We start from the raw sequence: 54,496 nt of genomic DNA on the forward strand, positions 1-54,496 counted from the left end.
TCCCAAGGCGAACTGATTGGCTTGAGCCGCTGCACCAGCCGGTCAAGGCGGTGCGCGGCGGTTGACCAGACAAGGTTGCATGGAACAAAAAAAGCCCCGGTCTGCCGGGGCTTTTTGACGTTGGGGGCAACCGTCCAAGGCATGCAAACGCATGCCCAGGGCATCAGCTGGTCTTGGCGCCGGGGCCGTCGCAGCCCATGCCGCCGTCCATGGCGCCCATGCCACGGTGGCCGCCGTGACCACCTTTTCCGCCCATGCGGTGTTCACCCTTCATGCCGGCGCGGTGCATGCCGCCGTGGGCCTGGGTGTCGAACACCTTCTGCTGCTCGGGGGTGAGCGCGGCGTAGAAGGTCTTGACCGTCTCGATGCGCTTGGCCATCGCGGCATCGCGCTCGGCGCGCAGGGCCTGCATCTTGTCCAAGCGCTGCGGCGTGGTCAGCTGGCTCCAGTCTTCGCGGGCCATGCCGGGCGCGTTGACCGGCGGATTGGGCGCGGTGCCAGCGACATAGGCGTTCCAGGCGGCTTCCTGCGAGGCGGTGATCTTCAGGGCCGACTTGAGCTGCGCCTGGTGCTCGGCGTGGCGCTTGGCCATCTGCTCCATGCGCTGGGCGCGGCGCTCTTCCCATTTCTTGCTGTCGGCGCCGGCCTGGGGGCCCTGGCCGAGCTGGCCCATCTGCTGGGCGTGCGTCTGAGGGTCCATGCCGTGCTGCTGTCCCATGCCCTGGGCGATGGCGGTGGCCGACACGCCGACGATGCCGGCGAGGATGGCGGAGACGACGAGGCTGCGTTTGACAAAGGGTTTCATGCTGAGGCTCCTTGAGGTTGAGGGGGTGGACACCGGGGCGGGATGCCGGGGTGCCATGGGTTCAGTGTCAAACCCCCGTGTGAACCGCTGTCGGCCTTTGTGATGCTGTCCGGTAAAGATATGTTCCGGTGTCAGCGAGCCCCTGTGGGCGGGCTTGATCTGCGTCAAGGATGGGCCAGGTCGTCCAGGATCGGGCAGTCGGGCCGCTCGTCGCCGGGGCAGTGGCACAGCAGGGTGTGCAGGCTGCGCTGCATGGCCTGCAGCGCCTCGATGCGCTGGGCCAGGTCGTCGTGGTGCTTCTGCGCGATGCGCTTGACACTGGCGCTGCTGCGCCGCCGGTTGTGCCAGAGGCTTACCAGCTCGGTGATGGCGTCCAGCCCGAAGCCCATGTCGCGCGCGCGGCGGATGAAACGCAGCGTGTGCACGTCGGCCAGGCTGTACTGGCGGTAGTTGCTTTCCGTGCGCGCGACGTCGCCCAGCAGACCCAGCGACTCGTAGTGGCGCAGCATCTTGGGCGAGATGCCGGAGAGCTGCGCCGCGGTGCCAATGTTGACGGGCCAGCTCACTGTATGAAGCGAGGAGGAAGTCATGCGATCCGCCGCCGGGCCGCCCCAAGGCGGATCAGCCCCCTCGGGGGGCAGCGACCCGCGCAGCGGTGGAGCGTGGGGGCCAGTTTCATGCGGAGACCGCGTAGCCTTCTTCGCGGATCACGGCCGCCACCGCCTCACGCGGCTGGGCGGTGTTCACCTCGACGAGGTTCTGCGCGCGGTCGATCCTGACCTCGGCCTGCGAGTCCAGGGTTTTGATGGCCGTCTGCACCGCGCGTTCGCAGTGGCCGCAGGTCATGCCCTGCACGGTGAAGGTCTGTTGGCTCATGGATATCTCCGGTGGATTGGGAACAGCGCAATGATGCACCTTGACATGGTGTCAAGGTCAAGCGGCTTCATCGGATACACCTTGTCGCTTGACCTTCCCATGGTGGTAAACCTTATCCTCGCCCCATGAACTCCGCAACGCTTGCACTGAACGAAGACACCTGCCAGATCGACCTGGGCATCGGTGGCATGACCTGCGCCTCCTGCGTCACGCGCGTCGAGAAAGCGCTGCGCAAACACCCGGGTGTGGAGGCAGCGACGGTGAACCTGGCCACCGAGTCGGCGCGCATCGTCTACCGCGGCAGCGACGCCACCCACGCCGCGGCGCTGATGCGGCGGGCGGTGCGCGATGCGGGCTACGAGCCGCGCGCGATGGACGCGCCGGAGGTGGGACAGGAGCGTCTGTGGGGCCTGCCGGTGGACCTCTGGCCGGTGGTGATCGGTGCGCTGCTGTCGGCGCCGCTGGCCCTGCCCATGGTGGGTGACCTGTTCGGCAAACACTGGATGCTGCCGGCCTGGATCCAGTTCCTGCTGGCGACGCCGGTGCAGTTCTGGCTCGGCGCACGCTTCTACAAGGCCGGCTGGCACGCGCTCAAGGCCATGACGGGCAACATGGAGTTGCTGGTGGCCATTGGCACCACGGCGGCCTGGGCCCTGTCCACCTGGCTGTGGTTCAAGGCCGAGCCCGGCGAGATGGTGCACCTCTACTACGAAGGCGGCGCAGTGGTGATCACCCTGGTGTTGCTGGGCAAGTGGCTGGAGGCGCGCGCCAAGCGCCAGACCACCGACGCGATCCGCGCGCTGCACGCGCTGCGGCCCGAGACCGCGCACCTGGTGCCCGACGGCATCAAGCGCACCGAGATGAGCGATGTGCCGGTGGACGAGCTGCTGGCAGACGACATCGTGCGCGTGCTGCCCGGCGAGCGCTTTCCGGCCGACGGCGAGCTGCTGCTGGGCGAGACCCAGGCCGACGAATCCATGCTGACCGGCGAGGCGATGCCGGTGGCCAAGCGCCCCGGCGACCGCATCACCGGCGGGTCGCTCAATGGCGAGGGCTCGGTCGAGATCCGGGTGAAGGCGGTGGGCGCGCAGAGCGTGCTGGCCCACATCATCGCCCTGGTGCAGGACGCGCAGGCCGGCAAGGCGCCGGTGCAGCGCATGGTCGACCAGGTGGCGGCGGTGTTCGTGCCGGTGGTGCTGGTGATCGCGCTGGTCACACTGGTGGGCTGGCTCTGGACCGGCGCGCCGATGGAGGATGCCCTGCTGCACGCGGTGGCGGTGCTGGTGATTGCCTGCCCCTGTGCGCTGGGCCTGGCGACGCCCGCGGCCATCATGGCCGGCACCGGCGTGGCCGCGCGCCACGGTATCCTGATCAAGGACGCGCAGGCGCTGGAGATCGCGCACAAGGTCGACACCGTGGCCTTCGACAAGACCGGCACGCTGACGGTGGGCAAACCGCGCCTGCTGCTGATCGAGGCGGTGCCCGGGGCGGACGAGGAGGCGGTGCTGGGCGCGGCGGCGGCGCTGCAGGCGCAGAGCGCCCACCCGCTGGCGCATGCGGTGCTGGAGGCGGCCACGGCGCGCGGCCTGGTGGTGGCGGCCGACGGGGCCCGGGAGGTGCAGGCGGTGACCGGCCGCGGCACGCTGGGGCAGATCAAGGGTGTGACGCTGGCGCTGGGCAGCCTGCGCTGGATGGACGAGCTGGGCGTGCCGCTGGGGCCGCTGGCGCTGTCGGTGCACCGGCACCAGGCCGATGGCGCCACGGTGTCGCTGCTGGCCAGCCGTGCGGGCGAGGACCAGCCCTGGTCGGCCCTGGCCCTGCTGGCCTTCGGCGACGAGCCCAAGCCCGGTGCGGCCGGGGCGCTGGCGGCGCTCAAGGCCCAGGGGTTGAAGACCTACATGGTCTCAGGCGACAACCGCGGCGCGGCCGAGGCCATGGCGCGGCGGCTGGGCATGGACGTGGACGGCGGCGCGGTGATCGCCGAGGTGCTGCCGGGCGACAAGGCGGATATCGTCAAACGCCTGCGCGAAGAAGCCGGGGCCGGTCACACACACACCGTGGCCATGGTGGGCGACGGCGTCAACGACGCACCGGCCCTGGCCGCCGCTGACGTGGGCATCGCCATGGGCAGCCGCGAAGGCGGTTCCGATGTCGCCATGCACGCGGCCGGCATCACCCTGATGCGCGGCGACCCGGCGATGGTGCCGGCGGCGCTGGACATCTCGCGCCGCACGGTGAGCAAGATCCGGCAGAACCTGTTCTGGGCCTTCGCCTACAACGCCGCCGGCATCCCGCTGGCGGCGCTGGGCTACCTGAGCCCGGTGCTGGCCGGCGCGGCGATGGCGCTCAGCTCGGTCAGCGTGGTGAGCAACGCGCTGCTGCTCAAGCGCTGGAAACCCGGGCGCTGAGGCCGCGTTGGCCGCGAGTCACTGCCGCACGGCTTCGGCCGTGCGTTCGGGTGCCTGCACAGGAGTGGCCGGCGCCTCCACAAGGGGCTGTGCGGGCCGGTAGCCTTCCAGCGCCTGCCGGGTGTCCAGCTCGCGCATCTGCTTGAAGTCGTTCTGGAACAGGATCTTCTGCCCGTCGTTGCGCAGCTGGATGTGGGTGACCTCGCCCAGCGCCGCGCGGTGCTCCAGCAGGTAGTTCTGTGACGACTCGGCGATGCGGTCGATCTGGGCCTCGCTGAACCGGCCACCCGTGCGCAGGCCGTCGACCATGCGCTGCAGGGAGGCCGACGTGGTGGCGTCCAGCGCCGGCGCAATGCCCAGCGCCTTCAGGGTGGGGTGGTCGCCATAGCCGGTCGGGGCGAGCCGGTTCTCGCGCTGGAACTCGGTGAGCAGGCGCTCGGTTCCCGCGCCGAAATCGCTGTCGTCCTTGAGGGACTTGCCGTTGCGCTGCAAGGCCTGCTGCAGCACCTGCACCTCGTCACCTTTGTCTCCGCGGTCGAGCACCGACGGGTCGTTGACATCGCGCCAGTAGGCGGCCAGCGCAGTCTGTATCTCGGGGATGTGGCGCTCTTCGGAAGGGCGGTAGCTGTCACTGGCCACCTGGCGGTGCGCGGCTTCCATCGCCACCGCGTTGCCGGGCTTCTGGAAGTTCTCCTGGTACTGGCGGGCGAGTTCGCCGGCTTTGGGTCCCGCAAAGTAGCTCACGGCCGCTTTCTGCTGGTCCACCGCTTGCATGAAGCGTTCGTAGTCTGCACCGTCTCGCAGGGCGGCGACGAGCTTGTTGTAGGTCTTGGGGCGCTGGTTCTCTGCCTTCGCCAGCACACACATCACTTCCAGCTTGCGGTCATCGGGAATGCGGGAACCGTGGCGATCCAGTGCGTCTTTGGCGTCGTCTGCAATGGCCTGGACCTGTGGAAAGTCAATGTGCCTGTGAATCCACTGCTGTCCTTCTGGCGAGCTGGCCCAGGCGTTGATGGTGTCCCGGTGTTCGGCGGAGATGAACCGGATCGACGGGTTGTTTCCCTCGCCGTTGCCATGGCTGAGCAGGTCCTGGCGCAGCGTGGACAGCCCGGCCGCGTTGTCTGGAAACGGGTGCTTGTTGGCTTTGGCGTAGGCGGCCGCTTCTGCAATCACGGCATCGACGTACGTGGTTTCGCCAGCCTTCAGCGGCCGGCTTTCTATCGAACCCAGTGGCCAGGTGCCGCGCTGCCCGAGATCGACCTGGATGGTGCCGATGGAGTAGCCGCTGTTGTCGGCGACCTTTGAGATGTCGCCCCACTGGCTCGGAGTGACGCCAGCCACGCTCAGCCTGTAGGAGCTGTTGCCGCCCTCTGTGCCCCGACCGACGACGAAATAGACCGCGCCACTGCGCTGGATCGGGTCGTTGATATCGATGTTCTTCATGTTGTTCCTCCCTGTGATCTCTGTCTGACGTTTGGAGTCAGTTCAGGTCCAGATGCAGTTGCAGCTGCTGACGGCGCTGCGCGATCCACCGGATCTCGTTCGTCGAGACGGACAGATCCGAACTGCCGCCCTGCGGGTAGTACACCGACGTGGCGAAGCCTCGCTCGTTGTCCAGGAAGGTGGCCCATGCGGCCTGAGACTTCGCCAGGGACTTGCGCTGCTCCTCGTTGAGCTTGCCCGCCAGTTGCTTGTAAAGCAGATCCAGCTGCTTGAGCTGCCATGCTTTTTCGCTCTGGATGCACGGTGCCTGCTCCACCCGCCCATTGGCCTTCTTCATGCAGTCCACGTAGGTCTTGCTTTCCAGCTGTCCCAGCGCCGGCGGGGCTTCGGGTGTTTCGCTGGCGGTGGTGGCGCAGCTGGCGGCGCCCAGGGACAGGGCGAGGAGGGCGATTCGGATGGGTTTCATGTGGTGTGGTGTGACAGCGGTGGACAGAACCGGGCAGGACCCCGGGGCCCAAAAATGCTAGCACTTTGGTTTGCAACGACTTGTAAGACCCACCCCCATCGGAGGGGCTGGCTTGCAAGGCTTGACGTGGGTCAAACCCCCGGGCGCCGGGCTCCCCCATAGTCGCGGGACTATTCGCCGACCGGACGGTCGGCTCTGCCTTGCCGGAGACAAACCATGAGCCACGAAGCCCTGCGCGTCATTCGCGAAGAACACGCCACCCTGGCGGCCATGCTGCAGTCGCTGATGCAGCTGGTGCGGCGCGGGCCCGAGGTCAACGGGCTGGACGACTCCAACCGCTTTTTCGACGTGCTGCGCGCGATGCTGTTCTACATCGACGAGTTTCCCGAGCGGCACCACCACCCCAAGGAGTCGGATCTGCTGTTCCCGCGCGTGGTCAAGGCCGCGCCGCACACCATGGCCACCATCGACCAGCTGGAGCGCGACCACCTGCGCGGCGAGCCCCGAGTGCGCGAGCTGATGCACATGCTGGTGGCCTGGGAGCTGCTGGGCGACGGGCGCCGCCAGTGCTTCGTCGAGGAGGTCACGCGCTATGTGGACTTCTACCTGGAGCACATGCGGCTGGAAGAGACCGTGATCCTGCCGGAGGCCGAGCGCCACCTCACCGAGGCCGACTGGCACGCGCTCAATGCCGCCTTCGCAACCAACCAGGACCCGCTGAACGGCCGCATCCCGCGCGATCCGCAGTTCGACCGCCTGTTCACCCGCATCGTGATGAAGGCGCCGGTGCCGGTCGGCCTCGGAGGCTGAGGAAAGGCCCCCACGCTCTGCCGCTTCGCGGGTCGCTGTCCCCCGAGGGGGCTGGGCCTGCCTTGGGGCGGCCCGGCGGCTGGCCCGGTCACCCCCACGCTCCGCCGCCGACGCGGGGCGCTGACGGGCGCGCCACAATGGGCGCATGCTCCTTTCCTCGCCTCACGACCCCATTCCCTACGGGCGCCTGGCCCTGGCGCTCTCGCTGGGTGCGGCGGTGTCGCTGGGCATCACGCGCTTTGCCTACGGGCTGCTGCTGCCGCCGATGCGCGAGGACCTGGGCTGGAGCTATGCGCTGGCCGGGTCGATGAACACCGCCAACGCTGTGGGCTACCTGCTGGGGGCGATGGCCATGGCCCGGCTGCTGCAGCGCACGTCGCCCAGCCGGCTGTTCGTGGTCGGGGCTGTGCTGGCCACGCTGTTCATGGCGGCCAGCGGCTTTTTCACCAGTGCCGGGGCGCTGCTGCTGCAGCGGCTGCTGGCGGGCGTGGCCAGCGGCCTTGTGTTCAGCACCGGCGGGCTGCTGGCGGCGCGGCTGGGGGCGCGGCAGCCCCAGCGCAGCGGCCTGCTGCTGGGGCTGTACTACGGGGGAACGGGCATCGGCATCGCGCTGTCGGCGCTGGGGGTGCCGCTGGTGCTGTACATGGCCCAGGGACAGCCCCACGCGTGGTCCTGGGGCTGGTGGGCGATGGCGCTGCTGTGTGCGGGCGCCACGGCGCTGATGGTGTGGCCGGCCCGGGTGCTGGACCGGCTGGAGGCCACGCCGCCGCAGGCCGCCAGCGGTGCCGCCGGGTCCACGGCGCCGCTGCGCCCCTTCCGCTGGCGCGACTTCGCCTTCGGCCTGCTGGGATACATGGGTTTCGGCATCGGCTACATCGGCTACATGACCTTCGTGATCGCGCTGCTGCGCGAGCAGGGCGCCAGCGCGGCGGCGGTGTCCACCTTCTACGCGCTGCTGGGCCTGGCGGTGATCGCGTCCTCGCGCATCTGGGCCGGCCTGCTGGACCGCCACCGCGACGGCCAGCCGCTGGCGCGGCTGAACGCGCTGCTGGGGGTGGCCGCCATCGTGCCGGCGCTGACCACCGCCTGGCCGCTGCTGCTGGCCTCGGGCCTGCTGTTCGGCGCGGTGTTCCTGTCGGTGGTGGCCAGCACCACGGCCCTGGTGCGCCACAACCTGCCGCCGACGCAGTGGGCGGCCGGCATCAGCGCGTTCACCGTGACCTTCGCGGCCGGGCAGATCGTCGGCCCCACGGTGGTCGGCTTCATCGCCGACGGCCCCGGCGGCCTGGCGCGCGGCCTGGTGTTCTCGGCCGGCGCGCTGTGGCTGGGCGCGTTGCTGGCGTTGCGCCAGCGCGCCCTCTGAGCTTTACTTGGCCAGGCTCTCGGCCTTCAGCGCCGCCTGCACCGCCGGGCGGGCACCCACGCGGGCGCGGTAGGCATTCAGGTTGGCCAGGCCGCTGATGTCCACGCCGACGAAGGCGGCCCAGTTGGTGACGGTGAACAGGTAAGCGTCGGCCACGCTGAACGCATCGCCCAGCAGGTACTGCTTGCCGGCCAGCTCGCCGTCGACCCAGGCCAGGCGCTGCACCAGGCGGTCCTTGAAGACCTGCTTGGCCTCGGCCGGAACGGCCGGGTTGAACAGGGGCGAGAAGCCCTTGTGCAGCTCGGTGCCGATGAAGGTCAGCCACTCCATGAGGCGGTAGCGGCCCAGGGTGCCGTAGGCCGGGGCGAGGTTCTTGTCCGGTGCCTGGTCGGCGATGTACTGGACGATGGCCGGGCCTTCGCGCAGCTTCTCTCCATCCTTCATCACCAGCAGGGGCACATAGCCCAGCGGGTTGATGGTGTAGTAGTCGGTGCCGTCGGGCAGCTGGTGGGTTTTGGTCGGGGCCGGGATGGCCTCGAAGGGCAGACCGGACTCGTGCAGCACGATGTGGGGCGAGAGCGAGCAGGCGCCGGGGGAGTAGTAGAGCTTGAGCATGGGGTCTCCTTGGGGTGAACGACGAAAGCGGTCGATGCTATCGGGCTGTCGGGTTTTCTGCAGGACATGGGCCTGGCCCGACGCGCAGGGCCCCAAGTGGCACTGTCATGTTGATTGATTGGCGTTATCTTTCGGGCCACTTGGGCCCCTGTCGCCCGCCACTTCCTTCAAGCCATGGCCACCGGTCAATTCACCTACGCCCTCAATACCAACCGCTTCCTCGCCTGCGCGCCGCTGGTGAACCAGCCCTTCGCCATCTCGGGTGTGCCCTACGACTGCGCGGTGACCAACCGCCCCGGCGCGCGCTTCGGCCCGCAGGCGATCCGCTCCGCCAGCCTGATGCTGTGCGACGGCATCCACCCGGTGTTCGATGTCTCACCGCTGGAGCTGATGGGGGACGCGCTGGACATGCGCCTGCCCAACGCCTCGCCGCTGCCCGAGGTGCGCGCGCACATCGAGCGGCAGGCGGCCGAGCTGATGGCGAAGCACCACTGCGTGTTCCTCGGCGGCGACCATTCGGTCACGCTGTCGCTGCTGCGCGCCGCCCGTGCGCGCCACGGCGAGGCCCTGGCCTGCGTGCATTTCGACGCCCACTGCGACACCTGGACGGACCACTTCGGCGAGCCCTCGGGCCACGGCACCTGGACCTATGAGGCGATCCAGGAGGGCCTGATCAGCGCGGAACACACGGTGCAGATCGGCATCCGTTCGCCCGGCGTGCGCGCCGCGCGCGAGTACGTAGCAGACCAGGGCGGGCAGATTTTCACGGCGCGCGCGCTGCGCGGGCTGGACGGCGCGGCGCTGGAGCCCGTGCTGGCGGCGATCCGCGGGCGCATCGGCGACCGGCCCTGTTATCTGACGCTGGACATCGACGTGCTGGACCCGGCCTTTGCGCCCGGCACCGGCACGCCCGAACCGGGCGGCCTGACCAGTGCCCAGGTGCTGACCTTCATCGAGGAACTGGCCGGGCTGAACTGGGTGGGCATGGATTGCGTCGAGGTGGCGCCGGCCTACGACTACGCCGAACTCACCACCAACGCGGCCGCCACCTTCGTGTGGGCCTACCTGTGCGGCCAGGCAGCCAAGCGCACGACGGCCTGACCATGTTCGCGCGATCCCTCACCGGCTCCGACACCCAGCTCAACCAGAAGAGCTACTACGAGGCCAGCGTGGTCCGGCCGGCGGCGTATGCGCCGCTGGAAGGGTCGGTCGAGGCCGACGTGGTGGTGGTGGGCGGTGGCTTCGCCGGGCTGTCGGCGGCGCTGGAGCTGCGGCAGAAGGGGTTGAGCGTGGTGCTGCTGGAGGCCGACCGCATCGGCTCGGGCGCCAGCGGCCGCAACGGCGGCCAGGCCATCGTCGGCTACGCCAGCGGCCAGGGGCCGTTCGAAGACCAGCTGGGCGCGGCCGACGCGCAACGCGCCTGGGACCTGTCGGTGGAGGCGGTGGAACTGATCGAGCAGCGCATCGCCGCGCACGGCATCGAGTGCGACTGGCGGCGCGGCTACACCTACGTGGCCGATTCGGCGAAGAAGGCGCGGGCCCTGCGTGAGGAATTCGAGGACCACAGCCGGCGCGGCGTGGCCTGCGACTGGGCCGAGGGCGCGGACGTGGCGCGCTTCATCCGCAGCCCGCGCTACGTGGCGGCGTTCCGCGAGAACACCTCGGGCCACCTGCACCCGCTGAAGTACGCGCTGGGCCTGGCGCAGGCGGCGACGGCGGCGGGTGTGCGCATCCACGAACACTCGCCCGTCACGGGTCTGGCGCGTGGCCGCACGCTGGTGGCGCGCACCGCCCGCGGCCAGGTGACGGCGCGCTTTGGCGTGCTGGCGGGCAACTGCATGCTGCCGGAATTCGGGCCGGCGGTGGCGCCCGAGATCGCGCCGCGCATCATGCCGGTGGGCACCTACATCGTCGGCACGGCGCCGCTCGATCCGGCGCTGTGCGAGCGGCTGATTCCCGGCAACGCGGCGGTCTGCGACAACAACTTCGTGCTCGACTACTTCCGCTTCAGCGCCGACCACCGGATGTTGTTCGGCGGCCGGGTGAGCTACACCACCATGACGCCGCCGGACCTCAAGGGCGTGATGGCGCGGCGCATGGGCGCCGTGTTCCCCGAGCTGAAGGACGCGCCGGTGGACTACGTCTGGGGCGGCTTCGTCGACATCAGCATGAACCGCGCGCCGGACTTCGGGCGGCTGGGCGACAACCTGTATTACCTGCAGGGCTTCAGCGGCCACGGGGTGGCGCTGACCGGCCTGGCCGGCCAGATGGTGGCCGAGGCGGTGGCGGGGCAGGCCGGCCGCTTCGACCTGTTCGCGCGCCTGAAGCACCACGCGTTTCCCGGCGGTCCGCTGCTGCGCACGCCCACGCTGGCGCTGGGCATGCTGTGGCACCGGATGAAGGACGTGATCGGCTGAGCGCCGGTCTCAGGGCCAGGCGCGCTCGGCCTCGGCGCCGTCGGACGCCGGCACGTTCTTCTCCCCCGTGACCATGGCCTTGAACATGTTGTCGCGGTGGCGGATGCTCTCGTACAGGTTGGCGCCCACGTGCACGATCACTGCGATCACGGTGATGTCGACTGTGGTCACGTGCAGGGTCTCCACCAGATCGTTGCCCCAGAAGGCGTCGGTGGTCATGAGGTGGCCGGTGACACCGATCACCGCCACGGCCGCCAGCAGGTACAGGATCATCACCGCGCCGGCCGGGTTGTGGCCCAGGTGGCGCGGCTCGCGGCCCTGCAGCAGCAGCCGCAGGTAGCGCCACAGCCGCGCGGGCGTGGGCACGAAGCTGTCGAAGCGCGCGTGCGGGCCGGGTGCGATGAAACCCCAGACGCAGCGCGCCGCGATCAGGGCCAGCGCCAGGTAGCCGGCGCCCTTGTGCACCCAGCCGATGTGCTCGGTGACGAAGTAGGCGGTGGCAAAGGACGCCACCAGCGACCAGTGGAAGACCCGCACGAAGCGGTCCCAGACGCGCACGCGGTTCGTGGCCATGGGGTGTCCTCTCGCGGGGGCCCGCTCAGTTCTTCACGTTCTCTTCGGCGATGGCGCCGGTGATCGGGTGGAAGTACACCTCGACCTTGCGGCCCTGCTTGTCGGTGCCGTAGATCTCCCAGCACTTGCCCTTGGAGACGTGCAGCTTCTTGACGTCGTCCTTGTAGCCCAGGGCCTGGAAGCGCTTGGTCATCTCGGCCTCGCTGAGCCACTTGCTCTGGGGCTCGTCGGTGCAGGTCGGGCCGGCAACGGCGGCGCCGGTGGCGGACAGCAGGAGGGCGGTGATCAGGGCGGTGCGAATGGTCATGAAGACTCCGTTGAAAAAATGCGGAACAGAAAGAGAAAGGGGGCGCTCGGCGGCTGTCCGGTGGCGTTCTGCACCCTTTGTGTTGTTGGCGGCTGGCGCCACCCGCCCAGGCTCAGCCGGTGCCGCCTATGCCATACCAGCGCACCGGCACGTCCCGGACGTGGATGCACGGCGCGAGCACGGGCGCGGGGGCGCCGGTGTCGGGTCGTGCCGCGGGGGCGCGCGGAAAGCGGCGGTTCGGGGTGGCACCGGGGGCGGCATCGGGACCACTCGGCGCCCCCACCCGGAAGGCCGGCGCACGCGCGGGCAGCGGGTCCTGCTGCCGGGGGGTGTGGATGGGCCGTGCCATGAGGGGTGGGGTGGAGTGGGGGTGAAGGTGCGAATCCGGAACAGGTTTTGCAATCGCTGTGCCACCACCTCCCCGCCAACCCCCCTGTGGGCTGCAACCCCCATGAATCCAATGGATTTTTCTGCCTTCGCCGCGAAGGTCTGGTCCGTCGGCACGGGCCCCATGGGTGGGGCAAAAGCCCCATGTCCGGCGCGCCGTGGGTGTTTTGCCCCACCGCCGGCCGCGTGCCGCCGCCGACGCGGGCGCTGCCTAGAATGGCTGCGCGCCACTGTTGGTGCCTTTCATGCGTGAACCCATGGCGCTGGCCTCCGTCCGATCGCTGCTCGCCCGTCCGCCGCTGTTCTGGACCCGGCGCTTTGCCGCGATCAGCCTGCTGTGTGTGGTGGCGACGGCGCTCACCAGTGCGACGCTGCTGTCCAAGTACGTGGCCGAACGCATGATCCGCCACAACGCCGAGCTGGCGCGCGACTTCGTCGGCAGCCTCATGCGCATGCACCGCGGCGACCAGTTCTTTGTCGACCGGCAGGACACGCGCGGCATCGAGTCGCTGTTTGTGGAGCTGGCCCGCATGCCCGGGCTGGGCCATGCCAATGTGTTCGACACCGGGCGGCGCCTGGTGTGGTCGACCAATGCCCAGGCCATTGGCCAGGACGCCGGCACCAACCGCGAGCTCGACGGCGCCCTGGCCGGCGAGCTGGAGGTGGAGAGCGAGCTGCTGGAGACCACCAGCTTCATCAAGCCCGAACACGCCTTCCTGCGCAACGACGCGCGCGATGCGGTGGAGGTCTACATCCCGGTGGAGGATGGCGGTGGCCGGGTGGTGGGCGTGATCGAGCTGTACATGCTGCCCGAGGACCTGCTCAACGACGTGCACGAGATGACGCGCTTCGTCTGGATCGCCTGCGTGCTCAGCGGGCTGGTGACCTACCTGGCGCTGGTCTGGCTGGTGATGATGGCCGACCGCCAGATCGCGCAGCAGCAGCGCACCATTGTCGCCAACGAGTCGCTGGTGGCGGTGGGCGACATGGCCTCGGCGGTGGCGCACGGGCTGCGCAACCCGCTGGGCGCCATCCGTTCCAGCGCCGAGCTGATCGCCATGGGCCCCGAGCGCGAGATGGCGGGCGACATCATGTCCGAGGTCGACCGCCTGCAGGGCTGGATCGCCAAGCTGCTGGCCTATGCGCAGCAGGGCGGGCGGGCACTCGGGCCGGTGCGGATCGACGAGGTGCTCAACCACCTGGTCGAGACCCACACCACGCGCATGGAGCGCCAGGGCGTGACGGTGCGCTGCGACTGGCCGGCGCAGCTGCCGCAGGTGCAGGCCGATGCGCCGGCGCTGGAGCAGGCGCTGGACAACCTGGTGTCGAACGCACTGGACGCCATGCCGCAGGGCGGCACGCTGAGCCTGTCCGTGCAGCCGCTGGACCGCCGCCTGCGCTTGACCGTGGCCGACACGGGCGTCGGCATCTCTCCCGAGGATCTGGAGCGCGTGTTCACGCCCTACCACACCACCAAGCGCACCGGCATCGGCGTCGGCCTGCCGCTGGCGCGCCGCAGCGCCGAACGCCTGGGCGGCAGCCTGCGCCTGGAAAGCCGGCTGGGCGCCGGCACGCAGGCGATCCTGGAGCTGCCGCTGACCCCCCCGCACGACCCCACACCCAGCGCGAGAAGAACCTGATGAGCTACAGCGTATTGATCGTCGAAGACGAGCCGGTGCTGGCCCGCAACATGCTCCTGTACCTGGAGCGGCACGGCATCAGCTGCCAGACCGCCGCCAGCGGCGAGGAGGGGCTGGAGGCGATGGAGACCGCGCGGCCCGATGCGGTGGTGCTCGACCACAACCTGCCGGGCCAGGACGGGCTGACCGTGCTGCGGCGCATGCGCGAGCGCGAGCCGCAGCTGCCGGTGGTGATGGCCACGGGCCATGGCAGCGAGCAGGTGGCGGTGGAGGCGATGAAGGCCGGCGCGTTCGACTACCTGATCAAGCCGGTGTCGCTGCACCAGCTCAAGCAGGTGCTGGACCGCGCGGTGCAGCAGCAGCGCCAGGCCCAGGAGCTGCGCCACCTCCGCGGCGGCGGCGTTGCCGGTGTGGTGCCGGCGGCCCAGGGGCTGGCGGCGCTGCTGGGCGACTCCGTGGCCATGCAGCGCCTGCGCAGCCGCCTGCGGCAACTGGTCGATGCCGAGGAACGGATGAGCGACGGTCATCCGCCGGCGGTGCTGATCGGCGGCGAGACCGGCACCGGCAAGGAGCTGGTGGCGCGCGCGCTGCACTTCGAGGGGCCGCGCCGTGCCGGGCCGTTCGTGGAGATCAACTGCGCCAGCCTGCCGGCGGCGCTGGTGGAGAGCGAGCTGTTCGGCCACGAGCGCGGCGCCTTCACCGATGCGCGCGAGCGCCGCATCGGTCTGGTGGAGGCGGCGCACGGCGGCACCCTGTTCCTTGACGAGGTCGGCGAGCTGGAGCTGGCGACCCAGGCCAAGCTGCTCAAGCTGCTGGAGGACCGCCAGGTGCGGCGGCTGGGCAGCGTGCGCGAGCAGACCGTGGACGTGCGGGTGCTGGCGGCCACCAACCGGCCGCTGGAGGCCATGGTGCAGGCCGGGCAGTTCCGCGGCGACCTGTTCTACCGCCTGGGCACGCTGCGCATCGACCTGCCGCCGCTGCGCGAGCGCGGGGGCGACGCCGTCCTGCTGGCGCAGGCGTTCCTGGCGCGCTCGGCGCGGCGCTACGGCAAGGCCGGGCTGCGTTTCGCCGACGAGGCGCTGCAGGCCCTGTCGCGCCACCGCTGGCCGGGCAATGTGCGCGAACTGGGCAACCTGGTGGAGCAGTGCGTGATCCTGGCGACGGGCGCCGTGATCGAGGCCGACGAGCTGCCGCTGCCGGTGATGCCCGAGGCCGGCCCCGGGGCGCCGTTGGTGCTGGAGGAGCAGCCCGCCAGCCTGCCCGAGACCGAGCGGCGCCTGCTGCTCAGCGCGCTGGAGCGCAACCGCTGGAACGTGACCCAGGCCGCGCGGGCGCTGGGCATCTCGCGCGACACCCTGCGCTACCGGATCGACAAGTTCGGGCTCAGGCCCTGAGCGCCTGCTGCACTGCGGCGGCCAGCAGCGGCCCGCCGCGCGCGATGCCCGACAGCGGCGCGTAGCCGTAGCCGATCACCAGTCCCTTGAGGTCCTGGCGCGCCAGGCAGTAGGCCGAGAGTGGCCGCACCGTCAGGCCCTGCTGCGCGATGCGCTGGGCCAGCGCGCGGTCGTCGGTCTGGGCCGGCAGGCGCAGGCACAGGTGCAGGCCCTGTTCGGCGCCGCTGATGAAGGGGCCGTCCTGGCCGGCGGGTGCGAGCACCGGTTTGAGCGCCTCCAGCAGGCACTGGCGGCGCTCGCCGTAGCTCTGGCGGGCGCGGCGCAGCGCGCTGCTGAAGTGGCCCATCTCCATGAACTCGGCCAGCGCAGCCTGCAGCGGCATCTGGCCCGGCCGGTTGAGGTCGTAGTGCGCCTGGCGGAAGGACGCCACCAGCGGCTTGGGCACCACCAGGTAGCCCAGCTTGATGCCGGGGTAGAGCACCTTGGAGAAGGTGCCCATGTAGAGCACGCGGCCGTCGGTGTCCAGGCCTTCGAGGCTGGAGATCGGCGGGCCGCTGAAGCGGTATTCGCTGTCGTAGTCGTCTTCCAGCACCCAGGCGTTGTGGGTGCGCGCGGTGGACAGCAGCTGGTGGCGCCGCGGCAGGCTCATCACGGCGCCGCTGGGGTACTGGTGCGAGGGAGTCAGGTAGATCAGGCGCGGCGGCTTGCTGTCGTCGGCCGGGGTGGGCCGGATGCCCTCGTCGTCCACCGGCACCGGGTGCAGGTCCAGGCCGGTGGCCATGAAGGCCTTGACCGCGCCCCAGTAGGCCGGGTCTTCCACCCAGACGGTGTCGCCGTGGTCGGCCAGCAGGCGGGCGCAGAGTTCGAGCGACTGCTGGGTGCCGGTGGTGACGATGACCTGGTCGGCGTCCAGCTGCACGCTGCGGAACACGCGCAGGTAGTCGGCGATGGCGCGGCGCAGCGGCGCGTAGCCGCCCGAGCTGTTGTAGTCCAGCATGTCCGGGTAGGTCATGCGCCAGTGCTTGTTCTGCAGCCGCTGCCAAAGCGTGAGCGGAAAGGCGTTGAAGTCGGCGATGCCGGGCGTGAAGGGCTGGACCTCCAGCTCGGTGGCGCAGAAGCGGGTGGCCAGGGCCTGGCCGCGCGCCGACATGCGGGGCGATGCGGCGGGTGGGCGCGCACCGGTGGCGCCCGGGTGGCGGCCAGGTGCGGCGCGCGGCACGCTGTCGTTCACGTAGGTGCCGCTGCCGACCCGGCTGACCAGGTAGCCCTCCACCGAGAGCTGGTTGATGGCCGCCACCACCGTGTTGCGCGAGAGGTCCAGGTCCTGCGCCAGGTCGCGGCTGGAGGGCAGGCGCTCGCCCGGTCCGAGCTTGCCGTCGAGCATGGCGCGCCGCAGCGCCTCGTAAAGCTGGCGGTGCAGCGGCAGCGCGTCCTGCGCGCCCAGGCGGTGCATTTCGGCGAGGAGGAATTCGGACAGCATGCGGGTGTGGACAGGCCATGACGGCCGTCAAATGGCACCATGAAGTGGTGTTAAGTGGCCCCGATTGTGATCCAATTGCCTCGCCACAATCAAGTCTGGAGCTTTAAAGCCATGAATTCATCACCTTGCATGGTCTGGCTGCCGGCCGACCACCGCCTCATGGGCGACCACGGCCACCAGATGCCCTTCCTGCTGCTCGGCGACAAGTACGCCCGGGCCGTCAAGGTCGGCGCCGAGTGCCAGCCGGTCATGTTTCCGCTGGCCGACGCCGGCCAGATTCCCGAACTGCTGCCGCTGGTCGACGGCGTGATGCTGACCGGCTCGCCGTCCAACGTGCACCCCTCGCATTTCGACGAAGACGTGGCCGACCCCAGCCTGCCGCTGGACCCGGTGCGCGACTCGCTGACGCTGGCGCTGATCAAGGCCTGTGTGCACGAGGGCGTGCCGCTGCTGGGCATCTGCCGCGGCTTCCAGGAGATCAACGTGGCCCTGGGCGGCACCCTGCACCAGCGGGTGCACGAGGTGCCCGGCCGCATGGACCACCGCGAGTCCAAGACCGCGCCGTTCGAGGTGCAGTACGCACCCAGCCACCCGATCCGGCTGGTGCCGGGCAGCGTGTTCGAGACCTGGGCCGGCGGCCCCGAGGTGATGGTCAATTCGCTGCACGGCCAGGGCATCAACAAACTCGCCCCCGGGCTGGACGCACTGGCCCACGCGCCCGACGGCCAGGTGGAGGCGGTGGCGGTGCAGGGCGCCCGCACCTTTGCCTACGCGGTGCAGTTCCACCCCGAATGGCGCTGCTGGGAGAACCCCTTCTACACCGCCATCTTCCAGGCCTTCGGCAAGGCCTGCCGGCAGCGGCGCAGCCTGCGGCTGCAGGCCGCCGACCTGGCACGACACACACCGGCCTGACCTGTCCTGAGACGGTCCGGCCCGACAGAATCAACACAACGAGACAGCACTTTATGAACCAGCCGATGACCAGCCCCCAGACCTTCAACGACCTGGAGCAGTGGCTCAACCAGCACCGCGTGACCGAGGTCGAATGCCTCGTGCCCGACCTGACCGGCGTGGCCCGCGGCAAGATCCTGCCGCGCGAGAAGTTCACCGAGGACCGCGGCATGCGCCTGCCGCAGGGCATCGTGGCCATGGGCGTGACGGGCGAGTTCCCGGCCAGCGGCCCTTACTACGACGTGATCGAGCCGACCGACCGCGACATGCAGCTGCGGCCCGACCCGGCCACGGTGCGCATCGTGCCCTGGGCCACCGACCCGACCGCGCAGGTGATCCACGACTGCTTCGACCACACCGGCAAGCTGGTGCCGTTCGCGCCGCGCTCGGTGCTGCGCCACATCTGTGACCTCTACGCCGCCGAGGGCTGGGACCCGGTGATCGCGCCCGAGCTGGAGTTCTACCTGACGGCGCGCAACACCGACCCCAACACCCTGCTGCGCCCGCCGATCGGCCGCAGCGGCCGGGCCGAGACCTCGCGCCAGGCCTATTCCATCGACGCGGTGAACGAGTTCGACCCGCTGTTCGAGGAGATCTACGACTACTGCGACAAGATGCAGCTGAACGTGGACACGCTGATCCACGAAATCGGCGCTGGCCAGATGGAGATCAACTTCTTCCACGCCCACCCGCTGGGCCTGGCCGACGAGGTGTTCTTCTTCAAGCGCACGGTGCGCGAGGCCGCGCTGCGCCACGACATGTACGCCACCTTCATGGCCAAGCCGATTGCCGGCGAGCCAGGCAGCGCCATGCACATCCACCAGAGCGTGGTGGACAAGAAGACCGGCAAGAACATCTTCAGCAAGGAAGACGGCAGCGCGTCCGACGCCTTCTTCCACTACATCGGCGGCCTGCAGCGCTACATCCCGGCCGCCATGGCACTGGTCGCGCCCTACGTGAACAGCTACCGGCGCCTCTCGCGCCACACGGCCGCGCCGATCAACATCGAGTGGGGCTACGACAACCGCACGGTGGGCATCCGCTCGCCGATCTCCAGCCCGGCCGCGCGCCGGGTGGAGAACCGCGTCATCGGCGCCGATGCCAACCCCTATGTGGCGATGGCGATGACGCTGGCCTGCGGCTACCTGGGCATGAAGAACCAGATCAAGCCCAAGGCCGAGATGAAGGGCGACGCCTACCTCTCGCCCTACGCGCTGCCGCGCAGCCTGGGCGAGGCGCTGGACTGGCTGCGCCGCGAGACCGACCTGCACGAGGTGCTGGGCAAGGAGTTCGTGACCATCTACACCGAAATCAAGGAGCTGGAGTTCGAGGAGTTCATGAAGGTGATCTCACCCTGGGAACGCGAACACCTCTTGCTCCACGTCTGATCCGAAAGAAAGCGACACGCCATGAACACCTCCACCCTCATTGCCCCGCCCGCCCTGGTCCGCCGCGCCGAACAGCAGGACACCAAGGCCATCCAGGCGCTGGACAGCGCGCACTACATCCACCCGTTCACCGACCATGGTGATCTGGCCACGCGCGGCGCGCGCGTGATGACCCACGCCGACAACATCTACGTCTGGGACTCCGAGGGCAAGAAGGTGCTCGACGGCATGAGCGGGCTGTGGTGCGTGAACGCCGGCTACGGCCGCAAGGAGCTGGCGGACGCGGCCTACCAGCAGATGATGACGCTGCCCTTCTACAACAGCTTCTTCCAGACCACCAACGTGCCGGCGGTGCAGCTGGCCACCAAGCTGGCGGCGCTGGCGCCCAAGGTGGGCGACCGTTCGTTCAACCATGTGTTCTTCAGCAGCAGCGGCAGCGAGAGCAACGACACCAACGTGCGCATGGCGCGCCGCTACTGGGACCTGATGGGCCAGCCCCAGCGCAAGGTCATCATCAGCCGGAACAACGCCTACCACGGCAGCACCATGGCCGGCGCCTCGCTGGGCGGCATGAGTGGCATGCACGCGCAGGGCGACCTGCCGATCCCCAACATCACCCACATCGAGCAGCCGCACTACTGGGAGAACGCCCGTGGCGGCGAAACCCCGGCCGAGTTCGGCGTGCGCGCGGCGCGCTGGCTGGAAGAGAAGATCCTGGCCATCGGCCCGGACAAGGTGGCGGCCTTCATCGGCGAGCCGGTGCAGGGCGCCGGCGGCGTGATCATCCCGCCCGAGACCTACTGGCCCGAGATCCAGCGCATCGTCGACAAGTACGGCATCCTGCTGATCGCCGACGAGGTGATCTGCGCCTTCGGCCGCCTGGGCCACTGGTTCGCCTACGAGAAGTTCGGCATGAAGCCCGACCTGGTGACCTTCGCCAAGGGCGTGACCAGCGGCTACATCCCGCTGGGCGGCGTGATGGTGGGCAACCGCGTGGCCGAGGTGCTGATCGAAAAGGGCGGTGAGTTCAACCACGGCTACACCTACAGCGGCCACCCGGTGGCCTGCGCGGTGGCGCTGGCCAACCTGGAGCTGATGGAGCGCGAGGGCCTGGTCGACCGGGTGAAGAGCGACACCGGCCCCTACCTGGCCCAGCGCTTCGCCGAACTCAAGGACCACCCGCTGGTGGGGGATGCCGAGACCTGCGGCTTCGTGGCCGGGCTGGTGCTGGTCAAGGACAAGGTCCAGCGCACCATGTTCGACCCCGACCTGGCGGTGGGCATGATCTGCCGCGGTCACTGCTTCAGGAACGGCCTGATCATGCGCGCCGTGGGCGACCGCATGATCATCGCGCCGCCGCTGGTGATGACCCGGGCGCAGATCGACGAGATGATGGGCCTGATCCGCCTCTGTCTGGACGCGACGCTGGACGATTTGCGCTCGCAGGGACTGCTCGGCTGACCGTGCGCGCGCGATTGTTTGTTACAGTAAAAGACGCCCCAGATTGGGGATAAAGTTGGTCTGCTATTTGCTTGTTCAACGCAAGCGTTGAAGCAGGGTGTCTGTACATCAACCGTTGGGATTCTTTCCCTCATACCTGGAGCGTTCCTCACCATGAAGAAGCAAGTCCTGGCCCTGGCCATCACAGCCGTCCTGCTGGCCGCCTGCGGCAAGAAGGAAGAGCCCGCGCCTGCGCCGGCTGCACCGGTCGCCGCCGCCCCGGCGCCCGCCGCTGAACCCGCCAAGCCTGCCGGCCCGGTGTTCGACGACGAGAAGGTGCTGAACATCTACAACTGGCCCGACTACGTGCCCGAGGGCATGATCGCCGCCTTCGAGAAGGAAACCGGCATCAAGGTCAACTACGACACCTTCGAGACCAACGAGGCCCTGCACGCCAAGCTGGTGGCCGGCAACACCGGCTACGACATCGTCGTGCCCGGCACCGTGTTCGCCAAGGGCCAGATCGAATGCGGTCTGCTGCAGCCCCTGAAGAAGGAGCAGATCCCCAACCTGGCCAACATGGACCCGGCCATCATGTCCGTGCTGACCAAGGCCGACCCCGACAACAAGCACCTGGTGCCGTGGGCCTGGGGCTTCACGACGGTGGGCATCAACAAGACCAAGGTCGAGAAGGCCCTGGGCGGCATGGCCATGCCCGAGAACGCCTGGGACCTGGTGTTCAAGCCCGAGTACACGAGCAAGCTGAAGTCCTGCGGCATCGCCTACCTGGACTCGCCGACCGAGATCATCCCGGTGGCGCTGCACTACATCGGCAAGGACGCCTACTCCAACGACCCGGCCGACTACAAGGCCGCGGGCGAGATGCTGGCCAAGGTGCGCAAGGACGTGCGCCTGTTCAGCTCGACCATGATCGACGACATCGCCGGCGGCAAGGCCTGCGTGGCGATCGGCTGGTCGGGGGACATCAACATCGCCGCCGGTCGCGCCAAGGAGAACGGCTCCAAGGACGTCATCGAAGCCCTGCTGCCCTCCACCGGCGCGCTGATCTTCTTCGACACCATCGCCGTGACCAAGGACGCCAAGCACCCGAACAATGCCGCAGCCTTCATCGACTTCTACCTGCGTCCGGAAAACGCCGCGCTGATGTCCAACGAGATGGGCTACCCCACCGGCAACAAGGCCGGTGTGGCCCAGGTCAAGCCCGAGATCGCCGGCAACAAGACCATCTTCGTGGAGGCCGACTACTTCGCCAAGATGATCCCGCCGAGCAGCTTCACCAACGAAGCGCGTGAAGCCATGGCCAACGCCTACAACGCCTTCAAGAAGGGCAAGTAAGCACCGCCAGCGGGTTCGCCCTGAGCGCAACCGACCGGGCTGTTCGTACCCTGCGTATGAACAGCCCTTTTTAGTTTCCGAATCACCAACAACGAGGGGTCACCATGGCAGCAGCCGGTTCGCAAGAGGGCTATCTGGTCACGGAAAAACTGGTCAAGCGGTTCGACGAGGCGGTGGCCGTCGACGAGGTCTCGCTGTCCATCGGCAAGGGCGAGATCTTCGCTCTGCTCGGCAGCTCGGGCTGCGGCAAGTCCACGCTGCTGCGCATGCTGGCCGGCTTCGAGACCCCGACCAAGGGCCGCATCCTGCTTGGCGGCCAGGACGTGGCCACCATGCCCCCCTACGAGCGGCCGGTGAACATGATGTTCCAGAGCTACGCGCTGTTCCCGCACCTGAACATCTGGGAGAACGTGGCGTTCGGCCTCAAGCGCGAAGGGCTGGGCAAGGACGAGGTGCAAAAGCGCACCGACGAGATGCTGGCCCTGGTGCAGCTCACGCCCTACGCCAAGCGCAAGCCGCACCAGCTCTCGGGCGGCCAGCAGCAGCGTGTCGCGCTGGCGCGCAGCCTGGCCAAGAAGCCCAAGCTGCTGCTGCTCGATGAGCCGCTGGGCGCGCTGGACAAGAAGCTGCGCGAGCAGACGCAGTTCGAGCTGGTCAACATCATCGAGAAGGTGGGCGTGACCGTGGTGATGGTGACGCACGACCAGGAAGAGGCCATGACCATGGCCAGCCGCATCGCCATCATGAGCAAGGGCCGCGTGCTGCAGGTGGGCACGCCCAAGCAGATCTACGAGTACCCGGGCAACCGCTTCGTGGCCGACTTCATCGGCAACGTGAACCTGTTCGACGGCAAGCTGACCCTGGACGAGACCGACCGTTGCGCGGTGGGCACGGCGATCGGCGAGGTGCATGTGGGCCACGGCATCAGCGGCTCCATCGACATGCCGGTGGCGGTGGCCGTGCGGCCCGAGAAGATCGAGATCGCCAAGGAGCGTCCTGCGCACATCAGCCACAACCTGTTCGCCGGGCGGGTCAAGGAGATCGGCTACTTCGGTTCGTACAACACCTACATCGTGGTCACGCCGCAGGGCACCAAGGTGAAGATCACCGAGCCCAACGGCTCGCGCCACGAACTGCTGGACATCACCTGGGAGGACGACGTGTTCTTCTGGTGGGACGACCTCGACGCCGTGGTCCTGCGCGACTGACCCCGAACCGAGGAGCTCCACCATGGCGTCACCCCTTCCGGTTCCAGGCAAGCGCTTCGTCATCGGCGTGCCCTATGTCTGGCTGTTCGTCTTTTTCCTGCTGCCCTTCCTGATCCTGCTGTACATCAGCTTTGTCGACCAGGGCGAGAGCATCAACCCCTTCAAGCCGATTTGGGACCCGGAGACGGGCATCCTGAGCCTGAAGTACGAGAACTACTGGACCATCTTCCGCGACGGTGAGGGCGGCACGCTGTTCCAGACCATCTACATCGAGGCCTACCTGCGCTCGATCTGGTACGCCCTGTGCACCGCCTTCCTCTGCCTGCTGATCGGCTACCCGTTCGCCTACTTCATCGCGCGCTCGTCACCGTCGGTGCGGCCGGCTCTGCTGATGATGGTGATGCTGCCGTTCTGGACCTCGTTCCTGCTGCGGGTCTACGCCTGGAAGGGCATCCTGGCCGATCAGGGCGTGGTCAACAAGCTGCTGATGGCGGTGGGGATCACCAGCGAGCCGATCCAGATGCTCTACACCAACGTGTCGATGCTGGTGGGCATGACCTACGTCTACCTGCCCTTCATGATCCTGCCGCTGTATGCCAACCTGGTGAAGATGGACTTCCGCCTGCTCGAAGCCGCCTACGACCTGGGCACCACGCCCTTCAAGGCCTTCTGGCTGGTGACGGTGCCGCTGTCCAAGGCCGGCATCATCGCCGGCTTCATGCTGGTCTTCATCCCGGCGGTGGGCGAGTTCGTGATCCCCTCGCTGCTCGGCGGGCCCGAGAACATCATGATCGGCCGCGTGGTCTGGGACGAGATGTTCACCAGCAACAACTGGCCGCGCGCCTCGGCCCTGGCGGTGGTGATGATCGCGCTGATCATCGTGCCGCTGGCGATCTACTACCACTACACCGCCGAGGAGAAGAAGTGATGAAACGGATTCTCGAAAAGCACTTCGGCAAGGGCTGGATGGCGCTGGTCTACCTGTTCCTGTACCTGCCGCTGTTCTTCATGATCGTGTTCAGCTTCAACAGCACACGGCAGGATGCGAACTTCACCGGCTTCTCGCTGCGCTGGTACGAGGCGCTCACGCGCGACACCAAGATCGTCGAAGGCTTCTGGCTGTCGGTGAAGGTGGCCGCGGTCACGGGCGTGCTCTCGGCCATCCTGGGCACCTTCGCGGCCTTCGTGCTGGTGCGCTACCGCAAGTTCCTGGGCCGCACCATCTTCTCGGGCATGGTGAATGCGCCGCTGGTGATGCCCGAGGTGGTGATCGGCCTGTCGCTGCTGCTGCTGATGGTGGGCGCGCAGAACGTCTTCGGCTGGCCCGAGCGCGGCATGCTGACCATCATCCTGGGCCACACCCTGCTGGGCATGGCCTACGGCATGGTGGTGATCCAGAGCCGGCTGATGGAGATGGACCGGCGCATCGAGGAGGCGGCGATGGACCTGGGCGCGCGGCCGCACCAGGTGTTCTTCCTGATCACGCTGCCCAACATCTTCCAGGGCATCCTGGCGGCCTTCCTGCTGTCGTTCACGCTGTCGTTCGACGACGTGGTGATCTCCGAATTCCTCTCCGGCCCCGGCGTCTCCACGCTGCCGCAGGTGATCTTCGGTTACGCCCGCCGCGGCATCAACCCGACCATCTACGCCGCGGCCACGCTGCTGATCACCACCGTGACCATCGTGATCATCAGCTACAGCGTCTGGGTGGCGCGGCAGACGCGCAAGCGCGAGCGCGAGATCCAGGCCGCCACGCGGGCCGAGCTGGCGGCGCTCAAGTAGGGGCTATCCGCGCCAGCAGGGCCTGGAGCTTGGCCACCCGCGAAGGGGCCAGGCTCTGGCAGGCCCAGGCCACCTGGCCTTGCAGGCGGGCGCGCGCCGCCGGGTCCGCCGGCCCCGACAGCGCGGCGCGGTGCAGCGTGGCGCGCAGGCGGTCGTAGTCCTCGCGCGGCAGGTTGGGCCGTTCGTTGATCACCAGCCCGGTCACGCGCTGCTGCTGGTGGGCGCGCATCTGCCGCTGCTTGGCGGCGTTCAGCGCGAAGCCTTCGTCTTCGGCAATCGCCTGCACCCAGGCCTGCAGCGCGCGCGCCTCCCGGTACAGGCTCTGCGGCCCGGAGAACACCAGGTCGTCGGCGTAGCGCGCATAGACGGCACCGAAGCGCCGGGCCAACCCGTCCAGCCGCAGGTCCAGACCGAAGGCGCAGAGGTTGGCCAGCGCCGGCGAGGTCGGCGCGCCCTGCGGCAGGTGCGGGCGGGCCAGGCGCTTGAGTGACATCGCATCCATGGACGGGGCCTCTTGCAGACGCTCCCGCACCATGGCCGGCGTGGTGGTGGTGCACAGGCGCGTGAGCATGCGCGCCACCGGCTCGGGGTAGCCCCAGGCGCTCCAGAAGGCTTGGATGCGCGCGGCGCCGAGGCTGGGGAAAAAGTCCTGCAGGTCGAAGCGGATCACGCAGGCCTGGCCCGCGTGCACCTGCGCGAAGCTGTGCACGTTGCGCCCGCGCACAAAGCCATGCGCCGCCTCGTGCGCGGGAACCAGCGACAGCCAGCCGTCGAGCAGGCGGCGCTGCGCCTGGCGCAGGTCGGGGCGGGGCACTTCCAGCAACCGCAGGCCGCCGCTGCGCTTGGGCAGCAGGACGTGGCGGTAGTGCGCAGCGATCCGGCGGTGCGGCCGGTGATGGTCTTCGCGCCAGTCCACCGACGGGTGGCTCAGCCAGCGCAGCCGCTGCGGGTCCAGGCCCAGCCAGGCGGCCCAGGCGTCTTCGGTCGGCAGGTCGGGGCGCTCCACGGCGGGCAGGCCCGCGGCCGGTTGTGCGGTCTGTGCCGGGCGCAGCAGCCAGTGCCGCACACGCCAGGTCGATGGCGGGCGGTCGCTCCACAGATCGTTGATGGCCGGTGCCGCGAGGTCGTCGTCTTCGTCGGGCTCGGTGTCGTCGCATTCGAGCTGCCCGGCGAGGAACTGAGCCAGGCTGTCCAGGGTGTCGATGGGCCCGTGCCGCTGCCAGCGCAGCGCCACCGCCTGTGCCAGCGATGCCAGCCAGGGCGGCGGCGCGTCCTCGCACCCCAGGCACACACAGGCCCGGGCCAGCAGGGCGGGCGCCGCCGACCCGCCCGGGCGCCGGTGGTCGGCCAGCATCGCGTGGGCCAGCCCGATCGAGAGTCCCAGACGGCGGTGCAGGGCGGTCATGCGTGGGGTGTGGTGGGGGTAGTGGACCTGGTGCGCCAACCAGCCGGTCGGGTGCGATCTGTCCTGCGCCAGCGGCGCAGCGCGGATCGCGCGCCGTGTGTGCCAACCATCAGACGTTGCCATGGGGATGCCCCACAGCCCGAAAACCAAGAGGCTTTCGATTGCGCTTGGCGCACCAGGGCCGCGGGCATTGTGGCAGACGGGTCGGGCGGGGGGCCTCGGTTAAGCTGGCAGTTTTGTCGTCTCCGCGCTTGCGGACTTCGTGCCCGGTGTCCCACAGACTTCCCCTTGCCCCGCTCGGATTGCTGGGCCTGTTCCTCTTGCACGCCGTGGTTCACCAGGCCGGCTTCCACGCCGTCTGGCTGGACCCGGACCAGCTGGTGGTGGCCGACCAGGCCGCGTGGATGGCGCGCGGCGAGTTCCACGAGCCCTTCTTTTACGGCCAGGCCTACCTGCTGCCGTTCGAGGCCTACCTGGCTGTGCCCGCGGTCTGGCTGGGGCTGGACCCGCTGGTGGCGGTCAAGCTGGTGGCCGCGTTGAGCTTCTACCTGCCCTGGGCGCTGACCGCCTGGTGGCTGGGCCGCGAGCGGCCCTGGGCGGCGCTGGGCGTGACCCTGCTGTTCCTGGCGCTGCCGCTGGAGTACACGCTGGCCGCGGCGCTGCCGCGCGGCTTCATCACCGGCATCGCGCTGGCCTGGCTGGGCCTGGCGATGCTGCTGCGCCCGGCGGCGCCGTCGGCCCCGGCGCAGATCGGCTGGGCGGCCCTGGTCGGTTTCTGCACCGGTTCCTACATGAGCAACGTGCTGATGCTGCCGGCCCTGGTGTTCCTGCCCGACCGGCGGCGCTGGCTGCTGGCCGGGGCCGGGCTGCTGCTGGGCTATGCCCTGTTCAAGGTGCTGGGCCTGTTCTACGTGTGGAACCCCGACCATGTGGTGCACCGCTTCCCCGACCTGTTCTTCCGGCCGGGCTACCTGCTGGGCAACCTGCAGAACCCCGACGTGGTGGTGGCGCTGGGCGGCCTGTTGCTGCTTGCACTGGGTGCCGGGGCGCTGGTGATCCGAGCCGAGCGGCGCGACCCGGCGACGCTGGCGGACGGCTGGCGCTGGGCGCTGGGCGCCGCGGGTCTGGCGCTGCTCATCGCGCTGATGGTGGGCAACAACAAGTTCGCCGAGTACAACGCCGGCTCGCCCTTCTTCTCGCTCTACCGGATGATGCTGCCGCTGCCCTTGCTGGCGCTGCTGGTGATTGCGCGCTGGCCGCCGACCGGTGTGGCCTGGCGGGTGCCGCTGTGGGGCGGACTGGCGCTGGCGGTGGTGCTGGCCGGGGTGCAGCTGGGGCGTTTTGTGGTGGGCCAGGACAGCTTCATCGAGGCCGCGACCACGCTCGAACCCGTGACCCGCGACAAGGTGCGCCGCGTCTGCAAGCGGCTGGCGCAGGACTGGCGCCGCAGCGGCGAGCCGTATATGGTGCTGCGTGGTCGCGACGACGTGCTGGCCTACGGCTGCCATGCGCTGTATGGGGTGCCGGTGGTGCAGAGCGACTACGAGCGGCGCACCTGGCTGCGGCGGCGGTTCGAGCGGGACGCGGCGCAGTGAGCGGGCGCCCCACGCGCCGCGGCTGAGTCCACTCGGCCCTTCCGGGTGTCGAAAGTGGACGCAACATTTGACCGGATGTTGCCTTAGCATGGTGCCAATTCATTGTGGAGACCCGTGCCCATGTCCGACATCACCAACCCTTCCTTCGACGGCCGCGCCCTCATCAACGGTGAGCGCGTCGCCGCCCGCGACGGCCAGACCTTCGACTGCATCTCGCCGGTCGACGGTCGCGTGCTGACCCAGGTGGCCCGATGCGGCCAGGCCGACATCGACGCCGCCGTGGCCGCCGCCCGGGCCGCTTTTGAAGACCGCCGCTGGGCCGGCAAGGCGCCCGCGCAGCGCAAGCGCGTGATGATCAAGTTCGCCGAGCTGATCCAGGCCCATGGCGACCTGCTGGCGCTGACCGAGTCGCTCGACATGGGCAAGCCGGTGAAGTACGCCAAGGGCGTGGACGTGAACAGCGCGGCCAACTGCGTGCGCTGGTACGGCGAGGCGGTGGACAAGGTCTACGACGAGATCGCGCCCACGCCCGACACGGCGCTGGCCCTGATCACCCGCGAGCCGGTGGGCGTGGTCGGCGTCATCGTGCCCTGGAACTACCCGATGATCATGGCCGCGTGGAAGATCGCGCCGGCCCTGGCCGCGGGCAATTCGGTGGTGCTCAAGCCATCCGAGAAGAGCCCGCTGACGGCGCTCAAGCTGGCCGAGCTGGCGCTGGAAGCCGGCATTCCCGCGGGCGTGTTCAACGTGGTGACCGGTTACGGCCCCGAGGCCGGTTCGCCGCTGGCGCTGCACATGGACGTGGACTGCATCGCCTTCACCGGCAGCACCCGCGTGGGCAAGCAGATCCACGTGATGGCCGGGCAGAGCAACCTCAAGCGCGCCTGGACCGAGCTGGGCGGCAAGTCGCCCAACATCGTGTTCGCCGACTGCCCGGACCTGGACAAGGCGGTCGAGGCCTCGGTGGGCAGCATCTTCTTCAACCAGGGCGAGAGCTGCAACGCGCCCTCGCGCCTGTTCGTCGAGGCCTCGATCAAGGACGCCTTCCTGGAGAAGGCCTTGAAGCTGGTGCCGCAGTACCAGCCGGCCAACCCGCTGGACAAGAACACGGTGATGGGCGCCATCGTCGACCAGGTGCAGCTGGACAACGTGATGCGCTACATCGGCCTGGGCCAGAGCGAAGGTGCCAAGCTGCTGGCCGGTGGCGAGCGCGTGGCGCCGGTGGCCGGCGGCTGCTACGTGCAGCCCACCATCTTCGACGGCGTGACCAACAGCATGACCATCGCGCGCGAGGAGATCTTTGGCCCGGTGCTGTCGGTGCTGTCGTTCACCGACGCGGCCGACGTGGTGAAGCAGGCCAACAACAACATCTACGGCCTGCAGGCCGCGGTGTGGACGCGCGACATCAACAAGGCGCATGGCGTGGCGCGCGCGCTGCGCGCGGGCACGGTACACGTCAACTCTTATGACGAGGACGACATCACCGTGCCCTTCGGTGGCTTCAAGCAGAGCGGGGTGGGGCGCGACAAGTCGCTGCACGCGTTCGACAAGTACACCGAGTGCAAGACCACATGGATTCGCATCGACAGCCCGATCTGAAGGAGACACCCATGAACGCCATGAACGACCTCAAGACCGACCACATGTCAGAGCACACCAACGCCGCCTGGCACGCGCGCCGGCAGGCGGCCACGCCGCGCGGTGTGGGGGTGATGGGCGACTTCTTCATTGAGCGCGCCAAGAACGCCGAGTTCTGGGACATCGAGGGCCGGCGCTTCATCGACTTCGCGGGCGGCATTGCGGTGTTGAACACCGGCCACGTGCACCCCAAGGTGCAGGCGGCGATTGCGGCGCAGCTGCAGCGCTTCACGCACAGCTGCTACCAGGTCGTGCCTTACACCGAATACGTTGCGCTGGCCGAGCGCATCAACGCCATCGTGCCCATCGACGGTCCGGCCAAGACGGCCTTTTTCTCGACCGGCGCCGAGGCGATCGAGAACGCGATCAAGATCGCGCGCTCGTCCACCGGCCGCAGCGGCGTGATCGCCTTCGGCGCCGCCTTCCACGGCCGCAGCCTGTTCGCGGTGGCGCTGACCGGCAAGGTCCAGCCCTACAAGGCCGGCTTCGGGCCGTTCCCGCCCGAGATCTACCACGTGCCGTTCCCGTGCCACTGCAGTTCGCTGGAGGACACGAAGAAGGCGATGGAGCACGTGTTCAAGTGCGACATCGAGCCCAGCCGCGTGGCGGCCATCGTGTTCGAGCCGGTGCAGGGCGAGGGCGGCTTCAACCCGATCCAAAAAGAGGCTGTGCTGTGGCTGCGCCAGCTGTGCGACCAGCACGGCATTTTGCTGATCGCCGACGAGGTGCAGACCGGCTTCGCGCGCACCGGCAAGATGTTCGCGATGGAGCACTACGGCGCCAAACCCGACCTGATCACCATGGCCAAGAGCATGGCCGGCGGCACCACGCTGTCGGCCGTCAGCGGCAAGGCCGCGATCATGGACGGCCCCGCGCCGGGCGGCCTGGGCGGCACCTATGCCGGCAACCCGCTGGCGATTGCCGCGTCGCATGCGGTGCTGGACGTGATGGCCGAGGAAAAGCTGCCCGAGCGCGCGCAGATCCTGGGCGACCGGCTGGTCGCGCACCTGAAGGCACACCAGGCGAAACAGCCGCGGATCGCCGACGTGCGCGGCCTGGGCGCCATGGTGGCGGCCGAGTTCGTCGACGCCGCCGGCGCGCCCGACGCCGACCTGACCAAACGCATCCAGGCCGCCGCCCTCAAGCGCGGTCTGCTGCTGCTGACCTGCGGCGTCTACGGCAACGTGATCCGTTTCCTGTTCCCGCTGACGATTGAAGACAGCGTGTTCGCCGAGGCGCTGGGCGTGCTCGACGCCACAATGGCCGACGCGCTGGCCTGAGTCCCCCTTTCACACCAGCCGGGTTCGCCCGGCTTTTTGTTGCCTGGAACCCGCATGGACCAGCCCAGCCTTGAACAACGCACCGCCACCCTGCGCGAGCAGGGCATCCACACGGTGATGGCCACCTTCACCGACCTGCACGGCGTGCCCAAGGGCAAGCTGGTGCCGCTGGAGGCGCTGCCCGACGCGGTGGCCACCGGCGCCGGTTTCGCGGGCCCCAGCATCTGGGGCACGGGCCTGCCGCGCATGGGCGCGCGCAGCGAGTACTACGGCCGCGTGGTGCCCGATTCGCTGCGGCCGCTGCCGTGGTTGCCGGGTGTGGCGCACGCAGTGTGCGACGGCTTTGCGGGTGGGCAGCCGCTGGACACCTGCTCGCGCCAGATGCTGCGGCGCCAGCTGGCGCGCCTGCGCGAACGCGGCTGGACCTTCCACGTCGGCATCGAGCCCGAGTTCTTCCTGCTGCGCCGGGGCGCCGAGGGGCGCTGGGCCGTGGCCGACGGCGAGGACCGGCTCGGCAAGCCGTCTTACGACCTCAAGGCCATCGTGCGCAACCACGGCTTTCTGGACGACATGCGACGCCATCTGGGCGCGCTCGGTTTCGAGCTGCAGCAGATGGACCACGAGGACGCGACGGGCCAGTACGAGATCAACTACCTGTACGACGAGGCCCTGGCCGCGGCCGACCGCTACCAGCTGTTCAAGCTCACCGCGCACGCGGTGGCGCAGCAGCACGGACAGGTGTTCTCTTGCATGCCCAAGCCGCTGGCGGGCGCGCCCGGCAGTGGCCTGCATTTCCACCTCAGCCTGACCGATGCCGAAGGCCGGCCCGTGATGGCCGACGCGGAGGGCTCCATGGGCCTGAGCGCCGCCGGCCTGCAGTTCGCGGCTGGCCTGCTGGAACACGGCGATGCGCTGGCCGCGCTGTGCGCGCCCACGGTCAACAGCTACAAGCGGCTGGCGGTGAGCGAGAGCGCGTCCGGCACGACCTGGTCGCCGGTGTGGAAGGCGGCGGGCGACAACAACCGCACCTGCCTCGTGCGCACGGTGGCGGGCCGCATCGAGTGGCGCCTGCCCGACCCCTCGTGCAATGTGTACGCGGCGCTGGCGGCCACGCTGGCCGCGGGGCTGGACGGCCTCGACCGCGAGCTGCCCGCGCCCGAGGCCATCGACGCCGACCTCTACCAGCGGCACGCGGCCGGCGAGACCCTGCCGCCGCGCCTGCCGCGCGACCTGCACGAGGCCCTGGCCGCGCTGCGCGCCGACGCCATCCTGCGCGACGACCTGGGCGAGGCCTTCTGCGAGCAGTTCCTCACGCTCAAGCGCGCCGAGTGGGATGCGTACGCGCAGCAGGTGAGCGACTGGGAGCTGGCGCGCTACGCGGACGGGTTCTGAGGGGCGGTCAAGCCATCGCGCGCTCGGGCGCCGTGTGGGCAGGTGCGGCCGGGGCTGCGGCGGTGCGCGCGGTGTCCTGCGCCTGCACCTGCGCCGTTTGCTGCGCCTGCGCCAGGTGCTGCTCTGCGGGTTTTGTCTGCGCCTCGCGCACACTGAACTCGCTGACCGGCGCGCCGGCCTGCACCATCGCGATCCGCTCGCCATCCTTGCTCAGGTGGAAGGCGCGCACCTCGCCGCGGTTCGCATGCGCCTGCGCGTGGTTCACGGCGGCGGCGCTCACGCGGTCGATGCGCTCGTCGTCCAGCCCCCGGGCGCGCAGCCCCGGCGCCAGCTGCTCCCGGGCCAGCGCGTGGTGGCGCTGCTGTTCGGATGTGTGCGAGGTCTGGCACGGGCGCACCGGCGAGGCCTGAGGGGCGCGGGGCTTGAGCTCGGCCGGCAGCTCCGGCGGCGGCAGACCGCGTTCCTTGTAGGCGCCCCGGATCGCGCCCAGGTGACCGATGTCCCGCCACAGCTCGTTGGCCCCTTGCTGCACGCGCCCGGCCTGGCGCTGCTGCGCCAGCGCCCTGGGCCAGCCCTGGTCGACGTTGTTGTGCGAGTCCTTGTTGGCTTGCAGCGCCTCCACCGTGCGGCGGCCCTGCGCCACCTCGCCCGCGAACTGCTGGTGTTTCTGCGCCAGCTGCTCTTTGCTCAGGGCGCGGTAGTTCTCCAGCGGCTCGTGGGGCAGGGCGCGCGGGTACTTCTCGTGCACCGCGTCGCTGTAGGCCCCGCGCACGGCGTCGGCAGGCTTCTTGCTGGCGTCGATGTGGCGGGCCAGGGCGTCGTTCACGTCGTCCTTGTCCACCTTGGGAAAGCGCGCGTGCATCGCCTCCCAGCCCTTGTCGATGCCGGCCCGGCCCTCGAAGTAGCGCCCGTTGCGCTCGGCCTCTTTGCCGAAGGCCGCGCTGGCCGTGTCCAGCCGGGTTTGCAGGCGCGCGCGCTCGGCCGGGTCGGTGGTGTGCTGCAGGTCCTCTCTGAGGCCGTTGACCTGGCGCAGCAGGCGGCCTTCCTTGGACACGTAGTCGTAGCCCAGCTGCCCCACCTCGCGCCCCAGGGTCTTGCTCCACTGCTGCAGGCGCGAGTCCTCGTAGAGCTTTTCCGCGCCGACCGCTGCGGCGCCACCGGTGGCCAGACCGCCGACCACCGGGCCGACCGGCCCCGTCACGGGGCTGGTGAGCGTGCCGACGGCCGCGCCCGGGATGGCGCCCACGGTGGCCGCCCCGCCGGTGACGGCGGTCTTGACGGTCTGGTTGGCCGTCTCCTCGCCGCCGCGCACCCACTGCTCGCGGTTGGAGCGCGCGGTGTCGATGGCGGCGTCGACCTGGTCTTTGGCGTCCACCACGCCGTAGGCTGTGCCCAGCACGCCCGCGGCTTTGACGGTGGGGCGCACGGCGCGGTAGCCACCGACCTCGTTGTGCAGGCGCTTGACGCCTTCTTCCACCCGGCCGGTCTGGCGCTCGTCCAGCAGGTGGCGGGCCGTGTCCGGGCTGACGCGCTGATTGGGCACGCGGTCTGGCAGGTCGCGGTGCCACTGGCGCTGCGCGTCGGTGGATGCGTGCAGATCGTTCAGCCGGTCCTGGGTCAGGCGGCCGAGGCGGGCGGACTCCAGCGCGCGTCCGGGCGAGGCGTTGGGAGCGGTGCGCGAGTCGAAATGCAGCCTGCCCTCGCGGTCGTAGATCTGCACCGGTACGCCGGTCTGCCTTGCCACGTCGTCGAGGGTGGCGGGGAGTTGTTTGTAGACATCGTTGCGGAGATGTTCGGGCACGTAGCGGCCGTAGCCAGTCTCATCAATGCCCTTTCCAAAGCGATGGTCCACGCCCAGTTCACTCTCAAACCGGTGGGCGGCCACCGCACGGACCTCCACCTGGTAGCCCTTGGCCTGAAGCTCCCTGATCAGCTCCGCCTTGGGCATGGTGGAGTCGATGACCAGGTGCTTGCGCTGGGCGATGGCATCAGCGCGCAGCTCCTTGGCCCACTGGCTTGCATCGGGGTGGGTGTGGTCGGCCCAGGTGTAGGGGTGGTTGCGTCTCAGAACACCGGCCGACGGGTGCGCGTCCCGCAGCGTGTCCGGGTCCACGACGGCAATGTTCCCGTTGAACTCGGCCTTGGCAGCCGCGGTCAGACTGCCCTTGCCGGAACCGGGTTGACCCGACAGGATGATGGCGGTGGGCCGGGTATGTCCTCCGACAACGTCTGTGTAGCTGCGAGCACCCAGCACCTTTTCGCGGAGGACCGCGGCATGCTCGGCATCAGGTAGGGGCTTGATGTCCTCTGCCATGTGATGCCCCGGCTCAACCAAAGAACGTCGCAAGTTCGACGAGTGTGTCCGGGACCCGGGAGCGGCAATCGAACATCAGTAGGTCCTTGGCCCGGGCGCGTTCCATGGCATCTGGATCGCCGGAAGTATTGGCGCGCGTTCGCTCCTCTGCTGCGTTGGATGCGAACAAGCCCAGGATGTTTTCAAGAACGCCGATGGCGGCTTCCAGCTGGTCTGCGAGCTGGGCCTTGCTCATGCCGGGCGACCGACCCACGGACCCGAGTCCGCGCTCCAGCTCCTTGATCAGCTCCGGATAGTCCTTCAGCGCCTCCTGCAGCACCTTGGGCACAGGCGGGTGTTCGGTGAACGTGTGGGTGGTCATGGCGGCTTCCCTGAAATCGGTTGTTGTGAACGACGAACCGGGATGTTCCCACACCCCGGTGCCGCCCGGTCCAACCGCCTGCGGTTCGCCGCCACCGCCCTGGCGCGGCGTGGTCCGGCTCAGGTCCGGTAAGACGGGTCGCTGCGGTCGAGCTTGCGCAGCAGCGCCGGCCAGGCCAGCATCGCGCCCTGGCCGGCGGTCGCGATCTTCATCACCTCGGCCATGCCGGCGAGGATGCGCGGGTCCACCTGGGTGAGCTCACCGCCGCCGGCCTGCGCGTCGATCTGGATGCGGCAGGTGTTCTCGAAGGTGTACATCGAGAGGAAGGCGTCGGGGATCGAGCTGCCCACGGTCAGCAGGCCGTGGTTGCGCAGCACGAGGAAGTTGGCGCGGCCCAGGTCGGCCTGCAGGCGTGGCTTCTCGTCGGGGCGGAAGGCCACACCCTCGTAGCCGTGGTACGCGAGCGAGGCCAGCACGAAGGTGCTCTGCTGGCTGATGGGCAGGATGCCGGCCTTCTGCGCGCTGACCGCCACGCCCGCGCGGGTGTGGGTGTGCAGCACGCACTGCACCTCGGGCCGCGCCTCGTGCACCGCGCTGTGGATGACGAAGCCGGCCGGGTTGACCGGGAAGGGCGAGTCCAGCAGCTTGTTGCACTGCATGTCGACCTTGACCAGGCTGCTCGCCGTGATCTCGTCGAACATGAGGCCGTAGGGGTTGATCAGGAACTGGTGTTCGCCGCCGGTGACGCTGTCGGGCAGCTTGGCGCTGATGTGGGTGAACACCAGGTCGGACCAGCCGTAGGCGGCCACGAGCCGGTAGCAGGCCGCGAGGTCGCAGCGCAGCTGCCATTCCTCGGCGCTGACCGAGTCCTTGAGCGACGGGATGTTGAGCATGCCATGTCTCCTGCGCCGCGTCGGGGTGGGCGGCTGTGCGCGACATGGTCGCGCGGACACGGCATGCAGGCTGTCGCAGGTCCGACAGCCGCAGGGCTTATTTCTTCATGCTGCAGGTGTTGAAGCCGAGGATGGCGTAGGGCGGGCACCAGCCTGTCAGGCCGGTCAGCAGGGGCACGACGCCGATGTAGCCCCAGGCGCCGATGGTGCCGGTGGCGGCGGCCGCGATGAGGGAGAGGCCGACGACGATGCGGAGGGTGCGGTCAACGCCGCCAACGTTCTTGGTCATGTGAAGCTCCTGTGAGTGTTTGAGGGTGCGGACGTATTGGAGCCGCAGCGGCCCCGGTCGGTCTGTGACCGCGGTCACACAGGGTTCGCAGGGGGGCGCAACAGGAGCAGGGGGCTCAGCCGGCCTGGCCGGCGGCCAGTGCGCGCAGGCCGGCGCTGTCCTTGATGGCGATGCTCTCGCGCGAGAGCTCGACCAGGCCGTCGCGCTCGAAGCGGTGCAGCAGCCGGGTGACGATCTCGCGCACCGTGCCCAGCTCGTCGGCCAGGGCCTGGTGGGTGGTCCTGAGCGTCTGGCCGTGGCCGAGCAGGGCGGCGGCAAGGCGGCTGTCCAGGCGCTGGAAGGCGATGGCCTCGATCAGGCCGGTAAGGTCGGCCATGCGCGCCGCGAACAGGCCCAGCACGTATTCGCGGAACCCGGTGTCGGCCAGCGCGGCCTGGAAGGCGGGCGGTGGCAGCAGGCACAGCGTGGTCTCGCTGGTGGCGACGCCGCGCGCGGTCAGCGGCTGGTGGGCGAACAGGCCGGCCGAGGACACCAGGCACATTTCGCCAGGGGCGACGCGGTACAGCTCCAGCTCGCGCCCGTTGGCCGCGCTGCGCGAGACCTTGACCTCGCCGGACAGCACCAGCGGAAAGCCCTGGCAGGGGTCGTTCTCGCGGAACAGCCGGGTGCCGGCGGGCACGGTCATCGGGGTGAGTTTCGCCACCACCGCCGGCAGAGCGGCCAGCGCCGGGTACAGCGTCAGCAGGTCGGGCGGGGCGGTCTGGGACATGCGGCGCATTGTAGGGGCGGGGCTTGTCCAGGATGAGGGTGATGCGAACGAGAAGATAAAGTTCGTTCAATTTTTTTGAACTCAGGCTTCAAGCGCTTTTGACCTGAGCCGGCGGGCCCATCCCTACACTGCCGCCATGGTTACCTCCTCCGTCACCCCCTACCACCCGCTGGCCCGGGCCCTGCACTGGGCGCTGGCCCTGCTCATCGTGGGCAACTTCGCGCTGGGCGTCTACATGCACGAACTGCCGTTCTCGCCCGCCCGGCTGCAGTACTACAGCTGGCACAAGTGGGCCGGTGTGCTGGTGCTCGCTTTCTCCGCGGTTCGCCTGGTCACCCGCATCCTGAAGTCGCCGCCCGCGCTGCCCCCGGCCATCGAGGCCGCCATGCCCGGCTGGCAGAAGCTGGCCCACCACGCCACCCACATCGGCCTGTACGCGCTGTTCTTCGCCGTGCCGCTGAGCGGCTGGGCCTTCAGCTCGGCCGCCGGTTTCCCGGTGGTGCTGTTCGGCGTGCTGCCGCTGCCCGACTTCGTGCCGGTGAGCGAGGGCCTGGCCGACGCGCTCAAGGAAGCCCACAAGATCGCGGCTTTGTCCATGGCGGGCCTGGTGCTGCTGCACGTGGCCGGGGCGCTCAAACACCATTTCGTTGACCGCGATGGCCTCATGCAACGCATGGGCTTCAGCCGCTGATCTTTTCAGGAGCCGTTTCATGAACACCCGTCTTCTTTCCCTGGCGCTGGTCGCCGCAAGCGTCTCCCCGTTGGCCGTTCAGGCGCAGCAAGCCATCGTGCCCGCCCAGAGCGAGGTCGCGTTCACCAGCCGCCAGATGGGCGTGCCGGTGGATGGCAAGTTCAAGAGCTTCAGCGCCCAGGTGGCGTTCGACCCGGCCAAGCTGGCCACCAGCAGCATCGCCTTCACCGTGGACACCGGCAGCGCCGACATCAGCCGCGAGGCCAACGCCGAGCTGCCCAAGGCCAGCTGGTTCAACGTGGCCCAGTTCCCCAAGGCCACCTTCCAGTCCAGCGCCATCAAGCGCATCGACGCCACCAAGTACGAAGTCGCCGGCAAGCTGAGCATCAAGGGCGTGAGCAGCGACGTGGTTGTGCCGGTCACGCTGGCACAGAACGGCGCCACCACCGTGGCCAGCGGCGCCTTCCCGATCAAGCGCCTGACCTTCCGCATCGGCGAGAAGGAGTGGGCCGACACCTCGATGGTCGCCGACGAGGTGCAGGTGAAGTTCAAGATCGCCCTGACCGGCGTACCCAAGCTCTGATTTCGCGTTTCCCTTTCCAACCTCAATCCAGGAGTTCAACCATGCGCAAGTCCCTCTCCCTGCTGGCCGCCGCGGCCGTGCTCTCGACCGCCGGCATCGCCCAGGCCGCCGATTACGCGATCGACCCGACCCACACCTTCGCCACCTTCGAGATCGGCCACTTCGGCACCACGACCAACCGCGCCCGCTTCGACAAGAAGGAAGGCAAGGTCAGCTTCGACAAGGCCGCCAAGACCGGCAGCGTGGACATCAGCATCGACATCGCCTCGGTGAACTCCGGCACCGCCATGTTCGACAAGCACCTGGCCAGCGCCGAGATCCTGAACGCCGAGAAGTTTCCCAAGGCCCAGTTCGTCTCCAGCAAGTTCGTCTTCAGCGGCGACAAGGTCTCGGCCGTGGAAGGTAACCTGACCATCGCCGGCAAGACCCAGCCCGTCACGCTCAAGGCCACGCAGTTCAACTGCTACGACAGCCCCATGCTCAAGCGCGAAGTCTGCGGCGGCGACTTCGAAGCCACCATCGACCGCACCGCCTTCGGCGTGAACTACGGCATCGACTGGGGCTTCCCCAAGAACGTTCGCCTGGTGCTGCAGGTCGAGGCTGTGAAGCAGTAATCCCTGCGCCACCGTTCCTGAACAAAGGCCCGCTGCTGCGGGCCTTTTGTTTTGCGGGCTGCGGTACAAACGGGCGATGAACACCGGGACCACCAACACCATCCACTGGGAAGCGCGGCGCGTGCCGGTTCCCGGGCTGGGCGATCTGTACAGCGAGGCCTGCGGGCCGGCCGACAGGCCGCCGGTGCTGCTGGTGATGGGGGCGATGAACCCGGCGCATTTCTGGGCGCCGGGCTTTGTGGCCGCGCTGGTGCAGGCCGGCTGCCGGGTGCTGCGCTACGACCACCGCGACACCGGCCGTTCCTTCGTCCACCCGCTGCACGCGCCGCCGTATGCGCTGGGCGACCTGGTGGCCGATGCGCTGCGCGTGCTCGACGCCTGGGGGCTGGCGCGGGTGGCGGTGGTGGGCTGGTCCATGGGCGGCTACATCGCGCAGCACCTGGCGCACGAACAGCCGCAGCGCGTGAGCCGCCTGGTGCTGCTGGGCAGCTCGCCCGACCACCGGCCCTACATGGCCGCCACGCTGGGACGTCCGGTGCCCACCGACGGGCTGCCCGGGCCGGTGCCGGGGTTCCTGTCGGCGCTGCTGGAGACCTCGGTGCGCGCCCGCGGGCTGGCGCCGGACGAGGCGGCCGTGCAGGGCTGGTCGGTGTTCCACGGCGGCTCGCATCCGTTCCCGGCCGGCACCGTGCGCGAACAGGCGCGCGCTGCGGTGGCGGCGGGGCACCAGCCGCTGGCCGCGATGCAGCACGCGCTGGCGGTGGACCGCGCAGCGCCGCGCACCGGCTGGCTGCCGCAGCTGCGGGTGCCGACCCTGGTGCTGCACGGGGCCGAAGACCCCTGCCTGCCGCTGGCGCATGGCCAGGCGCTGGCTCGGCTGATCCCCGGGGCCCGCCTGACGGTGCTGGACATGGGGCATCTGCTGCCCGACGCGCTGGCGGCGCCGGTGGGTGCCCAGGTGGCCGACTTCATCCGCGCGAAAGAGGCTGCGTAGCCTGCTCCAGCCGCTGCAGAAAATGCAGCGCGTGTTCGCGCGTGTCGCCGCACATTTCGGTGCTGGGCTGCAGTGAGCCGCAGACCGCCGGCCGCTCGGGCCGGCCGAACAGGCGGCAGCGCAGGGCCTCGTCGAGATGAGGGCAGGGCATGCCCGCGGGCTTGCCGTCCGGCAGGCCGGGCATCGGGCTGCTGATCGAGGGCGCGATGCAACACGCCGCACAACCGGCGCGGCAGGGCGGCGGAGAGCTCAAAGGCATGGCACCATTGTCGCCTTTCGGGCGGCTGGGCTCCCCGGTTTCAAGGTCTGCATGTCGTCCCCACGGTTCTCTTCCAAATGGTTGCTGTCAGCGCCCGAGCTGCTGACCGCGCGTCTGACGCGCTGGCGTTTCTGGCTCCGCCTGGGCGTGGGGCTGCTGCTGTTCGGGCTGGTGGCCGAGGCGGTGCTGCGCGTGCTGAACGGGTTCAGCTACGGCGCCGTGATGGCCGCCGCCAAGGACACCCCGGCCTGGGATCTGCTGGCCGCCGTGGCGGCCACGGCGCTGAGCTTCCTGGCGCTCACCTTCTACGACCGCTCGGCCCTGCAGTACGCGGGCGCGCGCCTGCCCTACCGGGTGGTGGCGCAGACCTCGTTCATCGCTTACGCACTCTCCAACACGGTGGGTCTGGGCGTGTTCACCGGCGGCGCGGTGCGGCTGCGGCTGTACGGGGCCGCGGGGCTGGAGGCGGGGCAGATCTCGCGCGCCATCGCGTTCAACGCCCTGGGCTTCACGGTCGGCATCGCGGTGGTCGGCGCGGCGGCGCTGGTGTGGGGCGCCGAGTCGGTGGCCTCGCTGCTGCGTGCGCCGCCCGATCTGCTGCGCGCCGCCGGGGTGGCGGTGCTGGTGGTGACAGCGGCGACGCTGGGCGCCTGCCGTCGCGGGGGGCAATGGAGGGTGGCGGGCTGGACCTTCCACCTGCCCAGCGCCTCGCTGGCCGGCCAGCAGCTGCTGATTTCCGCGCTCGACGTGGTGGCCGCCGCCGCCGTGCTGTGGGTGCTGCTGCCCGCGGGCGCGGTCGGCTTCCCGGCCTTTGTCGGCTTCTATTCGCTGGCCATCGCCATCGGCGTGATCAGCCACGTGCCGGGTGGCCTGGGCGTGTTCGAGGCGGTGCTGCTGCTGGCGCTGGGGCAGCAGGTGCCGGCGGACCGGCTGGTGGGCGCGCTGGTGCTGTACCGGGTGATCTACCACCTGCTGCCGCTGGCCCTGGCGCTGCTGCTGCTGGTGGGCTCGTCGTGGCGGCGTGGCGTGTCGACGCCGCTGGTGCGGGTGGCGTCCGCGCTGGCGCCGCTGCTGCTGTCGGCCTTCACTTTCGTCAGCGGTGTGGTGCTGCTGGTGTCGGGCGCCACGCCCGCCACCGAGGACGCCACCGCGCACCTGCGCCAGTTCATGCCGCTCCCCGCGGTGGAGGCGGCGCACTTCCTGGCCAGCGTGATCGGCCTGGCGCTGCTGTTCGTCGCGCGCGGCATGCTGCTGCGGCTGGACGTGGCCTGGTGGGCTGGGCTGGTGCTGGCGCTGGCCAGCCTGGTGCTGTGCCTGCCCAAGGGCATCGCGGTGTCCGAGGCGGTGCTGCTGGGGCTGCTGGCGCTGTCCCTGGCGCTGTCGCACCGCCACTTCAACCGGCGCGCGGCGGTGCTGTCGCTGGCCTTCTCGCGCGGCTGGCTGGCGGCGGTGCTGGCCGTGGTGGCGGCGGTGGCGGCGCTGCTGGTGTTCGTCTACCAGGACACGGCCTATGTGGACCGGGTGTGGTGGCGCTTCGAGTTCGACGGCCATGCGCCGCGCTCGCTGCGCGCCATGGTGGCCGTGGCCCTGCTGACGCTGTGCGTGGCGCTGGCCCATCTGCTGCACCGCGCGCCGCCGGCGCTGCCGCGGCCCGACGGGGCCGAGCTGACCCGGGCTCAGGCCGTGGTGATGGCGCAGGACAGCGCCGGCGCGGGCCTGGCGCTGATGGGCGACAAGTGCCTGATGTTCTCGGAGTCGGGCCGGGCCTTCCTGATGTTCTCGCGCAAGGGCCGCTCCTGGGTGGCGCTGTACGACCCGGTGGGCCCGCGCGAAGAATGGCCGGAGCTGGTGTGGCGCTTTGTCGAGCTGGCGGGCGAGTCGGGCGGGCGCGCGGCCTTCTACCAGGTGCGGCCTCAGGCGCTGCCGGTGTACCTGGACGCCGGCCTGCGGGTCTACAAGCTGGGCGAGTGCGCCACGGTGGAGCTGGCCGGCTTCAGCCTGGAAGGCAAGCGCCGCGCCAACCTGCGCCACGGCGTGGCGCGGGCCCAGCGCGATGGCCTGGTCTTCGAGTGGCTGCCCGCCGGGGCAGCCGAGGCGGAGTTCGACGCCCTGCAGGCGGTGTCCGACGACTGGCTGGGCCGGCAGGACACGGCGGAGAAGGCGTTCTCGCTCGGCGCCTTCAGCCGCGAGTACGTGATGCGCCAGCCGGTGGCGCTGGTGCGGCACGAGGGCCGCATCGTCGCCTTCGCCACCATGCTGGTCACCGACCTGCCCGCCGAGGCCGCGGTGGACCTGATGCGCCAGCGCGGCGACGCCCCCAAGACCACCATGGACTTCCTGTTCACGCAGATCATCCTGCAGCTGCGCGAACAGGGTGTGGCGCGCTTCAACCTGGGCATGGTGCCGCTCTCGGGCATGGCCAGCCACCGGCTGGCGCCGCGCTGGCAGCGCCTGGGGCGCCTGCTGTTCAACCACGGCGAAAACTTCTACAACTTCCAGGGCCTGCGCTCGTTCAAGGAAAAATTCGATCCCGTCTGGGAACCCCGCTACCTGGCGGCCCCGGGCGGCCTGTCCCCCTTGCTGGTGCTGTCGGACACCGCCGCGCTGATCGCGGGCGGCTGGCGGCGCGTGATCACCAAATGAAGACCCTGCTGCTCTCCCTCATGCTCGGCGCCGCCCTGGTGCCCGCCGCCGCCCAGGAAACCGTCTCGCACGGCCGCTTCAAGGACGTGCGGCTGTTCCGCCCCAAGGGCGAGGTCAAGACCGTGGCCCTGTTGTTCTCGGGCGCGAATGGCTGGGGCGCGGCCGGCCCCGGGGCGGCGGCCCAGGTGCTGCTGGACACCGGCGCGGTGGTGGCGGCGATCGACACCCCCTCGCTGCTGGCCAACTTCAACCAGGACGGCGGCACTTGTGTGGTGCCCGAGGGCGATGTGGAAAACCTCTCGCGCTTCCTGCAGGGCTACGCCCGGTTGCCGGCCTACTTCCCGCCGCTGGCGGTGGGGGTGGGTTCCGGCGGCGCGCTGGCCTACGCCATGGCGGCGCAGGCGCCCGAGGGCACCTTCTCCGGCGCGGTGTCGCTCGGCTTCTGCCCCAGCCTGCCGCTGACCAAGCCGTTGTGCAAGGGCGAGGGCTCGGTGTTTCGGGTCAACAAAGAAAAGTCAGCCCTCACTCTGCTGCCGGACACGGCCATGCGGACGCCCTGGCTGGCGCTGCAGGGCGCGCAGGACCGCAGCTGCCCGGTGGCGGCGACGCAGGCCTTCGTGGCCAAGGTGCCGAGCAGCCACTGGGTGGGCGTGCCGGGCGCGGGGGACGACCTGCTGGGCACGGCGGCCGGCCTGTCGGCCTACGAGGTGTCGTACCGGCGCATGGCGACCGAGGTGTCGACCAGCCGGCTCAGCGCCGAGGCCGGCGTCGAGGTGGGCGACCTGCCGCTGGTGGAGGTGCCCTCCAGCGTGGCCTCGGACACGCTGGCGGTGCTGGTCTCGGGCGACGGCGGCTGGGCCGGGCTGGACAAGCGGGTGGCCGCGGTGATGGCGGCCAAGGGCGTGCCGGTGGTCGGCTGGGACTCGCTGCGCTACTTCTGGTCGGCGCGCACGCCGCAGGGCTTTGCCGACGACCTCTCGCGCACCATCCGCGCCTACACCCGGCAGTGGAAGCGCCAGCGGGTGGTGCTGATCGGCTACTCGCAGGGCGCCGACGTGCTGCCGTTCGCCGTCAACCGGCTGCCGGCGGCGACCCGGGCCATGGTGTCGCAGACCGTGCTGCTGGGGCCGGGCGAGCGGGCGTCCTTCGAGTTCAAGCTCACCAACTGGGTCTCGCGAGACGCCAGGGGCGCGCCGGTGGCGCCCGAGCTGGCCGGCTTCACGGCCGCCAGCGCCACCTGCATCTACGGCACCGACGACCGCGACACCATCTGCCCCAAGCTCCCGCCCGAACAGATGACCTTGGTGCCGCTCAAGGGCGACCACCACTTCGGCGGCAACTACGACGGGCTGGCCGAGCAGATCCTGCTGCGCAGCCGCTGACGCGCGAGCCGGGGAAGGGCTCAGGCGCCGAAGCGCCGCGCGGCCCAGAGCACCTGCTCGACCACGCCGCGCACGTTCTCGCGTGCGGCCTCGGCCACCAGCTGGCCATCGGGCGTGAAGGCCTCGCCGGCCTTGGACAGGGCGAACTGTTTCGGCGACACCCAGCACTGAAGGTTCATCAGCAGCGGCGCCAGGTGCGAGAGGCTGCGCAGGCCACCCAGCGCGCCGGGCGAGGCCGACAGCATGCCGACCACCTTGCCGGCGAACGGCTTGGTGCCGCTGGACCAGACCGGGTCGCCCTTGATGGGGCTGGAGACCCAGTCGATGGTGTTCTTCATCAGGCCGGTGTAGCTGCCGTTGTACTCGGGCGAGACCACGACCCAGGCCGGGTGGGCGAAGAACAGTTCCTTCAGGCGCACCACGTCTCGCGGCGTGCCCTTGGCTTCGAGGTCGGCGTTGTACAGCGGCACGTCGAAGTCGGCCAGCTCGATGTGGGTCACGGCGGCGCCGGCCTCACGACCGACCTCGGAGGCGACGGCGGCCAGCTTGCGGTTGAAGGATTGGGCGCGCGTGCTGCCCGCGAAGACGAGGAGGGGGGTGGGGTTGCTCATGGGCGGCATTGTGTCAGCGGGTCGGCGCAGGATTCCTGCGTGGGGGCTATGCCGGGCAGGTCGGACGGTGGGGAGGTGGGCACGGGTAAGTGGTGTGGGGGCGCAGGGCTGGGCGCTATCTAGGACAATAGTGGGTCGGCGCGGGCCAGGGCAGGCCCGCCGCCACTGTTTCACGTGAAACACCGCCCATGACCACCGGGCTGTCCGGATGGGCCCGATCCTCCCAAGCGCTCTATATATATGTTGTACCCCCAGGAATTCGATGTGATCGTCGTTGGCGGTGGCCATGCCGGCACCGAGGCCGCGCTCGCGGCCGCGCGCATGGGCTGCGCCACCCTGCTGCTCACCCACAACATCGAGACGCTGGGCCAGATGAGCTGCAACCCCAGCATCGGCGGCATCGGCAAGGGCCACCTGGTGAAAGAGGTGGACGCGCTGGGCGGGGCGATGGCGCTGGCCACGGACGAGGGCGGCATCCAGTTCCGCATCCTCAACAGCAGCAAGGGCCCGGCGGTTCGAGCCACCCGCGCCCAGGCCGACCGCATCCTGTACAAGGCCGCCATCCGCCGCATGCTGGAGAGCCAGCCGAACCTGTGGCTGTTCCAGCAGGCGGTGGACGACCTGATGGTGGAGGGCGACCGGGTCGTCGGCGCGGTGACGCAGGTGGGCATCCGCTTCCGCAGCCGCACCGTGGTGCTGACGGCGGGCACCTTCCTGGACGGCAAGATCCACGTCGGCCTGAACAACTACGCGGCCGGCCGGGCGGGCGATCCGCCCGCCGTGTCGCTGAGCGCGCGGCTGAAGGAACTGAATCTGCCGCAGGGTCGCCTGAAAACCGGCACGCCGCCGCGCATCGACGGGCGGACGATCGACTGGTCGAAGTGCACCGAGCAGCCGGGCGACGGCGTGCCCGGCGGCATGAACCCCGACCAGCCGGTGCCGGTGTTCAGCTTCATGGGCCAATCGGTGCTGCACCCGAAACAGGTGCCGTGCTGGATCACCCGCACCAACCAGCGCACGCACGACATCATCCGCTCCGGCTTCGACCGCAGCCCCATGTTCACCGGCAAGATCGAGGGCGTGGGTCCGCGCTACTGCCCGAGTGTGGAAGACAAGATCAACCGCTTCGCCGACAAGGACAGCCACCAGATCTTCCTGGAACCCGAGGGTCTGACCACGCACGAGGTCTACCCCAACGGCATCAGCACCAGCCTGCCGTTCGACATCCAGTACGCGCTGGTGCGCAGCATGCCTGGGCTGGAAAACGCCCACATCCTGCGGCCGGGCTACGCCATCGAATACGACTACTTCGACCCGCGCTCGCTCAAGGCCAGCTTCGAGACCAAGCAGATCCAGGGCCTGTTCTTCGCGGGCCAGATCAACGGCACCACCGGCTACGAAGAGGCGGCGGCCCAGGGGCTGTTCGCCGGCCTGAACGCCGCGCTGCAGTGCCAGGGCAAGGACGCCTGGCTGCCGCGCCGCGACGAGGCCTACCTGGGGGTGCTGGTGGACGACCTGGTGACCCAGGGAGTGACCGAGCCCTACCGCATGTTCACCAGCCGGGCCGAGTTCCGCCTGCAGCTGCGCGAGGACAACGCCGACATGCGCCTGACCGAGCAGGGCCGCTTACTGGGCCTGGTGGACGACGCCCGCTGGGGCGCTTTCAGCCGCAAGCGCGATGCTGTTTCACGTGAAACAGAGCGCCTGAAATCGACCTGGGTGAACCCGCGCATCCTCGAAGCCGCCGAGTCCGAGCGCGTGCTGGGCAAGGCCATTGAGCGCGAATACAACCTGTTCGACCTGCTGCGCCGGCCGGGTGTGTCGTACCCGGTCCTGATGGGCATGGGCGAAGGCCGCTGGGCGCCAGCGGCCAAAGCAGGCGACGAAGACGCCCGCCCCGTGGTTTCACGTGAAACACTGGGCGAGCTGCACGACGCGGTGGTGGAGCAGGTGGAGATCGCGGCCAAGTACTCGGGCTACATCGACCGGCAGAAGGACGAAGTGGAGCGTGCATCGCACTACGAACACCTGAAGCTGCCGGCCGATCTGGACTACGCGCAGGTCACAGCGCTGTCGTTCGAGGCGAGGCAGAAGCTGGCCAAGCACCGGCCGGAGACGCTGGGCCAGGCCTCGCGCATCTCGGGCATCACCCCGGCCAGCATTTCGCTGCTGATGATTCACCTGAAGAAGGGTGGGTTCAAGGGCTTTGCCCGCACCACGGAAGAGCAGGGCGCATGAGCGCGGTGAACCTGAAGCCGGCGCTCGAAGCCGGGCTGCACGAACTCGGCCTGAACCTGTCGGACATCCAGGTCGATCAACTGCTCGCCTACCAGGACCTGATCGCCAAGTGGAACAAGGTCTACAACCTGACCGCGGTGCGCGATCCGCAGGAGATGCTGACGCACCACCTGCTGGACAGCCTGGCGGCGATCCAGCCGCTGCTTCGGCAGACGGACGGGCAACCCATCAAGCTTTTGGATGTGGGCTCAGGTGGCGGGCTGCCGGGGGTGGTGATCGCCATCACCTGCCCGCAGATTGACGTGCATTGCGTGGACACGGTGCTCAAGAAAGCGACCTTCATCCAGCAGGTGGCGGCGTCGCTCAAGCTGCCGAACCTGCGCGGGATTCATGCGCGGGTGGAGTCGCTGAAGGCGGAGGAGGGGAGCGGCTACGACGTGGTCTGCTCGCGGGCTTTTGCCTCGCTGGTGGACTTCACGACCTGGTCGCGTGCGGCGCTGAAGCCGGGGGCGGTGTGGATGGCGATGAAGGGCAAGCACCCTGCGGACGAACTGTCTGCGCTGCCGGCGGATGTGTCGGTGTTTCACGTGGAACAGTTGGTGGTGCCGGGGCTTCAGGCTGATCGGTGCATCGTCTGGCTGCGGCCTGCTGCTTCGGCTTAAGTCCTGCTTCTCGTTGAGACATCGCGCCAGGCCATTGGCGACATGCGCGTTCTCCGGCCTACGCTCGCGGGGAGAGGCCCGGGTCCGCTGAGACCCTTTCGTCAACACCGGGCCTGAGTGCCGCCGCGCGGGCAACCGCGAATGGGGCCTGCGCCCGCGCACATCGCCAACGGCCTGCGAGAAGCAATGTTGGTGCACCACCGGGTTGTGCGCACAGGTAAACCCTGGAGGGGCTGTGGCGTGTGGATGGGCGGCGGGACGATTCGCGGTTGCCACAGAGCGGGTGGACCAGCGCGGAGTTGACGAAGTAACGCGGGCGCACAGACCCAGCCGCCCGCGAGCGAGACCAGAGCCCAGCCACACGACGCAGCCCCCTCTGAAGCAACGTTGGAGAGAAACGCGGAATGGAAACACAAGCCCCTCACGTAAACTCGACCGCTCCACCCCCAGAGAAAGCCCCCCATGTTCGGCATCGCTGACTACGGCGCCTTCGTCGCCGCCATCGTCCTGTTCCTCGCCATCCCCGGCCCGGGCAACCTCGCCCTCATCACCTCCACAGGCAAAGGCGGTATCCGCGGCGGCATGGCGGCCACTTTCGGCGTCATCGCCGGCGACCAGGTCCTGATGTGGCTGGCCGTGGCCGGCGTGGCCGCGCTGCTCGCCGCCTACCCGACCGCTTTCAGCTTCGTGCAATGGGCCGGCGCCGCCTACCTCGCCTGGCTGGGCTGGAAAATGCTCACCGCCAAACCCGGCGACGCGCCCGTGCTCAACATCCGCCCCAGCCAGTTCTTCCGGCAGGCCGTCACCATCACCCTGCTCAATCCCAAGGCCATCGTCTTCTACATGGCCTTCTTCCCGCTCTTCGTCGACCCGACGCGCCACCAGGGCCTGATCACCTTTGGCGCCATGGCCGCGACCATCGCCTTCCTGACCTTCCTCTACGGTCTGACGGTCGTGCTGCTGACCCACTTCCTGGCCGAACGCATGCGCGCCAACCCGCGCATCACCCAGACGCTGAACAAGCTCGCCGGCGTCTTCCTCATCGGCTTCGGCGTCAAGCTGGCCATCTCCAAATAAGCGACCGGGTTCGACCACATGGCCAAGATTTTCTGTGTCGCCAACCAGAAGGGCGGCGTCGGCAAGACCACCACCACCGTCAACCTTGCGGCTGGTCTGGCCAAGGTGGGGCAGCGCGTGCTGATGGTCGACCTGGACCCGCAGGGCAACGCCACCATGGGGTCGGGCGTGGACAAGCGCAGCATGGAGCTGTCGGTCTACGACGTGCTGCTGGAGTCGGCTTCGGTGGCCGAGGCTGCCATCCACTCCGAAAAATGCGGCTACCACGTGCTGGGCGCCAACCGCGAACTGGCTGGTGCCGAGGTCGAACTGGTCGAACTGGAGCGCCGCGACCAGCGCCTGAAGGCCGCGCTGGCCGCGGTGGATGCCGACTACGACTTCGTGCTCATCGACTGCCCGCCGTCGCTGTCCATGCTCACGCTCAACGGCCTGTGCTCGGCGCACGGCGTCATCGTGCCCATGCAGTGCGAGTACTTCGCGCTCGAAGGCCTGACCGACCTGGTCAACACCATCAAGCAGGTGCACGCCAACCTCAACCCCGACCTGCAGATCATCGGCCTGCTGCGCGTCATGTACGACCCGCGCATCACGCTGCAGCAGCAGGTGAGCGACCAGCTCAAGGCCCACTTCGGCGACAAGGTGTTCGACACCGTCATCCCGCGCAACGTGCGCCTGGCCGAGGCACCCAGCTACGGCCTGCCTGGGGTGGTGTTCGACCCGTCGGCCCGTGGCAGCCAGGCCTTCGTGGTCTTTGCCACGGAGATGGTGGACCGCATCCAGAAGATGTGATGTGAGCGCTGGCTTCCTCTGAATACCGCATGAAACCTGAAAACGTCCTGATCCTGCCGGGCTGGCAGAACAGCGGCCCCGAGCACTGGCAGAGCCGCTGGGAAGCATTGCACGGTTTTCGCCGCGTGGACCAGCACGACTGGATGAAGCCCAGGCGCGGCGACTGGATCGCCCGGCTGGAAGACGTGATCCTGGGCATTGACGGTCCGGTGGTGCTGGTCGCGCACAGCCTGGGCTGCATCCTGACCGCCGCCTGGGCCGAGGTCTCGCGCAGCACCGGCCGGGTGCAGGGCGCGCTGCTTGTGGCGCCCGGCGACCCGGAGCGCGACGAGCTGCGGGGCCTGCTGCCGAGCTGGGCGCCCATCGTGCGCCAGCGCCTGCCGTTCCCGGGCACCCTGGTCGGCAGCCGCAACGACCCGTACTGCAGTTTCGACAAGGCGCAGAGCCTGGCCGCGAGCTGGGGTGCGCGCTTTGTCGACTACGGCGAGCGCGGCCACATCAACGCCGAATCGGGGCTGGGCGATTGGCCGGAGGGCGTGGCCATGCTTCGCGCGCTCGCGCCGTTGCAGGGACCTCAATGAGGCTGCTGCGCAGTCCGAAGGACAGTACGGCGTCTCCGGTGGCTGAAGCAAGGCGGGACACAGGGTGGCTGGCGCGCACGAGGTGGCTGTCCAGGGGCGTGTGCTCTTGATGGTCGAGGCTGCGGGCGCCCTGGCGTCGGTGCTGGGTGTGCCGCTCGCCGCCCTGACCGGCAAGCTGTACCTGGCCGCGCTGGTCGCCCTGTTCGGGTTGGGTTGTTGTCTTCGGTTTGTGCGCTTGCGGCAGAGGCTGCGCGAGACCCGCCACGAAACGGTTGTGGTCCCGCCGCCCGCGCCGGTGTGGCTGACGCCGTTGGTTGGGCTGTTGTCTGCAGTCGAGGTCGCGGTGTTGGTAGAGGCCACGCGGCTGCCGGTGCGCGCAGACCAGGCGGGTTTTGACACCGCCCACTGGTGGTGGGTCCTGGCGGGATTCGTGGTGCTGTTCTGGTTGCAGCGAGGCTGGCTGGGCGAGCGCCTGACCAGCAGGGCGGCCACGCGCTGCTGAACCACCGAACGTTTTTTCAAGAACAAACAGAAAGAAGGAACCAGACCATGGTCACCAAAAAACCTAAAGGCCTCGGCCGCGGACTCGAAGCACTGCTCGGACCCAAGGTCGCCGACTCGCCCGCCGCGGCCGCACCTGCGGCCGACGGCAGCCCCAGCCGCCTGCCGCTGGACCAGATGGTCGCCGGTGTCTACCAGCCGCGCACGCGCATGGACGAGGGCGCGCTCTACGAGCTGGCCGAGTCGATCAAGGCGCAGGGCATCATGCAGCCCATCCTGGTGCGCCAGCTGGCCGACGGGCCCAACGCCGGCAAGTACGAAATCATCGCGGGCGAACGGCGCTTCCGGGCCTCGAAGCTGGCGGGTCTGGCCGAGGTGCCGGTGCTGGTGCGCGACGTGCCCAACGAGGCCGCGGCCGCGATGGCGCTGATCGAGAACATCCAGCGCGAGGATCTGAACCCGCTGGAAGAGGCGCAGGGCCTGCAGCGGCTGGTGAAGGAATTCGGTCTGACGCACGAGCAGGCGGCGCAGGCCGTTGGCCGCTCGCGCTCGGCGGCGTCCAACCTGCTGCGCCTGCTGCAGCTGGCCGAACCGGTGCAGACCATGCTCATGGCGGGCGACATCGACATGGGCCATGCGCGCGCACTGCTGTCGCTGGAGAAGGCGGCGCAGATCACGGCGGGCAACCAGATCGCGGCGAAGAAGCTGTCGGTGCGCGAGGCCGAGAACCTGGTCAAGAAGATCGGCGCCGAGTTCAACCTGGTGCCGCAGCAGCCCAAGAAGGAAAAGTCGCGCGACATCCGCCGCGTTGAGGAAGAGCTGTCGGACCTGCTGACCGCAGAGGTCGAGGTGCGCATCAAGAAGCGCGTCAAGCGCCACGGCCGTGTCGAGGAGGTGGGCGAACTGGCGATCCAGTTCGGCTCGCTCGATGAGCTCAACGGCCTCATTGATAAATTGCGCAACGAGCGCTGAGCCGCAGGCAAAAACACCAAAGAAAAAGGCCTCCAAGTGGAGGCCTTTTTCCTGGCGTGGCGCCAGCGTCAAGAACGCTGCGCAGCGGCGCAGGGGGGAGCTTAATTCCCGACTTTCAGCTGACCGCCCTTGCCCAGACCACCCTTGACTTCCTGCGCCTTGTAGTTGCGCAGGGCGATGACCATCTGGTTGTAGGAGTCGGTGAATGCGGCCACCGTGGCCTTGCCGGCCGGCGAGCGCGAGAAGCCGCCCAGGGAACCGGCGGCGCTGGGGCCGAACACGCTCAGGGCCGCGCCGTAGTTGGTGGCGGTGGCGTTGCCTTCGGAGATCGCGATCTGCACGCCCGAGCGGATGTCGAACATGGTCAGCGTCACGACCGAGGCCTTGCTTTCCAGACCACCGGCGATGGCGGCCAGGTTGCGGTTGCGGCCGCCCAGCAGGCCACCCAGCGCGCCGACCACCTGACCGGTCGACTCGTTGTCGATGATGATGGCGGGCTCCAGGTAGTAGTCGGCCGCGACGCGCTGGCCCTTCTGCTGCTGCGAACCGGCGCGGAACTCGCCCGAGTTGCGCTGCTTGTCGGTGATGGCGGAGATCTTGCTCTCGGTCTTGTTGTTGCCGATCGAGGTGATCACGAAGCAGTTGGACTGCGCCACGGCCAGGCGGATCAGCGGTTCGATGGTGGTGACCTGGGTGGCGGCGCCGAAGCTGCCCCACCATTCTTTGCCGCGGCCATCGTCCACCGCCAGCGTGCCCAGCGGGGAGGCGCAGCGCTCCAGCGAGCTGTTGGCGCCGACGCTGGTGCCGCCGGCGGCAGCGCCGGTGGTGGCGGTCGGGCTGGAGCCGGTGGTCACGCGGCCGCCGCCCGCGCCGCCGCAGGCGGTGAGCGTCAGGCCCAGGGCCAGGGCGATCGCAACGCGGGAGGGGGTGGTGTTCAGTTTCATGGATACCTTCCTGGTGTCAGAGAAAAACATGGCCGGCCGCTTCGGAGGAGTCGGCCCGCCGGGGGGGTCAATAGTAGTACCAGCGGCCGTCGCGCCAGTAGGTGCGGTAGGTGTAGCCGCTGTACCAGCCGACCAGCCAGCCGTTCTTGCGAACCATTTCGCGCCACTGGTAGTCCGACTGCGCCTGCTCCCGGGCCTTGCGTGCCTGGGTGAGCAGTTTCTTGGCTTCCTTGTCGCCCTTGTCGGCGGCCATCATCAGCCAGCGCTCGGCCTCGCCCGGGTCGGAGCCCATTTCTTCCACGCCGTACAGGTAGAAGCGGCCCAGCGCCTGGGCGGCCTTGAAGTCGCCGCGCTCGCCGGCATCGCGCATCCACTTGATGGCCAGGTAGGTGTCCTTCTTCACGCCGTCGCCGCGGAAGAAGCGCAGGCCCAGGTCGTATGCGGCGCGCGGGTCCTTCTCGGCCATGGCCTCCAGCGCCAGGCGCCTCGGGTCCTGGGCCGGGTCGGGCTGGGCGGCCAGTTCGGCTTCAAAGGTCGCGGTGTTGCGCGGCCGGTCGGAGCAGCCGCTGGCGTCGCAGATGCGGATGGTGTCCTGGGCGAAGGCCGCCGAGGACACCAGCAACAGGGAAAGGCAGAGTTGTTTCATGGGACCACCTGCAGGGGTGTGACAGAAGAAAAAAGTGTACAGCGCGATTTTCTCGCTGCACAGCGGTCCGACCCTCGGGTGGCGGACCGCCGGTTCCCCTGCGCGGAGGAGGTGCCGGGCCCAGAGTTGGCATGCCCAGCGCGCCTTCGCTGTCCACCCTCAGGCGCGCGAGGTCGTCGCCGGCGGACGACTTCTTGGCGCGGGTGCCGATGTGAATCACCTCACCCAGTGCTGCCAGCAGGTCGCCTTCCAGCGTGGGTGCGGTGCTGCGCCTATTCCAGCAGCACCTTCGGTTGCCTGATGTGATTGACTGGATGGAAGTGTTGCGTTTTTTAGTTCCAACCGTCAGGCGCTTGGTCAGAAGCGCCAGCCCGCGCCCATGCGCACCAGGTGCCGCTTGCCTGAGCCCAGCCCCACGCCGCCGTTGAACATGACCCGGCCTTTCTGGTGAGCGAATGCCATACCCACGGCCGTCTGTCCGCCATAGGAAGCGACGCCCACGTTGACGGTGGTTTCCCCGTCGCCGCCGGGTACAAGCGGTATCAGTGCGGCAGCCTGTGCGATGCCCGCAAACGCCTCCTTGCGCAGCGCCCCGACCTCTTGGCTGGTGTGCTGCATCGCGGATTCCAGGGTGCGCGCATCGCCCCGGTCGGCATACGCTTCGGCGTAGGCGGTTGCCCGCTCCAGCGTAGCCGCGTCGCCCTGGTCGGCATAGCTCTTGGCCTGGCGCAAGGTGCGGGCGTCCCCGGCGTCGGCGTAGTCTCTGGCTTCCTGCAGGTTCTGGGCGTTGATGTTGCGCACCTGGCGAACGGTGGCCGCATCACTGTCGGCAACCCCATCGGCCACATGGGTGATGCGCCGCTCGTTGCCGGCGGAGCCTACCGACACCGTGTTGTCCGCGCTGGTGACCGAGCCGTTGCCCAGCGCGACCGCGTTCCGGTGGCTGGCCTGGGCGTTGTTGCCCACGGCCACGCTGAGGTCACCGGTGGCGCTGGCGTTGTCACCGAGCGCCGTGGTGTTGGTGCCGGTAGCCTGTGCCCCGACACCGATTGCCACCGACGAGCGGGCCACTGCACCGGCGCCGATCGCAATGGAGTTGGACTGGATGGCTCGGGCGTCGGTGCCCAGGGCGATGCCATTGGATGACTGGACCGTCGATCCGCTGCCGATGGCAATCGCGCCGGAGGGTGATCCGGACGCTCCCGCGCCGATGGCCACTGATGCGCCTCCCAACGCAGCGCTCATCCGGGTGTCGGTGTAGGTA

General features: G+C 69.2%; 51 protein-coding genes. 31 read left to right on the plus strand and 20 right to left on the minus strand.

The window, feature by feature from the left end; genetic code table 11:
- Positions 1–163: 163 nt before the first annotated feature.
- The 3 genes from HFL01S_RS21715 to HFL01S_RS21725 form a co-directional block, all read right to left on the minus strand.
- Positions 164–805, minus strand: coding sequence for a Spy/CpxP family protein refolding chaperone (locus tag HFL01S_RS21715; protein WP_066262660.1), 642 nt, complete (start codon positions 803–805; stop codon positions 164–166).
- A 164-nt stretch (positions 806–969) separates the two neighbouring features.
- The gene (gene cueR / locus HFL01S_RS21720; RefSeq protein WP_066262663.1) at positions 970–1,395 is read right to left on the minus strand and encodes a Cu(I)-responsive transcriptional regulator; all 426 of its coding nucleotides are present in this window, start codon (positions 1,393–1,395) and stop codon (positions 970–972) included.
- A gap of 85 nt (positions 1,396–1,480) precedes the next feature.
- Positions 1,481–1,681 carry a heavy-metal-associated domain-containing protein gene (locus HFL01S_RS21725; protein ID WP_066262665.1) on the minus strand — a complete coding sequence of 67 codons (201 nt, stop codon included), beginning with the start codon at positions 1,679–1,681 and terminating at the stop codon, positions 1,481–1,483.
- Between the two features lie 125 nt (positions 1,682–1,806).
- Between HFL01S_RS21725 and HFL01S_RS21730 the strand changes: the two genes are divergently transcribed.
- Entirely contained in the window at positions 1,807–4,089 is a 2,283-nt protein-coding gene (locus HFL01S_RS21730; RefSeq protein WP_066262667.1) for a heavy metal translocating P-type ATPase, read from the plus strand.
- An 18-nt stretch (positions 4,090–4,107) separates the two neighbouring features.
- Here HFL01S_RS21730 and HFL01S_RS21735 read toward each other — a convergent pair whose 3' ends face one another.
- Positions 4,108–5,532 (minus strand): peptidoglycan-binding domain-containing protein, encoded by a 1,425-nt coding sequence (locus HFL01S_RS21735; RefSeq protein WP_066262670.1) that lies wholly within the window; start codon positions 5,530–5,532, stop codon positions 4,108–4,110.
- A gap of 37 nt (positions 5,533–5,569) precedes the next feature.
- Positions 5,570–5,998: a lysozyme inhibitor LprI family protein gene (locus HFL01S_RS21740; protein WP_066262672.1), complete on the minus strand. Its 429-nt coding sequence runs from the start codon at positions 5,996–5,998 to the stop codon at positions 5,570–5,572.
- A 216-nt stretch (positions 5,999–6,214) separates the two neighbouring features.
- Here HFL01S_RS21740 and HFL01S_RS21745 point away from each other — a divergent pair, with 216 nt between their 5' ends.
- Both HFL01S_RS21745 and HFL01S_RS21750 read left to right on the plus strand, forming a co-directional pair.
- Complete coding sequence (locus HFL01S_RS21745) at positions 6,215–6,808, plus strand: hemerythrin domain-containing protein (protein ID WP_066262674.1); 594 nt, start codon at positions 6,215–6,217, stop codon at positions 6,806–6,808.
- Positions 6,809–6,953: 145 nt separating this feature from the next.
- A complete protein-coding gene (locus tag HFL01S_RS21750; RefSeq protein WP_066262676.1) occupies positions 6,954–8,171 on the plus strand; it encodes a YbfB/YjiJ family MFS transporter in 1,218 nt (405 codons plus the stop codon).
- A 3-nt stretch (positions 8,172–8,174) separates the two neighbouring features.
- On the opposite strand, the gene gstA is transcribed toward HFL01S_RS21750, so the two are convergent.
- Entirely contained in the window at positions 8,175–8,786 is a 612-nt protein-coding gene (gene gstA, locus HFL01S_RS21755; protein WP_066262678.1) for a glutathione transferase GstA, read from the minus strand.
- A 174-nt stretch (positions 8,787–8,960) separates the two neighbouring features.
- On the opposite strand from gstA, the gene speB reads away from it, so the two are divergent.
- Complete coding sequence (speB, locus tag HFL01S_RS21760; protein WP_066262679.1) at positions 8,961–9,887, plus strand: agmatinase; 927 nt, start codon at positions 8,961–8,963, stop codon at positions 9,885–9,887.
- 2 nt (positions 9,888–9,889) lie between these two features.
- A complete protein-coding gene (locus HFL01S_RS21765; RefSeq protein WP_066262682.1) occupies positions 9,890–11,203 on the plus strand; it encodes an NAD(P)/FAD-dependent oxidoreductase in 1,314 nt (437 codons plus the stop codon).
- 9 nt (positions 11,204–11,212) lie between these two features.
- Here the strand turns inward: HFL01S_RS21765 and HFL01S_RS21770 are convergent, their stop codons facing one another.
- Together HFL01S_RS21770 and HFL01S_RS21775 are read right to left on the minus strand one after the other, a co-directional pair.
- Entirely contained in the window at positions 11,213–11,776 is a 564-nt protein-coding gene (locus HFL01S_RS21770; protein WP_066262686.1) for a cytochrome b/b6 domain-containing protein, read from the minus strand.
- Positions 11,777–11,801: 25 nt separating this feature from the next.
- On the minus strand, positions 11,802–12,083 hold the full coding sequence (locus HFL01S_RS21775) for a PepSY domain-containing protein (RefSeq protein ID WP_066262688.1): 282 nt from the start codon (positions 12,081–12,083) through the stop codon (positions 11,802–11,804).
- A gap of 632 nt (positions 12,084–12,715) precedes the next feature.
- Between HFL01S_RS21775 and HFL01S_RS21780 the strand changes: the two genes are divergently transcribed.
- Together HFL01S_RS21780 and HFL01S_RS21785 are read left to right on the plus strand one after the other, a co-directional pair.
- On the plus strand, positions 12,716–14,110 hold the full coding sequence (locus HFL01S_RS21780) for a sensor histidine kinase (protein WP_157539014.1): 1,395 nt from the start codon (positions 12,716–12,718) through the stop codon (positions 14,108–14,110).
- Positions 14,110–15,504, plus strand: coding sequence for a sigma-54-dependent transcriptional regulator (locus HFL01S_RS21785; RefSeq protein ID WP_066262692.1), 1,395 nt, complete (start codon positions 14,110–14,112; stop codon positions 15,502–15,504). The genes HFL01S_RS21780 and HFL01S_RS21785 overlap by 1 nt, the downstream gene beginning before the upstream one ends.
- On the opposite strand, the gene pdxR is transcribed toward HFL01S_RS21785, so the two are convergent.
- Positions 15,494–16,984 carry a MocR-like pyridoxine biosynthesis transcription factor PdxR gene (gene pdxR / locus HFL01S_RS21790; RefSeq protein WP_066262694.1) on the minus strand — a complete coding sequence of 497 codons (1,491 nt, stop codon included), beginning with the start codon at positions 16,982–16,984 and terminating at the stop codon, positions 15,494–15,496. The two genes, HFL01S_RS21785 and pdxR, sit on opposite strands and share 11 nt — an antisense overlap.
- A gap of 111 nt (positions 16,985–17,095) precedes the next feature.
- Between pdxR and HFL01S_RS21795 the strand changes: the two genes are divergently transcribed.
- The 7 genes from HFL01S_RS21795 to HFL01S_RS21825 all read left to right on the plus strand — a co-directional run bounded on the left by HFL01S_RS21795 (position 17,096) and on the right by HFL01S_RS21825 (position 25,109).
- Entirely contained in the window at positions 17,096–17,896 is an 801-nt protein-coding gene (locus HFL01S_RS21795) for a gamma-glutamyl-gamma-aminobutyrate hydrolase family protein (RefSeq protein WP_066262696.1), read from the plus strand.
- Positions 17,897–17,961: 65 nt separating this feature from the next.
- Positions 17,962–19,323: a glutamine synthetase family protein gene (locus HFL01S_RS21800; protein WP_066262698.1), complete on the plus strand. Its 1,362-nt coding sequence runs from the start codon at positions 17,962–17,964 to the stop codon at positions 19,321–19,323.
- 21 nt (positions 19,324–19,344) lie between these two features.
- Positions 19,345–20,784, plus strand: a complete 1,440-nt coding sequence (locus HFL01S_RS21805) for an aspartate aminotransferase family protein (protein ID WP_066262700.1) — start codon at positions 19,345–19,347, stop codon at positions 20,782–20,784.
- 153 nt (positions 20,785–20,937) lie between these two features.
- Positions 20,938–22,119 (plus strand): extracellular solute-binding protein, encoded by a 1,182-nt coding sequence (locus HFL01S_RS21810; RefSeq protein WP_066262703.1) that lies wholly within the window; start codon positions 20,938–20,940, stop codon positions 22,117–22,119.
- 104 nt (positions 22,120–22,223) lie between these two features.
- Positions 22,224–23,327, plus strand: a complete 1,104-nt coding sequence (locus HFL01S_RS21815) for an ABC transporter ATP-binding protein (RefSeq protein ID WP_066262706.1) — start codon at positions 22,224–22,226, stop codon at positions 23,325–23,327.
- A 22-nt stretch (positions 23,328–23,349) separates the two neighbouring features.
- Positions 23,350–24,255, plus strand: coding sequence for an ABC transporter permease (locus tag HFL01S_RS21820; protein WP_066262708.1), 906 nt, complete (start codon positions 23,350–23,352; stop codon positions 24,253–24,255).
- Positions 24,255–25,109, plus strand: coding sequence for an ABC transporter permease (locus HFL01S_RS21825; RefSeq protein WP_066262711.1), 855 nt, complete (start codon positions 24,255–24,257; stop codon positions 25,107–25,109). The genes HFL01S_RS21820 and HFL01S_RS21825 overlap by 1 nt, the downstream gene beginning before the upstream one ends.
- Here the strand turns inward: HFL01S_RS21825 and HFL01S_RS21830 are convergent.
- Positions 25,102–26,637, minus strand: a complete 1,536-nt coding sequence (locus tag HFL01S_RS21830; RefSeq protein WP_157539016.1) for a reverse transcriptase family protein — start codon at positions 26,635–26,637, stop codon at positions 25,102–25,104. The two genes, HFL01S_RS21825 and HFL01S_RS21830, sit on opposite strands and share 8 nt — an antisense overlap.
- Before the next feature lie 146 nt (positions 26,638–26,783).
- Here HFL01S_RS21830 and HFL01S_RS25230 point away from each other — a divergent pair, with 146 nt between their 5' ends.
- The 4 genes from HFL01S_RS25230 to HFL01S_RS21850 all read left to right on the plus strand — a co-directional run bounded on the left by HFL01S_RS25230 (position 26,784) and on the right by HFL01S_RS21850 (position 32,419).
- Positions 26,784–28,109 carry a hypothetical protein gene (locus tag HFL01S_RS25230; RefSeq protein WP_157539018.1) on the plus strand — a complete coding sequence of 442 codons (1,326 nt, stop codon included), beginning with the start codon at positions 26,784–26,786 and terminating at the stop codon, positions 28,107–28,109.
- 120 nt (positions 28,110–28,229) lie between these two features.
- Positions 28,230–29,708 (plus strand): aldehyde dehydrogenase, encoded by a 1,479-nt coding sequence (locus HFL01S_RS21840; RefSeq protein WP_066262724.1) that lies wholly within the window; start codon positions 28,230–28,232, stop codon positions 29,706–29,708.
- 20 nt (positions 29,709–29,728) lie between these two features.
- A complete protein-coding gene (gabT, locus tag HFL01S_RS21845; RefSeq protein WP_245644885.1) occupies positions 29,729–31,027 on the plus strand; it encodes a 4-aminobutyrate--2-oxoglutarate transaminase in 1,299 nt (432 codons plus the stop codon).
- A gap of 54 nt (positions 31,028–31,081) precedes the next feature.
- Positions 31,082–32,419 carry a glutamine synthetase family protein gene (locus HFL01S_RS21850; RefSeq protein WP_066262725.1) on the plus strand — a complete coding sequence of 446 codons (1,338 nt, stop codon included), beginning with the start codon at positions 31,082–31,084 and terminating at the stop codon, positions 32,417–32,419.
- Positions 32,420–32,426: 7 nt separating this feature from the next.
- On the opposite strand, the gene HFL01S_RS21855 is transcribed toward HFL01S_RS21850, so the two are convergent.
- The 5 genes from HFL01S_RS21855 to HFL01S_RS21875 form a co-directional block, all read right to left on the minus strand.
- Positions 32,427–34,733: a zeta toxin family protein gene (locus HFL01S_RS21855; protein ID WP_066262727.1), complete on the minus strand. Its 2,307-nt coding sequence runs from the start codon at positions 34,731–34,733 to the stop codon at positions 32,427–32,429.
- Between the two features lie 13 nt (positions 34,734–34,746).
- Positions 34,747–35,094 carry a hypothetical protein gene (locus HFL01S_RS21860; RefSeq protein ID WP_066262729.1) on the minus strand — a complete coding sequence of 116 codons (348 nt, stop codon included), beginning with the start codon at positions 35,092–35,094 and terminating at the stop codon, positions 34,747–34,749.
- Positions 35,095–35,213: 119 nt separating this feature from the next.
- Positions 35,214–35,987: a class II aldolase/adducin family protein gene (locus tag HFL01S_RS21865; protein ID WP_066262732.1), complete on the minus strand. Its 774-nt coding sequence runs from the start codon at positions 35,985–35,987 to the stop codon at positions 35,214–35,216.
- A 97-nt stretch (positions 35,988–36,084) separates the two neighbouring features.
- Positions 36,085–36,276 carry a YgaP family membrane protein gene (locus HFL01S_RS21870; RefSeq protein ID WP_066262734.1) on the minus strand — a complete coding sequence of 64 codons (192 nt, stop codon included), beginning with the start codon at positions 36,274–36,276 and terminating at the stop codon, positions 36,085–36,087.
- 115 nt (positions 36,277–36,391) lie between these two features.
- Positions 36,392–37,045, minus strand: coding sequence for a Crp/Fnr family transcriptional regulator (locus HFL01S_RS21875; RefSeq protein WP_066262782.1), 654 nt, complete (start codon positions 37,043–37,045; stop codon positions 36,392–36,394).
- A 136-nt stretch (positions 37,046–37,181) separates the two neighbouring features.
- Here HFL01S_RS21875 and HFL01S_RS21880 point away from each other — a divergent pair, with 136 nt between their 5' ends.
- From HFL01S_RS21880 to HFL01S_RS21895, 4 genes are all read left to right on the plus strand, one after another.
- Positions 37,182–37,736 (plus strand): cytochrome b, encoded by a 555-nt coding sequence (locus HFL01S_RS21880; RefSeq protein WP_066262735.1) that lies wholly within the window; start codon positions 37,182–37,184, stop codon positions 37,734–37,736.
- Between the two features lie 19 nt (positions 37,737–37,755).
- Entirely contained in the window at positions 37,756–38,319 is a 564-nt protein-coding gene (locus HFL01S_RS21885) for a YceI family protein (protein ID WP_066262741.1), read from the plus strand.
- A 41-nt stretch (positions 38,320–38,360) separates the two neighbouring features.
- Entirely contained in the window at positions 38,361–38,933 is a 573-nt protein-coding gene (locus HFL01S_RS21890; protein ID WP_066262742.1) for a YceI family protein, read from the plus strand.
- Positions 38,934–39,009: 76 nt separating this feature from the next.
- Positions 39,010–39,927: an alpha/beta fold hydrolase gene (locus tag HFL01S_RS21895; protein ID WP_066262743.1), complete on the plus strand. Its 918-nt coding sequence runs from the start codon at positions 39,010–39,012 to the stop codon at positions 39,925–39,927.
- On the opposite strand, the gene HFL01S_RS21900 is transcribed toward HFL01S_RS21895, so the two are convergent.
- The gene (locus tag HFL01S_RS21900; RefSeq protein WP_066262744.1) at positions 39,902–40,186 is read right to left on the minus strand and encodes a hypothetical protein; all 285 of its coding nucleotides are present in this window, start codon (positions 40,184–40,186) and stop codon (positions 39,902–39,904) included. The two genes, HFL01S_RS21895 and HFL01S_RS21900, sit on opposite strands and share 26 nt — an antisense overlap.
- A gap of 51 nt (positions 40,187–40,237) precedes the next feature.
- Here HFL01S_RS21900 and mprF point away from each other — a divergent pair, with 51 nt between their 5' ends.
- Together mprF and HFL01S_RS21910 are read left to right on the plus strand one after the other, a co-directional pair.
- A complete protein-coding gene (gene mprF / locus HFL01S_RS21905; RefSeq protein ID WP_084383559.1) occupies positions 40,238–42,829 on the plus strand; it encodes a bifunctional lysylphosphatidylglycerol flippase/synthetase MprF in 2,592 nt (863 codons plus the stop codon).
- A complete protein-coding gene (locus HFL01S_RS21910) occupies positions 42,826–44,211 on the plus strand; it encodes a virulence factor family protein (RefSeq protein WP_066262746.1) in 1,386 nt (461 codons plus the stop codon). Before mprF ends, HFL01S_RS21910 begins: the two co-directional genes overlap by 4 nt.
- A gap of 20 nt (positions 44,212–44,231) precedes the next feature.
- Here HFL01S_RS21910 and HFL01S_RS21915 read toward each other — a convergent pair whose 3' ends face one another.
- Positions 44,232–44,822, minus strand: a complete 591-nt coding sequence (locus HFL01S_RS21915) for an NADPH-dependent FMN reductase (protein ID WP_066262786.1) — start codon at positions 44,820–44,822, stop codon at positions 44,232–44,234.
- A gap of 240 nt (positions 44,823–45,062) precedes the next feature.
- Between HFL01S_RS21915 and mnmG the strand changes: the two genes are divergently transcribed.
- The 7 genes from mnmG to HFL01S_RS21950 all read left to right on the plus strand — a co-directional run bounded on the left by mnmG (position 45,063) and on the right by HFL01S_RS21950 (position 51,642).
- Positions 45,063–47,060: a tRNA uridine-5-carboxymethylaminomethyl(34) synthesis enzyme MnmG gene (gene mnmG, locus HFL01S_RS21920; protein ID WP_066262748.1), complete on the plus strand. Its 1,998-nt coding sequence runs from the start codon at positions 45,063–45,065 to the stop codon at positions 47,058–47,060.
- Complete coding sequence (gene rsmG, locus HFL01S_RS21925; protein ID WP_066262751.1) at positions 47,057–47,722, plus strand: 16S rRNA (guanine(527)-N(7))-methyltransferase RsmG; 666 nt, start codon at positions 47,057–47,059, stop codon at positions 47,720–47,722. Before mnmG ends, rsmG begins: the two co-directional genes overlap by 4 nt.
- A 462-nt stretch (positions 47,723–48,184) precedes the next feature.
- Positions 48,185–48,799: a LysE family translocator gene (locus tag HFL01S_RS21930; protein ID WP_066262753.1), complete on the plus strand. Its 615-nt coding sequence runs from the start codon at positions 48,185–48,187 to the stop codon at positions 48,797–48,799.
- Between the two features lie 18 nt (positions 48,800–48,817).
- The gene (locus HFL01S_RS21935; protein WP_066262756.1) at positions 48,818–49,588 is read left to right on the plus strand and encodes a ParA family protein; all 771 of its coding nucleotides are present in this window, start codon (positions 48,818–48,820) and stop codon (positions 49,586–49,588) included.
- A gap of 29 nt (positions 49,589–49,617) precedes the next feature.
- Positions 49,618–50,169, plus strand: coding sequence for an RBBP9/YdeN family alpha/beta hydrolase (locus tag HFL01S_RS21940; protein WP_066262760.1), 552 nt, complete (start codon positions 49,618–49,620; stop codon positions 50,167–50,169).
- A gap of 64 nt (positions 50,170–50,233) precedes the next feature.
- Positions 50,234–50,671, plus strand: a complete 438-nt coding sequence (locus tag HFL01S_RS21945; protein WP_066262762.1) for a hypothetical protein — start codon at positions 50,234–50,236, stop codon at positions 50,669–50,671.
- A 47-nt stretch (positions 50,672–50,718) separates the two neighbouring features.
- A complete protein-coding gene (locus HFL01S_RS21950; RefSeq protein ID WP_066262768.1) occupies positions 50,719–51,642 on the plus strand; it encodes a ParB/RepB/Spo0J family partition protein in 924 nt (307 codons plus the stop codon).
- 101 nt (positions 51,643–51,743) lie between these two features.
- Here HFL01S_RS21950 and HFL01S_RS21955 read toward each other — a convergent pair whose 3' ends face one another.
- The 3 genes from HFL01S_RS21955 to HFL01S_RS21965 all read right to left on the minus strand — a co-directional run bounded on the left by HFL01S_RS21955 (position 51,744) and on the right by HFL01S_RS21965 (position 54,477).
- Entirely contained in the window at positions 51,744–52,586 is an 843-nt protein-coding gene (locus HFL01S_RS21955) for a hypothetical protein (protein WP_066262773.1), read from the minus strand.
- A 67-nt stretch (positions 52,587–52,653) separates the two neighbouring features.
- The gene (locus HFL01S_RS21960) at positions 52,654–53,232 is read right to left on the minus strand and encodes a tetratricopeptide repeat protein (RefSeq protein ID WP_066262776.1); all 579 of its coding nucleotides are present in this window, start codon (positions 53,230–53,232) and stop codon (positions 52,654–52,656) included.
- Positions 53,233–53,589: 357 nt separating this feature from the next.
- Positions 53,590–54,477 (minus strand): YadA-like family protein, encoded by an 888-nt coding sequence (locus tag HFL01S_RS21965; protein ID WP_084383560.1) that lies wholly within the window; start codon positions 54,475–54,477, stop codon positions 53,590–53,592.
- Positions 54,478–54,496 lie beyond the last annotated feature (19 nt).

The organism is Hydrogenophaga flava NBRC 102514 (genome assembly GCF_001571145.1).
Lineage (GTDB): Bacteria > Pseudomonadota > Gammaproteobacteria > Burkholderiales > Burkholderiaceae_C > Hydrogenophaga > Hydrogenophaga flava.

What these genes read in the sequence shown, in the direction of transcription:
- HFL01S_RS21850 (WP_066262725.1), top strand. Translation starts at nt 31,082, where the DNA reads ATGGACCAGCCCAGCCTTGAACAACGCACCGCCACCCTGCGCGAGCAG.
- HFL01S_RS21895 (WP_066262743.1), top strand. Translation starts at nt 39,010, where the DNA reads ATGAACACCGGGACCACCAACACCATCCACTGGGAAGCGCGGCGCGTG.
- HFL01S_RS21770 (WP_066262686.1), bottom strand. Translation starts at nt 11,776, where the DNA reads ATGGCCACGAACCGCGTGCGCGTCTGGGACCGCTTCGTGCGGGTCTTC.
- HFL01S_RS21820 (WP_066262708.1), top strand. Translation starts at nt 23,350, where the DNA reads ATGGCGTCACCCCTTCCGGTTCCAGGCAAGCGCTTCGTCATCGGCGTG.
- HFL01S_RS21810 (WP_066262703.1), top strand. Translation starts at nt 20,938, where the DNA reads ATGAAGAAGCAAGTCCTGGCCCTGGCCATCACAGCCGTCCTGCTGGCC.
- HFL01S_RS21960 (WP_066262776.1), bottom strand. Translation starts at nt 53,232, where the DNA reads ATGAAACAACTCTGCCTTTCCCTGTTGCTGGTGTCCTCGGCGGCCTTC.
- HFL01S_RS21860 (WP_066262729.1), bottom strand. Translation starts at nt 35,094, where the DNA reads ATGACCACCCACACGTTCACCGAACACCCGCCTGTGCCCAAGGTGCTG.
- HFL01S_RS21825 (WP_066262711.1), top strand. Translation starts at nt 24,255, where the DNA reads ATGAAACGGATTCTCGAAAAGCACTTCGGCAAGGGCTGGATGGCGCTG.
- HFL01S_RS21935 (WP_066262756.1), top strand. Translation starts at nt 48,818, where the DNA reads ATGGCCAAGATTTTCTGTGTCGCCAACCAGAAGGGCGGCGTCGGCAAG.
- HFL01S_RS21725 (WP_066262665.1), bottom strand. Translation starts at nt 1,681, where the DNA reads ATGAGCCAACAGACCTTCACCGTGCAGGGCATGACCTGCGGCCACTGC.
- HFL01S_RS21840 (WP_066262724.1), top strand. Translation starts at nt 28,230, where the DNA reads ATGTCCGACATCACCAACCCTTCCTTCGACGGCCGCGCCCTCATCAAC.
- gstA (WP_066262678.1), bottom strand. Translation starts at nt 8,786, where the DNA reads ATGCTCAAGCTCTACTACTCCCCCGGCGCCTGCTCGCTCTCGCCCCAC.
- HFL01S_RS21875 (WP_066262782.1), bottom strand. Translation starts at nt 37,045, where the DNA reads ATGTCCCAGACCGCCCCGCCCGACCTGCTGACGCTGTACCCGGCGCTG.
- HFL01S_RS21750 (WP_066262676.1), top strand. Translation starts at nt 6,954, where the DNA reads ATGCTCCTTTCCTCGCCTCACGACCCCATTCCCTACGGGCGCCTGGCC.
- rsmG (WP_066262751.1), top strand. Translation starts at nt 47,057, where the DNA reads ATGAGCGCGGTGAACCTGAAGCCGGCGCTCGAAGCCGGGCTGCACGAA.
- HFL01S_RS21880 (WP_066262735.1), top strand. Translation starts at nt 37,182, where the DNA reads ATGGTTACCTCCTCCGTCACCCCCTACCACCCGCTGGCCCGGGCCCTG.
- HFL01S_RS21715 (WP_066262660.1), bottom strand. Translation starts at nt 805, where the DNA reads ATGAAACCCTTTGTCAAACGCAGCCTCGTCGTCTCCGCCATCCTCGCC.
- HFL01S_RS21965 (WP_084383560.1), bottom strand. Translation starts at nt 54,477, where the DNA reads ATGAGCGCTGCGTTGGGAGGCGCATCAGTGGCCATCGGCGCGGGAGCG.
- cueR (WP_066262663.1), bottom strand. Translation starts at nt 1,395, where the DNA reads ATGACTTCCTCCTCGCTTCATACAGTGAGCTGGCCCGTCAACATTGGC.
- HFL01S_RS21780 (WP_157539014.1), top strand. Translation starts at nt 12,716, where the DNA reads ATGCGTGAACCCATGGCGCTGGCCTCCGTCCGATCGCTGCTCGCCCGT.
- HFL01S_RS21910 (WP_066262746.1), top strand. Translation starts at nt 42,826, where the DNA reads ATGAAGACCCTGCTGCTCTCCCTCATGCTCGGCGCCGCCCTGGTGCCC.
- HFL01S_RS21940 (WP_066262760.1), top strand. Translation starts at nt 49,618, where the DNA reads ATGAAACCTGAAAACGTCCTGATCCTGCCGGGCTGGCAGAACAGCGGC.
- HFL01S_RS21870 (WP_066262734.1), bottom strand. Translation starts at nt 36,276, where the DNA reads ATGACCAAGAACGTTGGCGGCGTTGACCGCACCCTCCGCATCGTCGTC.
- HFL01S_RS21805 (WP_066262700.1), top strand. Translation starts at nt 19,345, where the DNA reads ATGAACACCTCCACCCTCATTGCCCCGCCCGCCCTGGTCCGCCGCGCC.
- HFL01S_RS21950 (WP_066262768.1), top strand. Translation starts at nt 50,719, where the DNA reads ATGGTCACCAAAAAACCTAAAGGCCTCGGCCGCGGACTCGAAGCACTG.
- HFL01S_RS21865 (WP_066262732.1), bottom strand. Translation starts at nt 35,987, where the DNA reads ATGCTCAACATCCCGTCGCTCAAGGACTCGGTCAGCGCCGAGGAATGG.
- HFL01S_RS21900 (WP_066262744.1), bottom strand. Translation starts at nt 40,186, where the DNA reads ATGCCTTTGAGCTCTCCGCCGCCCTGCCGCGCCGGTTGTGCGGCGTGT.
- pdxR (WP_066262694.1), bottom strand. Translation starts at nt 16,984, where the DNA reads ATGCTGTCCGAATTCCTCCTCGCCGAAATGCACCGCCTGGGCGCGCAG.
- mnmG (WP_066262748.1), top strand. Translation starts at nt 45,063, where the DNA reads ATGTTGTACCCCCAGGAATTCGATGTGATCGTCGTTGGCGGTGGCCAT.
- HFL01S_RS21815 (WP_066262706.1), top strand. Translation starts at nt 22,224, where the DNA reads ATGGCAGCAGCCGGTTCGCAAGAGGGCTATCTGGTCACGGAAAAACTG.
- HFL01S_RS21740 (WP_066262672.1), bottom strand. Translation starts at nt 5,998, where the DNA reads ATGAAACCCATCCGAATCGCCCTCCTCGCCCTGTCCCTGGGCGCCGCC.
- HFL01S_RS21855 (WP_066262727.1), bottom strand. Translation starts at nt 34,733, where the DNA reads ATGGCAGAGGACATCAAGCCCCTACCTGATGCCGAGCATGCCGCGGTC.
- HFL01S_RS21955 (WP_066262773.1), bottom strand. Translation starts at nt 52,586, where the DNA reads ATGAAACTGAACACCACCCCCTCCCGCGTTGCGATCGCCCTGGCCCTG.
- HFL01S_RS21730 (WP_066262667.1), top strand. Translation starts at nt 1,807, where the DNA reads ATGAACTCCGCAACGCTTGCACTGAACGAAGACACCTGCCAGATCGAC.
- HFL01S_RS21890 (WP_066262742.1), top strand. Translation starts at nt 38,361, where the DNA reads ATGCGCAAGTCCCTCTCCCTGCTGGCCGCCGCGGCCGTGCTCTCGACC.
- mprF (WP_084383559.1), top strand. Translation starts at nt 40,238, where the DNA reads ATGTCGTCCCCACGGTTCTCTTCCAAATGGTTGCTGTCAGCGCCCGAG.
- gabT (WP_245644885.1), top strand. Translation starts at nt 29,729, where the DNA reads ATGAACGACCTCAAGACCGACCACATGTCAGAGCACACCAACGCCGCC.
- HFL01S_RS21930 (WP_066262753.1), top strand. Translation starts at nt 48,185, where the DNA reads ATGTTCGGCATCGCTGACTACGGCGCCTTCGTCGCCGCCATCGTCCTG.
- HFL01S_RS21735 (WP_066262670.1), bottom strand. Translation starts at nt 5,532, where the DNA reads ATGAAGAACATCGATATCAACGACCCGATCCAGCGCAGTGGCGCGGTC.
- HFL01S_RS21885 (WP_066262741.1), top strand. Translation starts at nt 37,756, where the DNA reads ATGAACACCCGTCTTCTTTCCCTGGCGCTGGTCGCCGCAAGCGTCTCC.
- HFL01S_RS21800 (WP_066262698.1), top strand. Translation starts at nt 17,962, where the DNA reads ATGACCAGCCCCCAGACCTTCAACGACCTGGAGCAGTGGCTCAACCAG.
- HFL01S_RS21830 (WP_157539016.1), bottom strand. Translation starts at nt 26,637, where the DNA reads ATGGCAACGTCTGATGGTTGGCACACACGGCGCGCGATCCGCGCTGCG.
- HFL01S_RS21785 (WP_066262692.1), top strand. Translation starts at nt 14,110, where the DNA reads ATGAGCTACAGCGTATTGATCGTCGAAGACGAGCCGGTGCTGGCCCGC.
- HFL01S_RS21795 (WP_066262696.1), top strand. Translation starts at nt 17,096, where the DNA reads ATGAATTCATCACCTTGCATGGTCTGGCTGCCGGCCGACCACCGCCTC.
- HFL01S_RS21775 (WP_066262688.1), bottom strand. Translation starts at nt 12,083, where the DNA reads ATGACCATTCGCACCGCCCTGATCACCGCCCTCCTGCTGTCCGCCACC.
- speB (WP_066262679.1), top strand. Translation starts at nt 8,961, where the DNA reads ATGGCCACCGGTCAATTCACCTACGCCCTCAATACCAACCGCTTCCTC.
- HFL01S_RS21915 (WP_066262786.1), bottom strand. Translation starts at nt 44,822, where the DNA reads ATGAGCAACCCCACCCCCCTCCTCGTCTTCGCGGGCAGCACGCGCGCC.
- HFL01S_RS21745 (WP_066262674.1), top strand. Translation starts at nt 6,215, where the DNA reads ATGAGCCACGAAGCCCTGCGCGTCATTCGCGAAGAACACGCCACCCTG.
- HFL01S_RS21765 (WP_066262682.1), top strand. Translation starts at nt 9,890, where the DNA reads ATGTTCGCGCGATCCCTCACCGGCTCCGACACCCAGCTCAACCAGAAG.